Source organism: Streptomyces sp. NPDC050439 (genome assembly GCF_040655335.1).
In the GTDB taxonomy this organism is placed as follows: Bacteria; Actinomycetota; Actinomycetes; order Streptomycetales; family Streptomycetaceae; genus Streptomyces.
Window position 1 is genome coordinate 225,193 of record NZ_JBFAJT010000007.1, and the last position, 57,671, is coordinate 282,863.

The 57,671-nt window shown below is 69.6% G+C and carries 51 protein-coding genes and 1 pseudogene (2 of these 52 only partly in view); 35 read left to right on the plus strand and 17 right to left on the minus strand.

Annotated features, from left to right (window positions below):
• The 8 genes from AB0I66_RS28825 to AB0I66_RS28860 form a co-directional block, all read right to left on the minus strand.
• A protein-coding gene (locus AB0I66_RS28825) for a ferredoxin reductase (RefSeq protein WP_363211142.1) crosses the window boundary here: on the minus strand, positions 1–500 show its 5' portion. It extends 247 nt beyond the left edge of the window; 500 of the gene's 747 nt are visible here — the first part of the coding sequence; it begins with the start codon at positions 498–500; its stop codon lies beyond the left edge, outside the window.
• Between the two features lie 4 nt (positions 501–504).
• On the minus strand, positions 505–1,116 hold the full coding sequence (locus tag AB0I66_RS28830; protein WP_363211143.1) for a sulfite oxidase-like oxidoreductase: 612 nt from the start codon (positions 1,114–1,116) through the stop codon (positions 505–507).
• 20 nt (positions 1,117–1,136) lie between these two features.
• Positions 1,137–2,531 (minus strand): amidohydrolase, encoded by a 1,395-nt coding sequence (locus tag AB0I66_RS28835; protein WP_363210867.1) that lies wholly within the window; start codon positions 2,529–2,531, stop codon positions 1,137–1,139.
• Positions 2,532–2,567: 36 nt separating this feature from the next.
• A complete protein-coding gene (locus AB0I66_RS28840; RefSeq protein ID WP_363210868.1) occupies positions 2,568–3,350 on the minus strand; it encodes a purine-nucleoside phosphorylase in 783 nt (260 codons plus the stop codon).
• Positions 3,351–3,483: 133 nt separating this feature from the next.
• Positions 3,484–5,091, minus strand: coding sequence for a glycerol-3-phosphate dehydrogenase/oxidase (locus AB0I66_RS28845; RefSeq protein WP_363210869.1), 1,608 nt, complete (start codon positions 5,089–5,091; stop codon positions 3,484–3,486).
• A 5-nt stretch (positions 5,092–5,096) separates the two neighbouring features.
• Positions 5,097–6,644 (minus strand): glycerol kinase GlpK, encoded by a 1,548-nt coding sequence (glpK, locus tag AB0I66_RS28850; RefSeq protein WP_363210870.1) that lies wholly within the window; start codon positions 6,642–6,644, stop codon positions 5,097–5,099.
• Positions 6,645–6,707: 63 nt separating this feature from the next.
• Positions 6,708–7,499, minus strand: coding sequence for an MIP/aquaporin family protein (locus AB0I66_RS28855; RefSeq protein WP_363210871.1), 792 nt, complete (start codon positions 7,497–7,499; stop codon positions 6,708–6,710).
• Positions 7,500–7,840: 341 nt separating this feature from the next.
• Complete coding sequence (locus AB0I66_RS28860; protein WP_363210872.1) at positions 7,841–8,611, minus strand: IclR family transcriptional regulator; 771 nt, start codon at positions 8,609–8,611, stop codon at positions 7,841–7,843.
• Positions 8,612–8,947: 336 nt separating this feature from the next.
• Between AB0I66_RS28860 and metH the strand changes: the two genes are divergently transcribed.
• The 4 genes from metH to AB0I66_RS28880 all read left to right on the plus strand — a co-directional run bounded on the left by metH (position 8,948) and on the right by AB0I66_RS28880 (position 16,863).
• Positions 8,948–12,475, plus strand: coding sequence for a methionine synthase (gene metH / locus AB0I66_RS28865; RefSeq protein ID WP_363210873.1), 3,528 nt, complete (start codon positions 8,948–8,950; stop codon positions 12,473–12,475).
• Positions 12,476–12,573: 98 nt separating this feature from the next.
• Complete coding sequence (locus AB0I66_RS28870; RefSeq protein WP_363210874.1) at positions 12,574–13,275, plus strand: HAD family phosphatase; 702 nt, start codon at positions 12,574–12,576, stop codon at positions 13,273–13,275.
• A gap of 321 nt (positions 13,276–13,596) precedes the next feature.
• A complete protein-coding gene (locus AB0I66_RS28875) occupies positions 13,597–15,204 on the plus strand; it encodes an ABC transporter substrate-binding protein (protein ID WP_363210875.1) in 1,608 nt (535 codons plus the stop codon).
• A 72-nt stretch (positions 15,205–15,276) separates the two neighbouring features.
• Entirely contained in the window at positions 15,277–16,863 is a 1,587-nt protein-coding gene (locus tag AB0I66_RS28880; protein WP_363210876.1) for an ABC transporter substrate-binding protein, read from the plus strand.
• 75 nt (positions 16,864–16,938) lie between these two features.
• Here AB0I66_RS28880 and AB0I66_RS28885 read toward each other — a convergent pair whose 3' ends face one another.
• Complete coding sequence (locus AB0I66_RS28885) at positions 16,939–17,610, minus strand: response regulator transcription factor (protein WP_135332738.1); 672 nt, start codon at positions 17,608–17,610, stop codon at positions 16,939–16,941.
• 14 nt (positions 17,611–17,624) lie between these two features.
• Complete coding sequence (locus AB0I66_RS28890; protein ID WP_363210877.1) at positions 17,625–18,506, minus strand: RecB family exonuclease; 882 nt, start codon at positions 18,504–18,506, stop codon at positions 17,625–17,627.
• A 128-nt stretch (positions 18,507–18,634) separates the two neighbouring features.
• On the opposite strand from AB0I66_RS28890, the gene AB0I66_RS28895 reads away from it, so the two are divergent.
• The 3 genes from AB0I66_RS28895 to AB0I66_RS28905 all read left to right on the plus strand — a co-directional run bounded on the left by AB0I66_RS28895 (position 18,635) and on the right by AB0I66_RS28905 (position 22,068).
• Positions 18,635–20,317 carry a site-2 protease family protein gene (locus tag AB0I66_RS28895; RefSeq protein WP_363210878.1) on the plus strand — a complete coding sequence of 561 codons (1,683 nt, stop codon included), beginning with the start codon at positions 18,635–18,637 and terminating at the stop codon, positions 20,315–20,317.
• 49 nt (positions 20,318–20,366) lie between these two features.
• Positions 20,367–21,278 (plus strand): tRNA (adenine-N1)-methyltransferase, encoded by a 912-nt coding sequence (locus tag AB0I66_RS28900; protein ID WP_249590980.1) that lies wholly within the window; start codon positions 20,367–20,369, stop codon positions 21,276–21,278.
• 202 nt (positions 21,279–21,480) lie between these two features.
• The gene (locus AB0I66_RS28905; RefSeq protein ID WP_363210879.1) at positions 21,481–22,068 is read left to right on the plus strand and encodes a hypothetical protein; all 588 of its coding nucleotides are present in this window, start codon (positions 21,481–21,483) and stop codon (positions 22,066–22,068) included.
• A 109-nt stretch (positions 22,069–22,177) separates the two neighbouring features.
• Here the strand turns inward: AB0I66_RS28905 and AB0I66_RS28910 are convergent, their stop codons facing one another.
• Positions 22,178–22,492, minus strand: coding sequence for a ferredoxin (locus tag AB0I66_RS28910; RefSeq protein ID WP_363210880.1), 315 nt, complete (start codon positions 22,490–22,492; stop codon positions 22,178–22,180).
• 254 nt (positions 22,493–22,746) lie between these two features.
• Here AB0I66_RS28910 and arc point away from each other — a divergent pair, with 254 nt between their 5' ends.
• The 6 genes and pseudogenes from arc (at position 22,747) to prcA (ending at position 28,468) form a co-directional block, all read left to right on the plus strand.
• On the plus strand, positions 22,747–24,513 hold the full coding sequence (gene arc / locus AB0I66_RS28915; protein WP_363210881.1) for a proteasome ATPase: 1,767 nt from the start codon (positions 22,747–22,749) through the stop codon (positions 24,511–24,513).
• Positions 24,514–24,725: 212 nt separating this feature from the next.
• Positions 24,726–26,237 carry a depupylase/deamidase Dop gene (dop, locus tag AB0I66_RS28920; protein WP_363210882.1) on the plus strand — a complete coding sequence of 504 codons (1,512 nt, stop codon included), beginning with the start codon at positions 24,726–24,728 and terminating at the stop codon, positions 26,235–26,237.
• A 124-nt stretch (positions 26,238–26,361) separates the two neighbouring features.
• Entirely contained in the window at positions 26,362–26,580 is a 219-nt protein-coding gene (locus AB0I66_RS28925) for a ubiquitin-like protein Pup (RefSeq protein ID WP_249590985.1), read from the plus strand.
• Positions 26,581–26,650: 70 nt separating this feature from the next.
• Positions 26,651–26,846: pseudogene (locus tag AB0I66_RS28930) on the plus strand (recombination endonuclease VII); the annotation flags it as partial.
• Positions 26,798–27,643, plus strand: coding sequence for a proteasome subunit beta (prcB, locus tag AB0I66_RS28935; RefSeq protein WP_363210883.1), 846 nt, complete (start codon positions 26,798–26,800; stop codon positions 27,641–27,643). The pseudogene AB0I66_RS28930 and the gene prcB, both read left to right, overlap by 49 nt.
• A gap of 60 nt (positions 27,644–27,703) precedes the next feature.
• Positions 27,704–28,468: a proteasome subunit alpha gene (prcA, locus tag AB0I66_RS28940; protein ID WP_363210884.1), complete on the plus strand. Its 765-nt coding sequence runs from the start codon at positions 27,704–27,706 to the stop codon at positions 28,466–28,468.
• Positions 28,469–28,532: 64 nt separating this feature from the next.
• Here the strand turns inward: prcA and AB0I66_RS28945 are convergent, their stop codons facing one another.
• Positions 28,533–29,621 carry a LacI family DNA-binding transcriptional regulator gene (locus AB0I66_RS28945; RefSeq protein ID WP_363210885.1) on the minus strand — a complete coding sequence of 363 codons (1,089 nt, stop codon included), beginning with the start codon at positions 29,619–29,621 and terminating at the stop codon, positions 28,533–28,535.
• Between the two features lie 68 nt (positions 29,622–29,689).
• Here AB0I66_RS28945 and AB0I66_RS28950 point away from each other — a divergent pair, with 68 nt between their 5' ends.
• The 17 genes from AB0I66_RS28950 to AB0I66_RS29030 all read left to right on the plus strand — a co-directional run bounded on the left by AB0I66_RS28950 (position 29,690) and on the right by AB0I66_RS29030 (position 46,783).
• Positions 29,690–30,949 (plus strand): MFS transporter, encoded by a 1,260-nt coding sequence (locus tag AB0I66_RS28950; RefSeq protein WP_363210886.1) that lies wholly within the window; start codon positions 29,690–29,692, stop codon positions 30,947–30,949.
• Positions 30,950–30,958: 9 nt separating this feature from the next.
• Positions 30,959–32,320 carry a Pup--protein ligase gene (gene pafA, locus AB0I66_RS28955; protein WP_135334215.1) on the plus strand — a complete coding sequence of 454 codons (1,362 nt, stop codon included), beginning with the start codon at positions 30,959–30,961 and terminating at the stop codon, positions 32,318–32,320.
• Positions 32,321–32,450: 130 nt separating this feature from the next.
• Entirely contained in the window at positions 32,451–33,452 is a 1,002-nt protein-coding gene (locus tag AB0I66_RS28960; RefSeq protein ID WP_363211144.1) for an FKBP-type peptidyl-prolyl cis-trans isomerase, read from the plus strand.
• A gap of 44 nt (positions 33,453–33,496) precedes the next feature.
• Positions 33,497–33,871, plus strand: a complete 375-nt coding sequence (locus AB0I66_RS28965) for an FKBP-type peptidyl-prolyl cis-trans isomerase (RefSeq protein ID WP_363210887.1) — start codon at positions 33,497–33,499, stop codon at positions 33,869–33,871.
• A 147-nt stretch (positions 33,872–34,018) separates the two neighbouring features.
• Entirely contained in the window at positions 34,019–34,972 is a 954-nt protein-coding gene (locus tag AB0I66_RS28970) for a WYL domain-containing protein (protein ID WP_363210888.1), read from the plus strand.
• 17 nt (positions 34,973–34,989) lie between these two features.
• Positions 34,990–35,988, plus strand: a complete 999-nt coding sequence (locus AB0I66_RS28975) for a WYL domain-containing protein (protein ID WP_363210889.1) — start codon at positions 34,990–34,992, stop codon at positions 35,986–35,988.
• Positions 35,989–35,999: 11 nt separating this feature from the next.
• Positions 36,000–36,251 carry a hypothetical protein gene (locus AB0I66_RS28980; RefSeq protein ID WP_160510146.1) on the plus strand — a complete coding sequence of 84 codons (252 nt, stop codon included), beginning with the start codon at positions 36,000–36,002 and terminating at the stop codon, positions 36,249–36,251.
• 9 nt (positions 36,252–36,260) lie between these two features.
• Positions 36,261–36,458, plus strand: a complete 198-nt coding sequence (locus AB0I66_RS28985; RefSeq protein WP_363210890.1) for a hypothetical protein — start codon at positions 36,261–36,263, stop codon at positions 36,456–36,458.
• 248 nt (positions 36,459–36,706) lie between these two features.
• A complete protein-coding gene (gene tatA, locus AB0I66_RS28990) occupies positions 36,707–37,000 on the plus strand; it encodes a Sec-independent protein translocase subunit TatA (protein ID WP_363210891.1) in 294 nt (97 codons plus the stop codon).
• Between the two features lie 47 nt (positions 37,001–37,047).
• Positions 37,048–38,010, plus strand: coding sequence for a twin-arginine translocase subunit TatC (gene tatC / locus AB0I66_RS28995; protein ID WP_363210892.1), 963 nt, complete (start codon positions 37,048–37,050; stop codon positions 38,008–38,010).
• A gap of 43 nt (positions 38,011–38,053) precedes the next feature.
• Positions 38,054–38,962: a diacylglycerol kinase gene (locus tag AB0I66_RS29000; RefSeq protein ID WP_363210893.1), complete on the plus strand. Its 909-nt coding sequence runs from the start codon at positions 38,054–38,056 to the stop codon at positions 38,960–38,962.
• Positions 38,963–39,014: 52 nt separating this feature from the next.
• The gene (locus AB0I66_RS29005) at positions 39,015–41,825 is read left to right on the plus strand and encodes a DEAD/DEAH box helicase (RefSeq protein WP_363210894.1); all 2,811 of its coding nucleotides are present in this window, start codon (positions 39,015–39,017) and stop codon (positions 41,823–41,825) included.
• 388 nt (positions 41,826–42,213) lie between these two features.
• Positions 42,214–43,851 (plus strand): ATP-binding protein, encoded by a 1,638-nt coding sequence (locus tag AB0I66_RS29010; RefSeq protein ID WP_363210895.1) that lies wholly within the window; start codon positions 42,214–42,216, stop codon positions 43,849–43,851.
• Positions 43,848–44,255 carry a roadblock/LC7 domain-containing protein gene (locus tag AB0I66_RS29015; RefSeq protein ID WP_363210896.1) on the plus strand — a complete coding sequence of 136 codons (408 nt, stop codon included), beginning with the start codon at positions 43,848–43,850 and terminating at the stop codon, positions 44,253–44,255. The genes AB0I66_RS29010 and AB0I66_RS29015 overlap by 4 nt, the downstream gene beginning before the upstream one ends.
• Positions 44,252–44,641, plus strand: a complete 390-nt coding sequence (locus AB0I66_RS29020) for a DUF742 domain-containing protein (protein WP_363210897.1) — start codon at positions 44,252–44,254, stop codon at positions 44,639–44,641. The genes AB0I66_RS29015 and AB0I66_RS29020 overlap by 4 nt, the downstream gene beginning before the upstream one ends.
• Complete coding sequence (locus tag AB0I66_RS29025) at positions 44,622–45,236, plus strand: ATP/GTP-binding protein (protein WP_363210898.1); 615 nt, start codon at positions 44,622–44,624, stop codon at positions 45,234–45,236. Before AB0I66_RS29020 ends, AB0I66_RS29025 begins: the two co-directional genes overlap by 20 nt.
• Positions 45,237–45,316: 80 nt before the next feature.
• Entirely contained in the window at positions 45,317–46,783 is a 1,467-nt protein-coding gene (locus AB0I66_RS29030) for a cytochrome P450 (RefSeq protein WP_363211145.1), read from the plus strand.
• Here AB0I66_RS29030 and AB0I66_RS29035 read toward each other — a convergent pair.
• From AB0I66_RS29035 to AB0I66_RS29050, 4 genes are all read right to left on the minus strand, one after another.
• Positions 46,777–47,685, minus strand: a complete 909-nt coding sequence (locus AB0I66_RS29035; RefSeq protein ID WP_363211146.1) for an RluA family pseudouridine synthase — start codon at positions 47,683–47,685, stop codon at positions 46,777–46,779. The two genes, AB0I66_RS29030 and AB0I66_RS29035, sit on opposite strands and share 7 nt — an antisense overlap.
• A gap of 111 nt (positions 47,686–47,796) precedes the next feature.
• The gene (locus tag AB0I66_RS29040; RefSeq protein WP_363210899.1) at positions 47,797–48,393 is read right to left on the minus strand and encodes a GNAT family N-acetyltransferase; all 597 of its coding nucleotides are present in this window, start codon (positions 48,391–48,393) and stop codon (positions 47,797–47,799) included.
• Between the two features lie 52 nt (positions 48,394–48,445).
• Positions 48,446–49,288 carry a siderophore-interacting protein gene (locus AB0I66_RS29045; RefSeq protein WP_363210900.1) on the minus strand — a complete coding sequence of 281 codons (843 nt, stop codon included), beginning with the start codon at positions 49,286–49,288 and terminating at the stop codon, positions 48,446–48,448.
• 55 nt (positions 49,289–49,343) lie between these two features.
• Complete coding sequence (locus AB0I66_RS29050; RefSeq protein WP_363211147.1) at positions 49,344–50,249, minus strand: 5'-3' exonuclease; 906 nt, start codon at positions 50,247–50,249, stop codon at positions 49,344–49,346.
• Positions 50,250–50,527: 278 nt separating this feature from the next.
• On the opposite strand from AB0I66_RS29050, the gene AB0I66_RS29055 reads away from it, so the two are divergent.
• The 5 genes from AB0I66_RS29055 to AB0I66_RS29075 all read left to right on the plus strand — a co-directional run bounded on the left by AB0I66_RS29055 (position 50,528) and on the right by AB0I66_RS29075 (position 56,869).
• Positions 50,528–51,688 (plus strand): glycine betaine/L-proline ABC transporter ATP-binding protein, encoded by a 1,161-nt coding sequence (locus AB0I66_RS29055; RefSeq protein ID WP_363210901.1) that lies wholly within the window; start codon positions 50,528–50,530, stop codon positions 51,686–51,688.
• The gene (locus tag AB0I66_RS29060) at positions 51,681–54,293 is read left to right on the plus strand and encodes an ABC transporter permease/substrate binding protein (RefSeq protein WP_363210902.1); all 2,613 of its coding nucleotides are present in this window, start codon (positions 51,681–51,683) and stop codon (positions 54,291–54,293) included. Before AB0I66_RS29055 ends, AB0I66_RS29060 begins: the two co-directional genes overlap by 8 nt.
• Positions 54,294–54,441: 148 nt before the next feature.
• Complete coding sequence (locus AB0I66_RS29065) at positions 54,442–55,446, plus strand: hypothetical protein (protein ID WP_363210903.1); 1,005 nt, start codon at positions 54,442–54,444, stop codon at positions 55,444–55,446.
• A gap of 105 nt (positions 55,447–55,551) precedes the next feature.
• Positions 55,552–56,124, plus strand: coding sequence for an XRE family transcriptional regulator (locus AB0I66_RS29070; RefSeq protein ID WP_363210904.1), 573 nt, complete (start codon positions 55,552–55,554; stop codon positions 56,122–56,124).
• A 22-nt stretch (positions 56,125–56,146) separates the two neighbouring features.
• Entirely contained in the window at positions 56,147–56,869 is a 723-nt protein-coding gene (locus tag AB0I66_RS29075; protein ID WP_363211148.1) for a helical backbone metal receptor, read from the plus strand.
• Here the strand turns inward: AB0I66_RS29075 and AB0I66_RS29080 are convergent.
• Positions 56,838–57,671, minus strand: the 3' portion of a protein-coding gene (locus AB0I66_RS29080; RefSeq protein ID WP_363210905.1) for a TDT family transporter. It continues 291 nt past the right edge of the window; 834 of the gene's 1,125 nt are visible here — the last part of the coding sequence; its start codon lies beyond the right edge, outside the window; the stop codon is at positions 56,838–56,840. The genes AB0I66_RS29075 and AB0I66_RS29080 overlap by 32 nt on opposite strands.

Here is a 57,671-nt window from a genome sequence, read left to right on the forward strand (position 1 = left end):
ACCAGAAGCCGCAACGGCACCGGCCGCCCCGCCCCCCGCCAGTGCCGCAGCATCGACATCAGCGGGACCACACCGGAGCCCGCCCCGAGCAGCAGCGCGGGGCGGTCCCCGGGCCAGGCGAAGAAACCGGACAGCGGCCCCCGCACCTCCACCACGTCACCGACGTGGGCGACCGTGTGCAGATGGCCCGACACCTCGCCGCCCGGCACATGGTCCAGGGTCAGCTCGATCTCGCCGCCCTCCTCGGGAGGGGAGGCGATGGAGTAGTGGCGCTGGGCCACGTACCCGTCCGGGGCGGTCAGCCGCAGCATCAGATGCTGGCCCGGCAGATGCCCCTGCCAGTCGGGCACCTTCAGACGGAAGGTCGAGACCGTTCCGGCGGCGTTGTCCCGGCGGACCTCCACCACGGTCGCCCGCTGCCAGACGGAGCCCGCGCGTCCGCTCACCTCGATCCGCCCCGGCACGGCGAACCGCGTAGGCGGCACGAAAGGGTCGGTCACAGACTCAGTCACCTGCGTAACGCTCCTCGCGCCAGGGATTTCCCCGGTGGTGGTAGCCGTTCTGTTCCCAGAAACCGGGCTCGTCGTGGTCCAGGAGCCGCAGCCCCGCGACCCACTTGACGCTCTTCCAGAAGTACAGGTGGGGGACGATCAGCCGCGCCGGGCCGCCGTGCTCGGGAGGCAGCGGGCCGTCCCCGTACTCCCAGACGATCCATGCCTTGCCGCCCGTCACGTCGGACAGGGGGAGGTTCGTCGTGTACCCCGTGTGTGAGTACGCCACCACGTGCGTGGCCTCCGGGCGCGGCCCGGCAGCGGCCAGGATCGCGTCCAGGCTCACCCCGCCGAAGCGCACCCCGAACTTGGACCAGCTGGTCACGCAGTGGATGTCGCCGCGGTACTCGGACGCGGGCAGCTCGTGCGCCTCGTCCCACGTCCAGGTGCGCGGGGTGGTGACGAGGCCGTCCACGCGGAACGTCCAGTCCGCGGGCGTGAGCTCGGGCGTCACCTCGGCGGACAGGACGGGCCAGCCGTCCGCCGCGTCGTACTGTCCGGGGGGCAGCCGCGGATCGCGGTCGGCGGCGCGGGCGCGGCCGGTGAAGCCGCGGGTGGGTTCGATGCTCATACCGTGCTCGATGCTCATACGGTGCTTGCCACTTCGGAGGTGCCTGTCGTGCTCGCGGGGACGGGCGCAGCAGAAGCAGAGGCCGCCGCGTCCCGCAGGGCTCGCAGCGCTCGCCGCTCGTCCACTGTCACCAGCGTACGGTCCCGCATCAGCACCCGGCCGTCGACCACCGTGTCCCGCACATCACTGGACGCGGCGGCGTACGCCAGCATCGACCACGGGTCGTGCCGCGGCGTGAGGTGCGGCCGGGAGAGGTCGAGGACGATCAGGTCGGCGCGCTTGCCCGCCTCCAGGGAGCCCAGCTGGTCGCCGAGGCCCAGCGCCCGCGCCGATTCGACGGTCGCCATCCGCACGGCTTGCTCGGCGCCGACCGCCGTTGGGTCGCTGCCCGCCTTGTGCACGAGGGCGGCCATTTTCACCGCGCCGAGGAGATCCAGCGTGTTGGAACTCACCGCGCCGTCCGTGCCGAGACCCACCGTGACACCCGCGTCGAGCAGGTCGGGGACGCGCGCGATGCCGCAGCCCAGCTTCAGGTTCGACACCGGGCAGTGCGCGACGGCCGTGCCCGTGCGGGCGAGCGTCGCGATCTCCGCGTCCGTGAGGTCGACGGCGTGCGCGAGCAGCGTGTCCGGGCCGAGCAGGCCCAGCGAGTCGAGCAGCTCCACGGGACGCATGCCGTGCCGCTCGGCGACCATCTCCACCTCGCCCGCGTTCTCGGCGGCGTGGAGGTGCAGCAGCGCGCCGTGCTCACGGGCGAGCGCACCGATCACCGTCAGCTGCTCGGGCACCAGGGTGTACGCGGAGTGCGCGAAGACCACCGGCCGGGTGCCCGGCGCCGGGGTGCGCGCGGCCAGGTCGGCCGCCGCCCAGCCGAGCCGGTCGGCGTAGGGGCGGCCGTCCGGCGGGCCCGGTACGTCCATGAAGGTGGGGCCGGTCAGCAGCCGCCACCCCGCCTCGCGGGCCACGGCCTCGGCCGCCTCGTGGAACCAGTACATGTCGAGCGCGGCGGTGACCCCGCCCCGTACGGATTCCGCGATCGCGCCCCGGATGCCCGCCGTCACCGTCTCCGGCGAGAGCCGCTCCGCCTCGGCCGGGATGACCCGGGCCAGGAAGCCCTGCAGGGTGACGTCGTCGGCGATGCCCCGGAACAGGGTCATCGCGAGGTGGGTGTGCGTGTTGATCAGACCCGGCATGACGAGACAGCCGCGGGCGTCCAGCTCTTCGGCGGCCTCGTAGGCGGCGCGCAGCCGCTCGGCCGGGCCGACCTCGATGATGCGGCCGTCGCGCACGGCGACGGCGCCGTCCCGCACGACGGTGCCGGCCGCGTCGACCGTCAGGACGTCGCCGCCGTGGACCAGAAGATCTATGGCGCCGCCCCGGTCCTGGGCCGGCAGGTCAGTGAGGTGCATCGGTTCCGTTCTCCACGCCGTCGTTCAGGTGTCTGCTCAGTGCTCCGTGGCGGCAAGGAGACGAAGCGCGTCCAAGGCTATCCGCGCGCCCCGGTCGACTCCCTCGGCCACCACGTTCCGGTGCGGGTCGTAGCCACCGGTCGAGAAAGGTGTGTCCGCGTCGACGAGTTCGTCCGCGTTGGCGCCGTCGATCACCAGCGCGCCGCCCGCGATCAGGCCGTGCGTGGACGCGAAGACCAGCAGCGCCGAGAGCTCCATCTCGATGGCCGCGATCCCGGCGGCCGCGTAGGCCTCACCGGGCAGCGGCAGGAAGCCCGGCTGGAACGCGGCCCGCGTCCACACCACGCCACGGTGGTACGGGGCTTCGGCCGCGCGAGCCGCCCGCTGCAGCGCGATGACCGCCTCCGGGGCCGCGAACGCCGGGTACTCGGCGGGGATCAGCTGCTGGGTCACGCCGTCGTCGCGTACCGCCGCGTCCGCGATGACCAGGTCGCCGTCGCGGATGCCGGGGCGGATCGCGCCGGCCGTGCCGAGCCGCAGGATCGTGGTGACGCCCGCGTCCGCGAGCTCCTGGAAGAGGAGCATCGCGCCCGGGGCGCCGACGCCGTGCGAGGCGACGACGACCGGGGTGCCCTGCCAACTGCCGGTGAAGGTGCGGTACTCGCGGTGGTACGACACCTCCTTCGCGTCGTGCAGGAGGTCCGCGACGGCGGTGGCGCGCGCCGGGTCGCCGACCACGACCGCACGGGTGGGCAGGCCGGTGCGGGGGACGCGGGTGATGGGCAGCGCGTCGGTGAACGTACGGGCGTCGGTCGTCATGCGGGTCTTCGCTCCTAGGGGGCTGCTCGCGGCGGCGCCTGCCGTGGCGTGCCGAGCCCCGGAGACGGTAGCCCACGCCGAAGGGCGGCTCCCCGAGGGGAACCGCCCTTCAGTAAGTACTGACCAGACGTGTCTACTTGTTGTCGAGCACGTCCTGGACCTTGGCGCGCACGTCGTCCGTGGCGAGGCCGCGGATCGTCAGCGTCGTACGGCGGCGCAGGACGTCGTCCGCCGTCTCGGCCCACTCGTGGTCGCGGGCGTAGACGACCTGGGCCCAGATCTCCGGGGCGTCCGGCGAGACGCGCTCGGCGAGCTCCGGGTTCTCGTTCGCCAGGCGGGCGATGTCGAAGGAGAGCGAGCCGTAGTGCGTCGCCAGGTGCTTGGCGGTGTCGGCCGACATGCGGGGGCCGGGCGCCGGGCCGTCGACCAGGAGACGGTGCGCGACCGCGCGCGGGTTGGCGATGCCGGGCAGCGGGAGGCGCTTCTGCAGCTGCGAGATCGGCTCGTAGTCGTCGCCGAGCGGGTGGCCGGGCAGCGACTCCAGCTTCTTCATGACCGTACGGCCGATGTGGCGGAAGGTCGTCCACTTGCCGCCCGCGACGGAGAGCATGCCGCGCGCGCCCTCGGTGACGACGGTCTCGCGCTTGGCCTTCGACGTGTCGCCGGGACCGCCGGGCAGCACGCGCAGACCCGCGAAGGAGTACGTGATCAGGTCGCGGGACAGCTGCTGGTCGCGGATGGAGAACGCGGCCTCGTCCAGGATCTGCGCGGTGTCGGCCTCGGTGACGCTCACGTCGGCCGGGTCGCCCTCGAACTCCTCGTCGGTGGTGCCGAGGAGCAGCATGTCCTCCCACGGCAGGGCGAACGTGATGCGGTACTTGTCGATCGGCGTGGCAAGCGCGGCCTTCCAGGGGGCGGTGCGCTTGAGGACCAGATGCGCGCCCTTGGAGAGGCGGATGGAGGGGGCCGCGTCGGGGTTCTCCATCTTGCGCAGGTGGTCGACCCACGGGCCGGTCGCGTTGAGCACGAGGCGGGCGTTGACGCCGAACTCGGTGCCGTCCATGCGGTCCTTGAGCTCCGCGCCCGTGACCCGGCCGCCGGTGAAGCGAAGACCGGTGACCTCGGCGTGGTTGAGGACGGCGGCGCCGGCCTCGACGGCCGCGCGGACCGTCATCAGGGCCATCCGCGAGTCGTTCATCTGGTCGTCGCCGTAGACCGCGACGGCCTTCAGGTTGTCCGTGCGCAGCTCCGGCACGTCCTGCGCGGCCTTCGAGGGCGAGAGCAGGTGGCCGACGCCGTCGCCGAACGCGGACAGCGCGCTGTACGCGAAGACGCCCGCGCCCAGCTTGGCGGCGCCGTGCGGGCCGCCCTTGTAGACGGGCAGGTAGAAGGTGAGCGGGTTCGCCAGGTGGGGGGCCACCTGGCGGGACACCGCGCGACGCTCGAAGTGGTTCTCCGCGACCAGCTTCACCGCGCCGGTCTGCAGGTAGCGCAGACCGCCGTGGAGGAGCTTGGAGGAGGCGGAGGAGGTGGCGCCGGCGAAGTCACCGGCGTCCACCAGGGCCACCCGCAGTCCCGACTGCGCGGCATGCCAGGCGGTGGAGATGCCCAGGATTCCGCCGCCGATCACCAGGAGGTCGTACGTCGCCTTGGAAAGCTGCTCCCGGGTCTCGGCGCGGCTCGGGTGGGAACCGGCAGCCGGATGCGTCCCGAGGGCAGGGACGCTCTGCAGGGTGGTCATGTTGTTTACTCCTCGCCACTTTCGTCGAGCCAGCCCATGGAACGCTCCACGGCCTTGAGCCAGCTCTTGTACTCACGGGCGCGGGTGTCCGCGTCCATGCGGGGGGTCCATTCCGCCGCCCGGCGCCAGTTGGCGCGCAGCTCGTCGGTGCCGGACCAGAAGCCGACGGCGAGACCGGCGGCGTAGGCGGCGCCGAGGCAGGTCGTCTCGGCCACCATCGGGCGCACCACGGGTGCGTCGAGGAAGTTCGAGAGCGTCTGCATCAGCAGGTTGTTGGAGGTCATGCCGCCGTCGACCTTGAGGGCCGTGAGCTCGACGCCGGAGTCCTTCGTCATGGCGTCGGTGATCTCACGGGTCTGCCAGGCCGTGGCCTCCAGGACGGCGCGCGCGATGTGCGCCTTGGTGACGTACCGGGTGAGACCGGCGATCACACCGCGGGCGTCGGAACGCCAGTACGGGGCGAAGAGGCCGGAGAAGGCCGGTACGAAGTAGGCGCCGCCGTTGTCCTCGACCGAGGACGCGAGCGTCTCGATCTCGGCGGCGGAGTTGATCAGGCCCATCTGGTCGCGCATCCACTGCACGAGCGAACCGGTGACGGCGATGGAACCCTCGAGGGCGTAGACCGGCTTCTGGTCGCCGATCTGATAGCCGACGGTGGTCAGCAGCCCCGAGTAGGAGTTGATGGCCGACTCACCGGTGTTCATCAGCATGAAGGTGCCGGTGCCGTACGTGGACTTGGCCTCGCCCTTGGCGAAACAGGTCTGCCCGAAGAGGGCCGCCTGCTGGTCGCCGAGCGCGGAGGCGACGGGGATGCCGGGGAGGACGTCGCCGAGCTTGCCGCCGGTGACCTCGCCGTAGACCTCGGCGGAGGAGCGGATCTCGGGGAGCATCGCCATCGGGACACCGATGGACTCGGCGATCTTCTCGTCCCACTTCATGGTGTGCAGGTTCATCAGCATGGTGCGCGACGCGTTGGTGACGTCGGTGACGTGCTTGCCGCCGTTGACACCACCCGTCAGGTTCCAGATGACCCAGGAGTCCATGGTGCCGAAGAGGATGTCGCCGGCCTCGGCACGCGCCCGCAGGCCCTCGACGTTGTCGAGCAGCCAGCGGGCCTTCGGCCCGGCGAAGTAGCTGGCGAGGGGCAGGCCCGTCTCGCGGCGGAAGCGGTCCTGGCCGACGTTGCGGCCGAGCTCCTTGCACAGGGCGTCGGTGCGGGTGTCCTGCCAGACGATGGCGTTGTGCACCGGCTCGCCGGTGTTCTTGTCCCAGAGCAGCGTGGTCTCACGCTGGTTGGTGATGCCGATCGCCTTGATGTCCTCGTGGGTGATGCCCGCCTTGGAGATGGCGCTCGCGACGACTTCCTGGACGTTGGTCCAGATCTCGGTCGCGTCGTGCTCGACCCAGCCCGGCTTCGGGAAGATCTGCTCGTGCTCCTTCTGGTCGACCGAGACGATCCGGCCGTCCTTGTCGAAGACGATGCAGCGGCTGGAGGTGGTGCCCTGGTCGATGGCGGCGATGAAGGGGCCGGCGGTGTGTGCGTCGGTGGTCACGGTTCGCTCCTGAATTCTTGCTCGGCGGTCTGTCTCAGGCGGTCATCGGCAGCTGTCGCGGAACTACTTGAACGCGATGTTGTAGATACCGCCCGCGATGGCGCCGCCGATCAGCGGGCCGACGATCGGCACCCATGCGTACGTCCAGTCCGAGCCGCCCTTGTTGGGCAGCGGGAGCAGGGAGTGCACGATGCGCGGACCCAGGTCACGGACCGGGTTGATCGCGTAGCCGGTGGGGCCACCGAGCGAGAGGCCGATGCCGACCACGACGAGCGCGGTGATCAGCGCACCGAGGACGCCGATGCCGTTGCCGTTGTCGTTCAGGCCCTGCGTGAGGATCGCGAGGACCAGCACGACGGTGGCGATGACCTCGGTCAGCACGTTCTGCGCGTAGTTGCGGATCTCGGGTCCGGTCGAGAAGACGCCGAGCACCGGACCGGCCTTGGGCGCGGCCTTCTGGTCGACGAGGCCCTCGTCCACCGGCTGGGCGGCGAGGATGGCCGGGTCGGTGAGGTGCGCCTTGAACTGGCCCATGTACGTGAGCCAGACCAGGATCGCGCCGATGATCGCGCCGAGCAGCTGCGAGCCGAGGTAGAGCGGAACATCGCTCCACTTGGTGCCGCCCTCGATGGCGAGACCGACGGTGACCGCCGGGTTGAGGTGGGCGCCTGACACGCCACCCGCCAGGTAGGCGCCGGTGAGCACCGCGAAACCCCACCCGAAGGTGATCGCGAGCCAGCCGGCGTCCTTGGCCTTGGAGGCCTTGAGCGTGACGGCGGCGCAGACGCCGCCGCCGAGCAGGATGAGTATGGCGGTACCGATGGTCTCGCCGATGAAGATGTCGGAGCTGGACACCCGCGACTCCTTTGTCCTTCGTCCAGGGGAAGGCGAACCCCGGGTCCCTCCGGTGGTCCGCGACCTCAGGTGAGGTCGTTGCCGGCCCTTGGCCTTGTCACACTCTAGCGCGTAATGCCGGTAGGTGTTCGACAATGCCGACCGATGGACGCGAGTCTCACCCCGTCGTTACTTGCCCGTCAAGAGTTCTGTTATTGAAAACACGATCGTTATTGATCGTTCCGGGTTATCGGTGATGACAGGGGTCGCCACCGGGTGAAACGTCGTTCAACGATGTTCGCGCAGAAGAGTGCCCCCTGCATGTTGAGCAGGGGGCAGTGGGGCGTCCCGGCGGGCGGGGTCTAGAAGCGCCCGGCGCCCAGATCCCGCGACACGGCGCGGGCGCAGTCCCGTACGGCCGCGATCAGGTCGGGGCGCAGCTCCCCGTCCTTCTGGACCCGCTCCACCGCGCCGGTGATGCCGACCGCGCCGACCGGCATGCGGCGCCGGTCGTGAATGGGGGCGGCCACGGAGGCGATGCCCTCCCACGTCTCCTCGACGTCGGCGGCGTACCCCCGCGCGCGGGTCAGGTCGAGCGCGCCCTCGAAGGCCTCGGGGTCCACGACGGTGCGCGTGGTGAAGGTCTGCCGCTCGGCCTCGGCCTCGGCCGCCTCGCTGTGCGCCACCGGGTCGTAGGCGGCGAGCACCTTGCCCAGGGCCGTGGAGTGCAGCGGCTGCATCGCGCCCACCTCAAGGACCTGGCGGCTGTCGTCGGGCCGGAAGACGTGGTGCACGATCAGGACGCCCTGCTGGTGCAGGACACCGAGGTAGACGCTCTCGCCGCTGGACCGGGCCAGGTCGTCGGTCCACACCAGGGCGCGGGCCCGCAGCTCGTGCACGTCGAGATAGCTGTTGCCCAGGCGCAGGAGCTCGGCGCCGAGCTGATAGCGGCCCGATGCCGACTCCTGCTCGACGAAACCCTCCGCCTGGAGAGTGCGCAGAATGCCGTGGGCCGTGCCCTTGGCAAGGCCAAGGGCGGACGCGATCTCCGAGAGGCCGAGCCGTCGCTCTCCGCCCGCGAGCAGCCGCAGCATCGCGGCCGCCCGCTCGAGCGACTGGATGTTCCGTGCCATCGCAGCCCCTTCCTCCGTCCCCTGCTGACTCCAACGTTCGACAATGCTGAACACTATCGGTCGTTGTCGACCTCCCGCGACAGAGCGGCAGGCTGTGTTTCCGGCCGGTTCCCACTGGATTCCTGCTGGCTTCCCGCTGGATTCTCGCTGGAGGTCCCGCTGGATTCTCGCGGTTCCCCGCCCCGCGCCGCGCCACACCCCCGAGAAGGGCGGACCCGCCGGGCGTCCGCCTCGTGAACACTCGCACGCTGTGGACCTTCGTCCCGTTACCCTGACCGAGTGCGCCTTCCTCCGAAGCGCAAAGCCGACAGCCGTCGCACCTCAGGGAGCTCTTTCATGGCCTCGTTGCCTACCCCCTCGTCCGGTTCCTCGAATCTCTCGGACCGAGCCCGAGTCGATGCCTTCCGCGAAGCCCTCGCCACGCGTGTGGTGGTGGCCGACGGCGCGATGGGCACGATGCTGCAGGCGCAGGACCCCACCCTCGATGACTTCCAGCAGCTCGAGGGCTGCAACGAGATCTTGAACGTGACGCGCCCGGACATCGTCCGCTCGGTGCACGAGGAGTACTTCGCGGTCGGCGTCGACTGCGTGGAGACGAACACGTTCGGCACGAACTTCGCGGCCCTGAGCGAGTACGACATTCCCGAGCGGAACTTCGAGCTGTCCGAGGCGGGTGCGCGCATCGCCCGCGAGGTCGCCGATGAGTTCACCGCCTCGACCGGGCAGCAGCGCTGGGTGCTCGGCTCGATGGGGCCGGGCACCAAGCTGCCGACCCTGGGTCATGCCCCCTACACGGTGCTGCGGGACGCCTACCAGATCAACGCCGAAGGCATGATCGCGGGCGGCGCGGACGCGCTCCTTGTGGAGACCACCCAGGACCTGCTGCAGACCAAGTCCGCGATCCTGGGTGCCCGCCGTGCCCTGGAGGCCACCGGTGCGAACCTGCCGCTGATCTGCTCGGTCACCGTGGAGACCACCGGCACGATGCTGCTGGGCTCGGAGATCGGCGCCGCGCTGACCGCCCTTGAGCCGCTGGGCATCGACATGATCGGCCTGAACTGCGCGACGGGCCCGGCGGAGATGAGCGAGCACCTGCGCTATCTGGCCCGCCACTCGCGGGTGCCGATCTCCTGCATGCCCAACGCGGGCCTGCCGGTCCTGGGCAAGGACGGCGCGCACTACCCGCTGAGTGCGGGGGAGCTGGCCGATGCGCAGGAGAACTTCGTGCGCGAGTACGGCCTGTCCCTGGTGGGCGGCTGCTGTGGTACGACGCCTGAGCATCTGCGTCAGGTCGTGGAGCGGGTGCGCGGGGCGGAGGTCTCGGCCCGCGAGCCGCGTCCCGAGCCGGGCGCCGCCTCGCTGTATCAGACGGTGCCCTTCCGCCAGGACACCTCCTACCTGGCCATCGGCGAGCGCACGAACGCCAATGGGTCGAAGAAGTTCCGCGAGGCGATGCTGGAGGCCCGCTGGGACGACTGTGTGGAGATGGCGCGCGACCAGATCCGCGAGGGCGCGCACATGCTCGACCTGTGCGTGGACTACGTCGGGCGCGATGGCGTGGCGGACATGGAGGAGCTGGCGGGCCGCTTCGCGACCGCCTCCACGCTGCCCATCGTCCTGGACTCCACCGAACTGCCCGTCATCCAGGCGGGGTTGGAGAAGCTGGGCGGCCGCGCGGTCATCAACTCCGTCAATTACGAGGACGGCGACGGTCCCGAGTCCCGCTTCGCGAAGGTCACCGCGCTCGCCAAGGAGCACGGCGCCGCGCTGATCGCGCTGACCATCGACGAGGAGGGCCAGGCCCGCACCCCCGAGCACAAGGTCGCCATCGCCGAGCGTCTCATCGAGGACCTGACCGGCAACTTCGGCATCCACGAGTCCGACATCCTCATCGACACCCTGACCTTCACCATCTGCACCGGCCAGGAGGAATCCCGCAAGGACGGCATCGCCACCATCGAGGCGATCCGCGAGCTGAAGAAGCGCCACCCGGACGTGCAGACCACGCTGGGCCTGTCGAACATCTCCTTCGGCCTCAACCCGGCCGCCCGCGTCGTGCTGAACTCCGTGTTCCTGGACGAGTGCGTCAAGGCCGGCCTGGACTCGGCGATCGTGCACGCCTCCAAGATCCTGCCCATCGCGCGCCTGGAGGAGGAGCAGGTCAAGGTCGCCCACGACCTGATCTACGACCGCCGCGAAGAGGGCTATGACCCCCTGCAAAAGCTCATGGAGCTTTTTGAGGGCGTCAACATGAAGTCGATGAAGGCGGGCAAGGCCGAGGAGCTCATGGCCCTGCCGCTGGACGAGCGCCTGAAGCGGCGCATCATCGACGGCGAGAAGAACGGCCTGGACGCCGACCTGGACGAGGCCCTGCAGACCCGCCCCGCCCTGGACATCGTCAACGACACCCTCCTGGAGGGCATGAAGGTCGTCGGCGAGCTGTTCGGTTCCGGCCAGATGCAGCTGCCGTTCGTGCTGCAGTCCGCCGAGGTGATGAAGACCGCGGTGGCGCACCTGGAACCGCACATGGAGAAGTCGGACTCCGAGGGCAAGGGCACCATCGTCCTGGCCACCGTCCGCGGCGACGTGCACGACATCGGCAAGAACCTGGTGGACATCATCTTGTCCAACAACGGCTACAACGTGGTCAACCTCGGCATCAAGCAGCCCGTCGCCGCGATCCTGGACGCCGCGGCCGAGCACCGCGCGGACGTCATCGGCATGTCGGGTCTCCTGGTCAAGTCCACCGTGATCATGAAGGAGAACCTGGAGGAGCTCAACCAGCGCAAGATGGCCGCGGACTTCCCCGTCATCCTCGGCGGCGCCGCCCTCACCCGCGCCTACGTCGAGCAGGACCTGCACGAGATCTACGAGGGCGAGGTCCGCTACGCCCGCGACGCGTTCGAGGGCCTGCGCCTGATGGACGCCCTCATCGCGGTCAAGCGCGGCGTCCCCGGCGCCACCCTGCCCGAGCTGAAGCAGCGCCGCGTGCCGAAGAAGGACACGCCCGTCCTGGAGGTCTCCGAGGACGAGGGGCCCGCACGCTCGGACACCTCCACCGACAACCCCGTCCCCACCCCGCCGTTCTGGGGCACCCGCGTCGTCAAGGGCATCCAGCTCAAGGAGTACGCCTCCTGGCTCGACGAGGGCGCCTTGTTCAAGGGGCAGTGGGGCCTCAAGCAGGCCCGCAAGGGCGACGGGCCCACCTACGAGGAGCTCGTCGAGACCGAGGGACGTCCCCACCTGCGCGGCTGGCTGGACGAGCTGCACACGAAGAACATGCTGGAGGCGGCCGTCGTCTACGGCTACTTCCCGTGCGTCTCCAAGGGTGACGACCTGATCATCCTGGACGACCAGGGCAACGAGCGCACCCGCTTCTCCTTCCCGCGCCAGCGCCGCGGCCGGCGCCTGTGCCTTGCGGACTTCTTCCGCCCCGAGGAGTCCGGCGAGATCGACGTGGTCGGCCTCCAGGTCGTCACCGTCGGCTCGAAGATCGGCGAGGCCACCGCCGAGCTGTTCGCCGCCGACTCCTACCGCGACTACCTCGAACTGCACGGCCTGTCCGTGCAGTTGGCCGAGGCGCTCGCCGAGTACTGGCACGCGCGCGTGCGCGCCGAGCTCGGCTTCGGCGGCGAGGACCCCGCCGACGTCGAGGACATGTTCGACCTGAAGTACCGCGGCGCGCGCTTCTCGCTGGGCTACGGGGCCTGCCCCGACCTGGAGGACCGCGCCAAGATCGCCGAGCTCCTGGAGCCGGAGCGGATCGGCGTGCAGCTCTCCGAGGAGTTCCAGCTCCACCCGGAGCAGTCCACCGACGCCATCGTCATCCACCACCCCGAGGCGAAATACTTCAACGCGCGCTGAGCGGACAAGTCGTACACTTGTCGGTCCAGTGCAGGCCGGTTGCCCACCCGTCAGAAGGGGGCAGCCGGCCTCTTCGTCCCTCATGGAGGTGTGCCCGGATGACCAGTACGGTTCCCGCGCTCGGTACCCGAACGGCCGAAGGCTCCGCCCTGCAGGCGGTGCTCCTCGACATGGACGGAACACTCGTGGACACCGAGGGGTTCTGGTGGGACGCGGAGGTCGAGGTGTTCGCCGCACTCGGACACACGCTCGACGAATCCTGGCGTGACGTCGTCGTCGGCGGCCCCATGACGCGCAGCGCCGGCTTCCTCATCGCCTCCACCGGCGCCGACATCACCGTCCCCGAGCTGACCGTGCTGCTCAACGACGGCTTCGAGGACCGCATCGGCCGTGCCCTGCCGCTGATGCCGGGCGCGGCCAGACTCCTCGCCGAACTCGCCGCGCACGAGGTGCCGATGGCACTGGTCTCCGCGTCGCACCGGCGCATCATCGACCGCGTGCTCGAGTCGATCGGAGCCCATCACTTCGCGCTCACCGTCGCGGGCGACGAGGTGACCCGGACCAAGCCGCACCCGGACCCGTACCTCCTCGCGGCGGCGGGGGTTGGGGCGGAACCGGCCAGATGTGCGGTCATCGAGGACACCGCCACGGGCGTGGCGGCGGCCGAGGCCGCGGGCTGCCGAGTGGTGGCCGTACCTTCGGTCGCGCCCATCGCGGCGGCCGCGGGCAGGACCGTCGTTCCGTCCCTCGAACACGTCGACCTGTCATTCCTGCGGGAAATGATGGCCGGAAAGTGCTGAGCAGTTGAAGATGTGACCTTTCCCACTCCGTGGGTGGTCGACAGCTGGTCAGAGCTGTGCCGGTCCTCCGATTTGGGCGAGTTGTCGAGTGGCGTTGTGTCCCGATTGAGGGGAACCTCACGAAACCTTCCCGTGTTGGGTTATCGGTGTGTCCGCGCCCGGTTTCGCTGCGTGATTGAGGGTCAACTCCGGTCCCTTCCAGCCCTCCTGGCGGCGCGGACTAATGTCGTCGCGAGAACATCGCCCTGCCCCCACGGACCGGCTGACCCCACCCCTCGTTGTCGGTCCGGACGGGACCAACAGCTCTGGAGAACGTCGAGCATGAACCGTAAGACTTTGGTGCTGCCGGCCGTCATAGGTCTGCTCGCTCCCGCGCTCGCGGCCTGCGGAGGGGCGGGCGACGGTGGGGGAGACGACGCGATCGCCGTCGGCACCACGGACCGGTTCTCCACCTCACCCGAGATCCCGGCCCCCTTCGACCCCGCGTACGCCTACGACGCGGGCTCCTGGAACGTCGTGCGCCAGACGGTGCAGACGCTGATGGCCGCTCCGCGCGGCGGCGGAGACCCCGAGCCCGACGCGGCCGAGAGATGCGGCTTCACCGACACCGGCAACGAGCGCTACGAGTGCACGCTGCGCAAGGGCCTGAAGTTCGCCGACGGCGAGCCGCTGACCGCGAGCGATGTGAAGTTCTCCATCGAGCGGGTGCGGGACATCAAGATCAAGGACCCCAGCGGCTCCGCCGGCATGGTGTCCAACGTCGACGCGATCGAGACCGAGGGCGACCGGGGTGTCGTCTTCCACCTCAAGAGCCCCGACGCGACGTTCCCGTACAAGCTGGCCACGCCCATCGCGGGCATCATCAGCTCGGACCACTACGCCAAGAACAAGCTGCGCGACGGCTTCGACCTGGACGGCTCCGGCCCCTACACGGCCAAGCAAGAGGTCGAGGGCAACGACCTCGTCAAGACGGTGTTCTCCAAGAACCCCAACTACAAGGGTGCGTACAAGCCCAAGAGCGACAAGATCGAGATGCGCACCTACGAGTCCGCCGACGCGATGGGCAAGGCCCTCGAGAGCGGCGACCTCGACATGATGACGCGCACCATGTCGCCCGAGCAGATCAAGCAGCTCGACGAGGACCCGGGCAACAACATCGAGCTGGTCGAGACGCCCGGCCTGGAGATCCGCTACCTCGGCTTCAACACGGACGCCACCACCGTCAAGTCCAAGGCCGTCCGCCAGGCCATGGCGCAGGTCGTCGACCGCGGCGCCCTCGCGACCGGCGTCTACGGCGACGCCGCCGAGCCGCTGTACTCCCTGGTGCCCGCCACGATCACGGGCCACACCAACTCGTTCTTCAACCGCTACAACGACCCGAGCGCGTCCAAGGCCCGCAGCCTGCTGCAGAAGGCCGACATCAGCACGCCGGTCAAGCTCACCCTGCACTACACGACGGACCACTACGGCCCGGGCACCAAGAAGGAGTTCGAGCTCCTTCGCAAGCAGCTCAACGAGAGCGGCCTGTTCGACGTGTCGATCAAGGGCACGGACTGGAACACCTTCCGCCCGGCCGAGCAGAAGGGCGCGTACGACGTCTACGGGATGGGCTGGTTCCCGGACTTCCCCGACGCCGACAACTTCCTCACGCCGTTCCTCGACAAGGACAACATCCTCGGCTCGCCGTACGTGAACAGCACCATCAACGACGAGCTGCTCCCGCACTCGCGCCGTGAGGCGGACCGGCTCACCGCCTCCAAGAGCATCAAGAAGATCCAGGACATCGTCGCCGAGGACGTGCCGGTGCTTCCGCTCTGGCAGGGCAAGCAGTACATCGCCGCCCGCGACGACATCACGGGCGTCGAGTGGGCCCTCAACTCGTCCTCGAACCTGCAGCTGTGGGAGCTCGGGCGCGGTGTGAGCGGCTGACCTCCGCGCACACCGGCACACAGGACCGCCGGGCTTCGCTCCACCGAATGACATCAACGACAAGGCACGTTCGTGAATTTGCGTAACCAGTGGCTGGCCCTTCCCCTCTCGGGAGGGCTGGCCGCGGCTCTGCTGACCGGCTGCGGCACGGAAACGGGTGGAGCGGGGGAGGACGGCGAATCCGTGGTGATGGGGATGTCGGACGACGTCCTGGCCACCGACCCGGCATCCGGCTACGACCCCGGCTCGTGGCTCCTGTTCAACAACGTCTTCCAGTCCCTGATGAGCTTCCCCAACGGGGGCACGGAGCCGGAGCCCGAGGCCGCCGAGGAGTGCGGCTTCACGGACACCGAGACCAGAGTCTTCGAGTGCACGCTGCGGGACGGTCTGAAGTTCAGCAACGGCAACGCGCTGACCTCGAAGGACGTCAAGTTCTCCTTCGACCGCATGATGAAGATCAACGACGACGACGGCCCCGCGATCATGTTCCCGATGCTGGACCGCGTCGAGACCCCGAACGCCAAGAAGGTCGTCTTCAAGCTCAAGTACGCCGACGCGACCTTCCCCAGCAAGATCGCTTCCGGCGCCGGTTCCATCGTCGACCACGCGTCGTACGACATGAACTCCCTGCGCGGCGGTGACGAGGCCACCGGTTCGGGACCGTACAAGCTCGACTCCTTCGACAAGAACCAGGCGGTCTTCTCGGTCAACCCCGACTACAAGGGCACCGCCGAGGTGAAGAACAAGGGCGTCACGCTCAAGTTCTTCCACGACGACCAGAAGGGCCTGAAGAAGGCACTCCTGGACGACAAGATCGACATCGCGTACCGAGGACTCGCCGCGTCCGACATCGCGGACATCGAGGCCGACACCTCCGACGCCAGCCAGAACATCGACGTCGTCGAGGGCACCAGCGCCGAGGTGCAGCACCTGGTCTTCAACATGAAGGACCCGGTCGCCGGCAAGCTGGGCGTGCGCAAGGCCATGGCGTACCTGCTCGACCGCGACGCCCTGGTCAGGGACGTCTACCGGGACACGGCGACGCCGCTGTACTCGATCGTCCCGGCCGGGATCGGCGGTCACAACACCGCCTTCTTCGACACCTACGGCGCCCGCCCGCAGCGCTCCAAGGCCGCGGCGGCCCTGCGTGCCGACGGTCTGAGCGGCAAGGTCAAGCTCACGCTCTGGTCCACGCCCTCGCGCTACGGCCCCTCGACCGACCAGGAGCTGAAGGCGATCGCCAAGCAGCTCAACGCGAGCGGTCTCTTCGACGCCGACGTGAAGTCGATCGAATTCAGCCAGTACGAGCGGGACATCAAGTCCGGCAAGTACGGCGTCTACGTCAAGGGCTGGGTGCCGGACTACCCGGACCCGGACAACTTCACGCAGCCGTTCTTCGGCAAGGGCAACGTCCTGGGCAACGGCTACACGAACAGCGACATCACCGGGAAGATCATCCCCGGCACCGCCGCCGAGACCGACCGCACCAAGACCGACGAGGACTACGCCGAGCTCCAGGAGACCGTCGCCGACGAGCTGCCGATCCTGCCGGTCTGGCAGGCCAAGCAGTACGCGGTCATCCGTGACGACGTGTACGGCGTGGAGTCGTGCCTCGACGCGTCGACGGTGTTCCGCTTCTGGGAACTCAGCAAGGCCTGATCCCACGGACACGACGCACGAAGGCGGCCGCCCCCGGGAGGGGCGGCCGCCTTCATGCTTCTGACTGTGTCGCCGTCACTGGGCGCCGGGGCGCACCAGACCGCTCTCGTACGCGTACACGGCGGCCTGCACCCGGTCGCGCAGGCCGAGCTTCGTGAGCACATGGCCCACATGCGTCTTGACCGTCGTCTCGCTCACGAACAGGTCTGCCGCGATCTCCGCGTTCGACAGGCCGCGCGCCACCAGCTTGAGGACCTCGACCTCCCGCTCGGTGAGCGTGTGCAAGGTGTCCGGCACCGGCTCGTCACCCGACGGGAGATGACCGGCGTACTTGTCGAGGAGCCTGCGGGTGATGCTCGGCGCGAGCATCGCCTCGCCCGACGCGACCACGCGGATCGCCTGCACCAGCTCGTTCGCCGGGGCGTCCTTGAGCAGGAAGCCGCTGGCACCCGCGCGCAGCGCCTCCACCACATACTCGTCGAGGTCGAAGGTGGTCAGGACCAGGACCTTCGCGGGACCGTCCCGGCCGGGCCCGGTGATCTGCCGGGTCGCCTCGACGCCGTCCATCCGCGGCATACGGATGTCCATCAGGACCACATCGGGCTGCAGCGCCCGCACCTGGTCGAGAGCCTGCAGGCCGTCCCCGGCCTCGCCGACCACCGCGACGTCCTGCTCGGCCTCCAGAATCATCCGGAATCCCGTGCGCAGCAGTGGCTGGTCGTCGACCAGTAGGACACGGATCGCCACGTAACTCTCCTTCGCTAGCCCGGGGCCATTCTGCCCTGCGCGTCCTCTTCGGACTCGGGCACCCTCACCGCAAGGGGGTACGGCGGGGGAGTCCCGCCGAATTCCGGACATACGGCCTGGTGGTCGCACCAGCCGCAGAGCTTCGTCGGCCTGGGCCGCCAGTCACCCGTCTCGGTGGCGAGCGTGATCGCCTCCCACAGCGCGTGCAGCTTCCGCTCGACCTGTTCGAGGTCCTCGATCCTGGGGTCGTACGTGATGACGTCGCCGCTGCCCAGATAGACCAGCTGGAGGCGGCGCGGGACCACGCCCTTCAGCCGCCACACCACCAGGGCGTAGAACTTCATCTGGAAGAGGGCGCCCTCCGAGTACTCGGGGCGGGGGGCCTTGCCCGTCTTGTAGTCGACGATCCGCACCTCGCCGGTGGGCGCCACGTCCACGCGGTCGATGATGCCGCGCAGCTTCAGGCCGGACTCCAGCTCCGCCTGCACGAACAGCTCCCGCTCCGCGGGCTCGAGCCGGGTGGGGTCCTCCAGGGTGAACCACCGCTCGACGAGCTTCTCCGCGTCCGCCAGCCAGCGCGCGAGCCGCTCCCCCCGCTCGTCGCCCGCGAACAGCTCCGTCAGCTCCGGCTTGGCCTCGCGCAGACGGTCCCACTGGCCCGGGATCAGCGACTTGGCGCTCGTCGCCGTCCGCTCACCCGCGGGCGCGTCGAAGAGCCGCTCGAGGACGGCGTGCACCAGCGTGCCGCGGGTCGCCGCCTCGCTCGGCTTCTCCGGCAGCTTGTCGATGACCCGGAACCGGTAGAGCAGCGGACACTGCATGAAGTCACTGGCGCGCGAGGGCGACAGGGACGCCGGACGCACGGCCGTCACGACACCGTCGGTGCTGGTTTCCATAGGGACAGACCCTACGACCCGCCACCGACAACGGCCGCATACCATCGACGACAGACCCTCTCGCCCTGCATGATCGTGCGTGTACCGCGCCGGGCAGGGGCGAGGGACGCTTCGAACGAGGGGACATCGTGGACGAGAGCGGCGGGAGCGGCAGGCCGCAGCCCGACGGGACGGACGGTCGGCGGCCGGATGCCCCCGACGGCTCCGGCCACCCCGAAACGTCACGCCCGGTGGACACGGCCGACTCCGGGAGGCAGCCACAGGACGCCTCCGACAGCCCCGCGGGCGCGCAGGACCCCGCGGCCGCGAACGGCGCCGACAGCACGGGCGACGCCGCCCGGCCCCGGCCGAGCGCCGATGCCCCCGGGCCCGCCCCCGCCGAGGCCGCGCGCCCGACGGACGAGCCCCTGCCGGCCGCCACCCCCCTCACGAAGCCCCGGCAGGACACGCCCACGGCGCCGCAGGGCACCTCTGAGCAAGCGCCGCAAGGCCCGCCCGGGAACGCACCGCAGGTCCCCGGTCCGGGCGAGACCCCGGCTGCCGAACCCGGCCGGACCTCCGCCGCCGCGCCCGGAAAGCCCCCGCACGACACGCACCCCGAGTTCGCGCACGCCACCCACGGCCCAGCCCCGAAGGCCACCCCGCCCCAGGGCAAGAAGGGCCCCGGGGGAGGGCTCCTGATGGGACGCCCCTTCGGCGTGCCCGTGTACGTGGCGCCGAGCTGGTTCCTGGTCGCCGCCCTCATCACCTGGGTCTTCGGCGGCCAGCTCGACCGCGTCCTGCCCGAACTGGGCGCCGCCCGCTATCTGGTCTCGCTCTTCTTCGCCGTCGCGTTCTACGCCTCCGTGCTCGTCCACGAACTGGCGCACACCGTCGTCGCCCTGCGCTACAAGCTGCCGGTGCGCCGCATCCAGCTGCAGTTCTTCGGCGGCGTCTCGGAGATCGAGAAGGAGTCCGAGACCCCCGGACGCGAGTTCGTCCTCGCCTTCGTGGGCCCGCTGCTCTCCCTCGTCCTCTCGGGCGTCTTCTACGGGGCCATGCGCCTCGTGGAGCCCGGCACCGTACCCGGCGTCCTGCTCGCGGGGCTGATGATCTCGAACCTCATCGTCGCCGCCTTCAACCTCCTGCCCGGCCTGCCCCTGGACGGCGGCCGCATGCTCCGCGCCGTCGTCTGGAAGATCACCGGCAAGCCCATGAGCGGCACCATCGCCGCGGCCTGGGTCGGCCGCGCGCTCGCCATCTCCGTCCTGATCGGCCTGCCCCTGCTCAACCAGTCCGGTGCCCTCGGCGGCGAGAGCCAGGACATCGGCGGCATGGACACCGTCACCGACGCCCTCCTTGCCGCGATCCTCGCCGCGATCATCTGGACCGGCGCCGGCAACAGCCTGCGCATGGCACGCCTGCGCGAGCATCTGCCCGAGCTCCGCGCCCGCGCCCTGACCCGCCGCGCCGTCCCCGTCGAATCGGGCACCCCGCTCTCCGAGGCGCTGCGCCGCGCCAACGCCTCCGGGGCCCGCGCCCTCGTCGTGGTCGACGCCGACGGCGACCCCATGTCGGTGGTCCGTGAGGCGGCCATCGTCGGCGTGCCCGAGCACCGCCGCCCCTGGGTCACCGTCAGCGGCCTGGCCCAGGACATCACCGAAGGCATGCGGATCTCCGCCGAACTGGCCGGCGAGGAACTCCTCGACACCCTCCGGGCGACGCCCGCCACCGAATACCTCGTGGTCGAGGCCTCCGGCGAGATCTACGGGGTGCTGTCCGCCGCCGACGTTGAGCGCGCCTTCGTCAAGGCGATGGCCCGCCCCAGCTGACCCCGCCACCCTGGTCGGCGGCCCCCGCACGGCCCGGTAGGCTGGTCACATGTCCGAACCGACCGGTGCCGCCCGCCGACGCGGGCCCTTCAAGGTCGGGGACCAGGTTCAGCTGACCGACCCCAAGGGCCGCCACTACACGTTCACGCTCGAGGCCGGGAAGAACTTCCACACCCACAAGGGTTCCTTCCCCCACGACGAGCTGATCGGTGCTCCCGAGGGCAGCGTTGTCCGCACCACGGGAAACGTCGCCTACCTCGCGCTGCGCCCCCTGCTCCCCGACTATGTCCTGTCCATGCCCCGCGGCGCCGCCGTGGTCTACCCCAAGGACGCGGGGCAGATCCTGGCCTTCGCCGACATCTTCCCCGGCGCCCGCGTCGTCGAAGCGGGCGTGGGCTCCGGCTCGCTCAGCAGCTTCCTCCTGCGCGCCATCGGCGACGAGGGAATGCTGCACTCGTACGAGCGCCGCGAGGACTTCGCCGAGATCGCCCAGCAGAACGTGGAGCGCTACTTCGGCGCCCCGCACCCCGCCTGGCAGCTCACCGTCGGCGACCTCCAGGACAACCTGAGCGACACCGACGTCGACCGCGTCATCCTCGACATGCTCGCCCCCTGGGAGTGCCTGGACGTCGTCTCCAAGGCGCTCGTCCCCGGCGGCATCCTGTGCTGTTACGTGGCGACCACCACCCAGCTCGCCCGGACCGTCGAGTCCATCCGCGAGATCGGCGGCTTCAACGAGCCGACCGCCTGGGAATCGATGATCCGCAACTGGCACGTCGAGGGCCTGGCCGTCCGCCCCGATCACCGCATGATCGGCCACACCGGCTTCCTGCTCACCGCCCGCCGCCTCGCGGACGGCGTCGAGCCGCCCATGCGCCGCCGCCGCCCCTCCAAGGGCGCCTACGGCGACGACTACACCGGCCCGAACGCCGACGGCGGCACACCCCGCGCGGAGCGCTGACCGCCCCGGCGACACAGGCAAGCGCGCACCACCGCTGAACGCACAGGCGCCGTCGCCGAGTTCCCCCGAAGCCCGGGGAACTCGGCGGCGGCGCCTTTCCGTTCCGGAAGTCGCCGACCCCCGGTGTTCCGCCGCACTGTGAGGTATGGCACGATGCTGGCCACCTCCCCCACCGGCACAGCCCTCACAGGAGACACTCCTAGTGCAGCACCCCGCCGTCCCGGAACTGGCACACAACACCACCCGCCCCATCCACTGGCTGGCCACCGCGGCCGCGCTCGCCGCCGTCATCGCAGGCTCGTCGTTCCTGCAGCCCGACCCCGCGACCGCCGCCCAGCCGAGCTCCGAGCCGTCCGGCAAGACCGCCGCGGCCCCCGCGCCGCCCGCGACCGCACCGGATCCGGCCACCGTCACGTTCCCCCTCGCCTGCGGCAAGGTGAAACCCGTCGTCAAGAAGAAGGCGTCCGGGGACCTCGACGGGGACGGCAGGCCCGAGACCGTCGCCGTGGTGCACTGCGCCGCCGGATCGGGCACACCGCCCGACGGCGTGTACGTCATCACCCGCCCCACGCAGGGCAAGCCCCGCGTCGTCGCCACCCTCGTCGACCCGAAGGACCGCCAGAACGTCAGCGACTTCGCCGTACGTGACGGTGTGATCACCGCCACACTCCTCGGCTACTCCGCACCGAACGTGCCCAGCTGCTGCCCCGACCTCAAGGACGCGGCCAAGTGGCAATGGAAAGACGGCACGTTCGCGCGGTCCACGCCGGCCGAGGCGCACACCGTGTGACAGCGCGTGCCGCATGAACAGGGGCCTGTGCCCGCCGTCCAGCGGCGGGCACAGGCCCCTGTTCATGCGTCAGTTCGCGGAGTCCGCGGAGTCCGCGGACTGCGCGGCCTCAGGCCGCGTCGGGACCATAGACCTCGACCCTGTCCGAAACGCGGCGCACGTGAATGCAGTCACCCGGGCACTCCTTCGCCGAGTCGACCACGTCACGCAGAAGCGGCAACGGAACGGGCGTTGTGGCGCCCGGAGCCTGCAACAGCTCGTCGTCGCCGCTCTTCACATAAGCCAGTCCGTCGATGTCCAGCTCGAAGACCTCAGGCGCGTACTGCGCACAGATGCCGTCGCCGGTGCAGAGGTCCTGGTCGATCCAGACCTCCAGTGGATCACGGCTCTCGGAGCCGGTACCGGCCTTCTCTCCCACGGTCATCTCTCCTGCCGGTCGTCACGCCGAGTGAGCCGACTTGGCAGCAAGTCGGGCCAGCCCTGACGGGTGTTGAACGCTTCGACGATACAACCGCCCGCTTTCCGATGTTGTTGGGTGGGTAATGACCTGACGTGAGGGAGAGCGCAAGGGTGAAGATCGGACACACCTCTACCGTCTTTGTGATCTAGGGGTTTCAATCGACACCCACCCAGGTAGGGTCTGGAAGCGTCCAGCTCCCCTTGGAGGAGGTGAGGACCGTGGCAGCCCACGACGACGACATCAACCGCGGCATCCGGCCGGGGCGAGGGTCTGAGGACCCCGCCGGTCAGGTTGCCTATCTCGAGCAGGAAATCGCCGTCCTGCGACGCAAGCTCGCCGACTCTCCGCGTCATACGAGGATTCTCGAAGAGCGGATCGTCGAGCTGCAGACCAATCTGGCCGGCGTGTCCGCGCAGAACGAGCGGCTCGCCAACACGCTCCGTGAGGCCCGCGACCAGATCGTGGCCCTCAAGGAAGAGGTCGACCGGCTCGCGCAGCCGCCGGCCGGCTTCGGAGTCTTCCTCGTGGCGAACGAGGACGGCACGGCGGACATCTTCACCGGGGGCCGCAAGCTCCGGGTGAACGTCAGCCCCGGCGTGGAGCTCGAAGAGCTCAGGCGTGGCCAGGAAGTAATGCTCAACGAAGCGCTCAACGTGGTCGAGGCCATGGAGTACGAGAGCGTGGGAGACATCGTCACCCTCAAGGAGATCCTTGAGGACGGCGAGCGCGCCCTGGTGGTCGGGCACACCGACGAGGAGCGGGTGGTCCGGCTCGCCGAACCACTCCTCGACGTCACCATCCGCCCCGGTGACGCACTCCTGCTGGAACCCCGCTCCGGGTACGTGTACGAGGTGGTTCCCAAGAGCGAGGTCGAAGAGCTCGTCCTCGAAGAGGTACCGGACATCGGCTACGAGCAGATCGGCGGCCTGGGCAACCAGATCGAGCTGATCCGCGACGCGGTCGAACTGCCCTACCTCTACCCGGACCTCTTCAGGGAGCACGAACTGCGGCCGCCCAAGGGCGTCCTGCTGTACGGGCCTCCCGGCTGCGGCAAGACGCTCATCGCCAAGGCCGTCGCCAACTCCCTTGCCAAGAAGGTCGCCGAGGTGACCGGACAGGCATCGGGGAAGAGCTACTTCCTCAACATCAAGGGCCCCGAACTCCTCAACAAGTACGTCGGTGAGACCGAGCGTCACATCCGCCTGGTCTTCCAGCGTGCGAGGGAGAAGGCGAGCGAGGGTACCCCCGTCATCGTCTTCTTCGACGAGATGGAATCCCTCTTCCGCACCCGCGGATCCGGTGTCAGCTCGGACGTGGAGAACACCATCGTCCCCCAGCTGCTCGCCGAGATCGACGGCGTGGAAGGCCTGGAGAACGTCATCGTCATCGGTGCCTCCAACCGTGAGGACATGATCGACCCGGCGATCCTGCGCCCCGGACGACTCGACGTGAAGATCAAGATCGAGCGCCCGGACGCACAGGCGGCGAAGGACATCTTCGCCAAGTACCTCACCGAGCGGCTCCCGCTGCACGCGGACGACCTCGCCGAACACAGCGCCGACCGGCGCACCACCGTGGACGGCATGATCCAGTCCGTCGTGGAGCAGATGTACGCGGAGTCCGAGGAGAACCGCTTCCTCGAGGTGACGTACGCCAACGGCGACAAGGAAGTCCTGTACTTCAAGGACTTCAACTCCGGCGCCATGATCGAGAACATCGTCGGACGCGCCAAGAAGATGGCCATCAAGGCCTTCCTCGACGCCAACCAGAAGGGCATCAGGGTCTCCCACCTCCTGCAGGCTTGCATCGACGAGTTCAAGGAGAACGAGGACCTGCCCAACACCACCAACCCGGACGACTGGGCCCGCATCTCCGGCAAGAAGGGCGAACGGATCGTCTACATCCGTACGCTCGTCACCGGAAAGCAGGGCGCGGACACCGGACGCTCCATCGACACGGTGGCCAACACCGGTCAGTACCTGTAGAAGACAGGACGGCTGCGGGTGTCCTTCGTGGGTACCCGCAGCCGTCTGTTTTTCAATGAAGGCAATGATCTCCCCACCAGCGCAAAGGCGCTCTAGGCTCTTCGGTACCGCCGAGCGCGCAGTGCGGGGACGGGCACCGCACACGCACCGGAGAACCAGCGGTACTTGAGCGCCGTTCCCGGAGGGGAGCGCCGCCGGGCAAGGAGGGCCGCATGACCGTACGGCGAGTAATGGGCATCGAGACGGAGTACGGCATCTCCGTCCCCGGCCACCCGAACGCCAATGCCATGCTCACCTCGTCCCAGATCGTCAACGCCTACGCCGCGGCGATGCACCGGGCGCGACGCGCCCGCTGGGACTTCGAGGAGGAGAACCCCCTGCGGGACGCGCGGGGCTTTGACCTCGCCCGCGAGACCGCCGACGCCAGTCAGCTCACCGATGAGGACATCGGCCTCGCCAACGTGATCCTCACCAATGGGGCGCGTCTCTACGTGGACCACGCGCACCCCGAGTACAGCTCACCCGAGGTCACCAACCCCTGGGACGCCGTCCTGTGGGACAAGGCCGGCGAGCGCATCATGGCGGAGGCGGCCGAACGCGCCGCGCAGCTGCCGGGGGCCCAACCGATCCACCTCTACAAGAACAACACCGACAACAAGGGCGCCTCCTACGGCACGCACGAGAACTACCTGATGAAGCGGGAGACCCCCTTCTCGGACATCGTGCGCCACCTGACGCCGTTCTTCGTCTCCCGGCAGGTCGTCACCGGCGCGGGACGCGTCGGCATCGGCCAGGACGGGCACGAGCACGGCTTCCAGCTCAGCCAGCGCTCGGACTACTTCGAGGTCGAGGTGGGCCTGGAGACCACCCTCAAGCGGCCCATCATCAACACCCGGGACGAGCCGCACTCGGACGCGGAGAAGTACCGCCGCCTGCATGTGATCATCGGCGACGCGAACCTCTCCGAGATCTCGACGTATCTGAAGCTGGGCACGACATCGCTGGTCCTCGCCATGATCGAGGACGGCTTCATCGCGGTGGATCTCGCCGTCGACCAGCCCGTGCGAACCCTGCACCAGGTCTCCCACGATCCGACGCTCCAGCGTCTGATCACGCTCCGTAGCGGGCGGACACTCACCGCTGTCCAGCTCCAGATGGAGTACTTCGAGCTGGCCCGCAAGTACGTGGAGGAGCGGCACGGCTCCGACGCCGACGAACAGACCAAGGACGTCCTGTCCCGTTGGGAAGACGTCCTCGGCCGCCTGGAGAGCGATCCGATGAGCCTCTCCGGAGAGCTCGACTGGGTCGCCAAGCGGGAACTCATGGAGGGCTACCGCCGCCGTGACGGCCTCGACTGGGACGCGGCACGCCTGCACCTGGTCGACCTCCAGTACGCGGACGTACGGCCCGACAAGGGCCTCTACAACCGTCTGGTGGCACGCGGCAAGATGAAGCGCCTCCTGGAGGAGCCTCAGGTCGAGCGTGCCCAGGCCAAGCCCCCGGAGGACACACGCGCGTACTTCCGCGGCCGCTGCCTCGAGCAGTACGCGGACGACGTGGCCGCGGCCTCGTGGGATTCGGTCATCTTCGACCTGCCGGGCCGCGACTCCCTCCAGCGTGTGCCCACACTGGAGCCGCTGCGCGGCACGCGGAACCACGTCAAGGAGCTCCTTGACCGCTGCCGCACGGCGGAGGATCTGGTCCGGGTGCTTTCCGGAGGCTGAAAGACCCGGCGGGTGGGAATCATCGAGGTGGTCCCCGGACGTTGCAGTAACTACGGGGCCGATGTCAGGCCTGGCTTATAGGGTCTGATCAAGTGCATCGAACCGAACGAGCGGGGTGAGGTAGATGGCGACCAAGGACACCGGCGGCGGACAGCAGAAGGCGACGCGTTCCACCGAGGAGGTCGAGGAGCAGACAGAGGAAGCGCAGGGCTCCGAGGACCTCAAGGAGCGCCAGGAGAAGCTGAGCGACGACGTGGACTCCGTTCTGGACGAGATCGACGACGTCCTCGAGGAGAATGCCGAGGACTTCGTACGTTCGTTCGTACAAAAGGGCGGACAGTAGGGCGTGGCGGACGCGGTGCGGGCGTGCGTGGCGCGGTACCCGGCCACGCACCTCAACCCCCTGGACCACACATGTGGATCACCGCCGCGAGGCGGGTAGGGTCCGTGACGAACAGCCCTTCAGACGTAATTCGCTTCAACTGCAAATCGGCCACCGGCGAGTTGGGACACGCTCCCGGCGCTCAGCGCCCGGCCGTCACTTACCTGGAAGGAAACGCGTGGAAGCCAACACTCGTAGCACCGGGCGTCTACCAGCTGCCTTCCTGACGCCTGGTTCCTCGTCCTTCATGGACTTCCTGTCCGAGCATCAGCCCGAGATCCTGCCGGGCAACCGGCAGTTGCCGCCCACGCAGGGTGTCATCGAGGCGCCGCACGGCACGACGATCGTGGCGACGACGTTCCCCGGTGGCGTGGTGCTCGCCGGTGACCGGCGGGCGACCATGGGCAATGTCATCGCGCAGCGCGACATCGAGAAGGTCTTCCCGGCCGACGAGTACTCAGCGGTCGGCATCGCCGGCACCGCCGGGCTCGCGGTCGAGATGGTCAAGCTCTTCCAGCTGGAGCTCGAGCACTTCGAGAAGGTCGAGGGCGCCACGCTTTCCCTGGAGGGCAAGGCGAACCGTCTCTCCACGATGATCCGGTCGAACCTGGGCATGGCCATGCAGGGCCTGGCCGTCGTCCCGCTCTTCGCGGGGTATGACGTGGACCGCGAGAAGGGCCGCATCTTCTCGTACGACGTCACGGGCGGCCGTTCCGAGGAGCACGGTTTCGCGGCCACCGGCTCCGGTTCGGTCTTCGCGCGTGGAGCGATGAAGAAGCTCTACCGCAAGGACCTGACGGAGCAGGAGGCGACGACCCTCGTCGTGCAGGCGTTGTACGACGCGGCGGACGACGACTCGGCGACAGGTGGCCCCGATGTCGCCCGCCGGATCTATCCGATCGTCACCGTGATCTCCGAAGAGGGTTTCCGGAGGCTGGCGGAGGAGGAGTCCTCCGAGATCGCCCGCTCGATCCTGGAGCGGCGCCTGGAGCAGCCCGACGGCCCGCGGGCCTCGCTGCTCTGATCGATCCGTATTCGCCACTGACTTCAGTTTCAGTCACTGACAGAAAGGGACGGATAGCCGGTGTCGACGCCGTTCTATGTCTCACCCCAGCAGGCCATGGCCGACCGGGCGGAATACGCCCGCAAGGGCATCGCCCGCGGTCGCAGCCTTGTTGTGCTGCAGTTCGCCGATGGCATCGTGTTCGTCGGCGAGAACCCGTCCCGTGCGCTGCACAAGTTCAGCGAGATCTATGACCGGATCGGCTTCGCCGCCGCCGGCAAGTACAACGAGTACGAGAACCTGCGGATCGGCGGCGTGCGGTACGCCGACCTCCGTGGATACACGTACGACCGTGACGATGTGACGGCCCGTGGACTCGCGAACGTCTACGCCCAGACGCTGGGCACGATCTTCTCGAGCAACGCGGAGAAGCCGTACGAGGTCGAGCTGGTCGTCGCCGAGGTGGGTGCCACGCCGGACGGCGACCAGATCTACCGGCTGCCGCACGACGGTTCGATCGTGGACGAGCACGGCTCGGTCGCGGTCGGCGGCAACGCCGAACAGATCAGCACCTATCTCGATCAGCGTCATCGTGACGGGATGACGCTGGCGGAGGCCCTGAAGCTGGCCGTGCAGTCGCTGTCCCGCGACACGAACGGCAGCGAGCGGGAGATCCCCGCGGAGCGCCTGGAGGTGGCGGTCCTCGACCGTACGCGGCCGCAGCAGCGCAAGTTCAAGCGGATCGTCGGGCGTCAGCTCGCGCGGCTGCTCGAAGGGGGCGCGTCGGCCCCCACGGACGCCGAGTCCGACAACGAAGAGCTGGACGCCGGCTCCGACGACGAGTAGGCACGTCCGTTCGTGTGCGCCCCGTGTCCCGGCCCTGTGGCCGGGACACGGGGCGCACACATGTCTAGCGGGCGGCGGGGGCGGTCGAGCCGCGGATCACCAGTTCGACGGGGAGCGTGTCGGTCGGGGGCGTGCGGCCGTCGAGGACGGCGAGCAGGGAGGTCATGCCGCGTTCGCCGAACTGCTCCGCCGGGAGCCGCACGGTGGTGAGTTCGGGTTCCACGGCGGTCGCCAGCGTGAGGTCGTCGAAGCCGCTCACCGAGAGGTCTTCGGGCACGCGCAGACCGAGGCGGCGGGCCGCCTTGCAGGCGCCCGCGGCAAGGATGTCGTCGTCGCAGACGAGCGCGGTGGGGCGGGGCCCGGGCGCTGACAGGGCGGCTTCAGCGGCCGCGTGGGCGTCCTCGACGGTGAGGAGTGCCCGGACGGTGCGTACGGCCGCGTCGGTGCCCCTCAGGGCCGCCGCGAGGGCATCGGAGCGTACGTCGAAGGTCCAGGAGTCGACGCCCGCGGCGAGGTGCAGGAAGTCACGGTGGCCCAGGGCGAGGAGATGCTCGGTCACCCGGCGCATTCCGTCGCCGATGTCGAGGTTGACGGTGGCGGCGCCGAGGCTGTCGGCCGGGTCGCTGTCGAGCATGACCAGGGGAAGCGCGTCGCCCTGGATGGTGGCGAGCGCGTCGGAGGCCATGGAGGACGCGAGGATGCCGTCGAGGGCGGCGCGGCTGGAGCCGAAGGGGTCCCGGGCGGGGCCGATGCCTTCGGGGGAGGGGTAGAGGACCACTCCGAAGCCGTGTTCGGCGGCGACGCGGGCGGCTCCGGTGTAGAGGCGGGCGAAGAACTCGTTGGTGAGGGCGGGGACGACGAGCAGCGCGGTCCTGGTGCGGCCGAGGCGGAGATTGCGGGCGGCGAGGTTGGGGCGGTAGCCCAGTTCGAGGGCGGTGGCCCGGACGCGTTCGGCGGTCCGCTCGGCGACGCGGCCGCGCCACTTCTCGCCGAACACCAGGGAGACGGTGGCCTGGGAGACCCCGGCGGCCCGTGCGACGTCGCGGCTCGTGGGGCGTGGCCCCCCGGCCTCCTGCTCTGGCCCGGCCACTACTGGTACCTCCCAGGTCGGTGCCGCGGGGGAGATCGGGATGGACCCGCGGAGAGCGCTCATGGTACGTATGACGCTCGACGTTATACGTAAAACCTCGGCGCGGCGGCGCAGGGAGAGGGGCGGGAACCATGGCTGGTGGATACGCGGAGATCCTTCGGACCAGACACGCCGGTCGGCTGCTCGCGGGCACCCTGGTGGGCCGGCTGCCGAACGCGACGGCCGCGATCGCCGTCGTGCTGTTCATCCGCGCCGAGGGCGGGAGCTACAGCCTGGCCGGCGCCCTCGCCGCGGTGTACGGCGTGGCCAACGCGGTGGGCCAGCCGCTGCTCGGCCGCCTGGTGGACCTGTACGGGCAGCCGCGCATCCAGCTTCCCTCCGCGATCGTCTCGGCCCTCGGCATGGGGGCCTTCGCCTTCACCGGACCCGACTCACTCGGCCTCGCGTATGTCGCGGTGGGCGTGGCGGGCCTCTTCACGCCGCCCCTCGAAGGCGGCCTGCGCGCGCTGTGGTCCAGCGTCCTCGGCAAGGAGGAGCAGGTGCACAGGGCGTACGCCATGGACGCCATCGCGCAGGAAATCATGTTCACCGTCGGGCCGTTGCTCGTCACGGCCTGCGTCGCGCTCTGGTCCGAGCAGGCCGCGCTGCTCGTGGTGAACGCCATCGGTGTGCTCGGTGCCCTCTCCGTGGTGCTGTCGCAGCCCTCGCGCGCGTGGCGCTCGGCGCCCCGTGAGGCGCACTGGCTCGGCGCGCTGCGCTCACCCGGGCTCATCGCGCTGCTCGGCGCCTTCCTCTTCATCGGCATGGCGCTCGGCTCCATCACGGTCGCCGGTGTGTCGTACGCCGACGAGCACGGCGGCGACGCGGTGTACGGCTGGATGATGGCGGCGCTCGGGCTCGGCGCCCTGGTCGGCGGTTCCGTGTACGGGGCGCGCCAGTGGGCCGGCGTACCGGAGAAGCGGCTGACCGTCCTGGTGGCCCTGCTCGCGCTCTGCTACTGGCCGTTGACCCTGACGCCAGGCACGGTCGCCATGACGGGCCTCGCGGCCGTCGCCGGAATCTTCCTCGCGCCGGCGCTCGCGTGCGCGTTCATCATCGTGGACCGGCACGCGCCGCGGGGCACCGTCACCGAGGCGTTCTCCTGGCTCGTGACCACGTTCACGGTCGGCGCGTCGCTCGGCACGGCCGCCGCGGGGCCGGTCGTGGAGTGGGGCGGGACCGTGTGGGGCTTCGCCGTTCCGGGGGGCGCCGGCGCCGCCGCGCTGCTCGTCCTGCTGGCCACCGCTCGGGTGCTCGTACTCCCCGCTGATTCGGCGGTCGTTGCGGGTTCATCGGAAAATGATCGAAACGGTGCCGTCGAACCCGGTTTCAGGGCAGGGCATCAGGCGTAATGTTCAGTCATGGACCGCCGCATTTTCGGGCTGGAGAATGAGTACGGCGTCACGTGCACGTTTAGGGGACAGCGCCGTCTGTCGCCTGACGAGGTGGCGCGCTACCTCTTCCGCCGTGTTGTCTCATGGGGCCGCAGCAGCAACGTCTTTCTGCGGAACGGCGCCCGCCTCTATCTTGACGTCGGGTCACATCCGGAATACGCAACACCGGAATGTGACAACGTGACCGAGCTGGTCACGCACGACAAGGCGGGCGAGCGCATTCTGGAAGGCCTGCTCGTCGACGCCGAACGCCGCCTGCACGAGGAGGGAATCGCGGGCGACGTCTATCTCTTCAAGAACAACACCGACTCGGCGGGAAACTCCTACGGCTGCCACGAGAACTATCTGGTGGCCCGGCACGGGGAGTTCTCGCGGCTCGCGGACATCCTCATTCCCTTCCTCGTCACGCGACAGCTGCTCTGCGGCGCGGGCAAGGTGCTGCAGACTCCACGCGGCGCCGTGTACTGCGTCAGCCAGCGTGCCGAGCACATCTGGGAAGGGGTCTCCTCCGCGACCACCCGCTCCCGGCCGATCATCAACACCCGCGACGAACCGCACGCGGACGCCGAGCGCTACCGCAGGCTGCACGTCATCGTCGGTGACTCGAACATGTCCGAGACGACCATGCTCCTGAAGGTCGGCGCCACCGACCTCGTGCTGCGCATGATCGAAGCGGGCACGGTGATGCGCGACCTGACCCTGGAGAACCCGATCCGGGCGATCCGCGAGGTCAGTCACGACATCACGGGCCGCCGCAAGGTGCGTCTGGCCAGCGGCCGCGAGGCATCCGCCCTCGAGGTCCAGCGCGAGTACTACGAGAAGGCCGTGGACTTCGTGGAGCGCCGCGGCATCCGCACGGGCACGGTCGAGCAGGTCCTGGAGCTGTGGGGCCGCACGCTCGACGCGATCGAGGCCGAGGACCTCGACCGCATCGGCACCGAGATCGACTGGGTCATGAAGTACAAGCTCATCGAGCGGTACCGAGCGAAGAACAACATGACCATGTCGCATCCGCGGGTCGCGCAGATAGACCTCGCGTACCACGACATCCACCGCCGTCGCGGGCTGTACTACCTCCTGGAGAGGAAGGGGCAAGCCGCCCGCATCTGCAACGACTTGAAGATCTTCGAGGGCAAGTCGGTGCCGCCGCAGACCACCCGCGCGCGGCTGCGGGGCGACTTCATCCGCAGGGCCCAGGAGCAGCGCCGCGACTTCACGGTCGACTGGGTGCACCTGAAGCTCAACGACCAGGCACAGCGCACCGTGTTGTGCAAGGACCCCTTCCGGTCGGTGGACGACCGGGTGGAGAAGCTGATCGCCGGCATGTAACCCCGGATACAGCAGGTGCGTTGCGGGAACGCAACGCGGGGCGCCGTACGTTCCTCGTACGGCGCCCTTCTCCATGCGTAGAGTTGCGCGCACGCCAACCGACAAGATCGACCGATACGAGGCCCCCACCGTGCGCCGACGCTCACTCCTCCTTGCTGTTCCGGCCGGCCTGCTCACGCTGGCCGGGTGTGGTGACGACAAGAAGGCCGACAAGGCCAAGCCCAGCGACAGCCCAGCCCCTTCCAACTCGACCTCGGCCGCACCGACGGCGAAGATCGTGGACGGGCCGCTGCCCGAGATCACGAAGGGGACGAAGTTCGGCCAGAAGCCGACCGTCGCGAAGGGGCCGGGCAAGCCGTCCTCCGACCTGGCGGTCAAGACCCTGGTCGAGGGCAAGGGCGCCGTGGTGAAGAAGGGCGACTACCTCCAGGCGAACTACCTCGGCCAGATCTGGGCCACGGCGAAGGTCTTCGACAACTCGTACGACCGCGGTAACCCCACGGTCTTCCCGATCGGCACCGGTCAGGTCATCCCCGGCTGGGACCAGGCGCTCGTGGGCAAGAAGCTCGACAGCCGTGTGCAGCTCGCGATCCCGCCGAAGATGGGTTACGGCACGGAGGGCAACAAGCAGGCGGGCATCAAGGGCGACGACACGCTGGTCTTCGTCGTCGACCTGGTGGGCACCTTCAGCGCCAAGAGCTCGGCCAAGGGCAAGGAGGTCGCGCAGTCCAACATCGACCTGCCCAAGGTCGGCACGAACACGGACGGCAAGGCCCCCTCGATCGACGTCCCGAAGAAGGACGCCCCGAAGAAGCTCGTGGCGAACTACATCCTTGAGGGCGACGGCGAGGAGATCAAGGAGACCGACAGCCTCCTGTGCCAGTACAAGGGCGTGCTGTGGGCCGACGGCAAGGAGTTCGACTCCTCGTACAAGAGGAACGAACTGGCCTCGTTCCAGCTCGCGCAGGTCGTCAAGGGCTGGGCGCAGGGCCTGACCGGCAAGAAGGTCGGCAGCCGCGTCCTGGTCGTCGTCCCCCCGAAGCTCGGGTACGGTGACCAGCCGCCGCAGGGCAGCACCATCAAGAAGGACTCCACGCTGGTCTTCACCGTGGACATCCTCGCGAAGATGTAACACTGTCCCGGCCGGCCATTCGTATCAAAGCAGGAGCATTAGACGTGAGCATCGAGAAGCCCGAGATCGACTTCCCCGAGGGCCCGGTCCCCACCGACCTCCAGATCGTGGACATCTGGGAGGGCGACGGCCCGGAGGCCAAGGCGGGCGCCACCGTCTCCGTCCACTACGTGGGCGTGGCTTTCTCCACCGGTGAAGAGTTCGACGCCTCCTGGAACCGCGGCACGCCGCTCCAGTTCCAGCTCGGCGCCGGTCAGGTCATCGCCGGCTGGGACCAGGGCGTCCAGGGCATGAAGGTCGGCGGACGCCGCCGTCTGACCATTCCCTCGCACCTCGCGTACGGCGAGCGCGGCGCCGGTGGCGGCCGTATCGCGCCCGGCGAGGCCCTGATCTTCGTCTGTGACCTCGTCGGCGTCTGAGCGACGACCGAGCGACGACTGAGGACAGGGTCTGATCAGACCTGTCCGTCGAGGCCCATGCCGGTTCCGGCATGGGCCTCGGCTTTTCCCACGACACCCCGGGGCGGTACGGTCGGCGGTCGGAAGCATTGTTGAGAAAGGGCGTCGATGGCCATTGCCAAGGCCGAGCGGCTGATGAACCTGGCGCTGTGTCTGCTGGGGACGCGGCGGCCGCTCAGCAAGCGCGAGCTGCGCGAGTCCATCGAGGCCTATCTGGAGGCGGGGTCCGACGACTCCTTCAACCGGATGTTCGAGCGCGACAAGGACGATCTGCGCGAACTCGGCCTGGTCATCGAGACGGTGGAGAACCTCGACGGCGAGGTCGGCTATCTCGCGCGCCGCGACAGCAACCGCCTCCCGCCCATCACCATCGACGCCGAGGAAGCCGCCGCGCTCGGCCTCGCGGCCAAGGTCTGGCAGCAGGCCCGCCTCGCCGGGGCAGCCAGCGGCGCCCTGCAGAAGCTGCGCGCAGCGGGCCTTCCCGAGGACGTCGACCCGTACGAGGCGCACAGCGCGCTCGAGCCGCGCATCCCCGTGCACGAGGCGTCCTTCGAGCCGCTGATGCTCGCCTGCCGCGACCGCCGCCCCGTCGTCTTCGACTACCGCAAGGCCACCGCGGCCCGCCCCGAGCCGCGCCACGTCGAGCCGTGGGCGCTCGAATGCTGGCGCGGCCACTGGTACCTCGCGGGCTGGGACCGTGACCGCGGCGCCGAGCGCGTGTTCCGGCTCTCCCGCATCACCGGGAAGGTCCGCGCCCGCGCGGGCAAGTTCACCGCGGGCATCCCCGACGTCGTCACGGTGCGCGAGACCGTCGCGGGCTGGGCGGGGGAGAGCGCCGACCGCTCCGCCCTGATCCGACTGCGGACGGGCGCGGGCTACCCGCTGCGCGCCAAGGCCGCCCGGATACGTGAAGTGGGCGAGGGGTGGGACGAGTTGGAGATTCCGTACGGGCACGGGCTCGACGCCTGGCTGGTGGAGTTCGGGCCCGACGTGGTGGTCCTCGAACCCGCCGAGCTGCGGGCCGACGTGGTGGACCGGCTGCGCGCCGTGGCCAAGGGCTGAGGGGGACACACCGAATCATGGCCACGAACGCCATCGACCAGACCCGGCGGATGCTCTCCCTGGTGACGTATCTGCGCGAGCGCCCCGGCGCCCACGTCAGCGACGTCGCCCGCGCCTTCGGGATCACCGAGGACGAGCTGATCTCCGACCTGGACGTGCTGCCGCTGTGCGGGACCAGCTTCCGAGGCGGCGACCTCCTGGACATCGACACCGACGGTGACCGCATCTGGTGGCACAACCCGGACGACGTGGCGGCCCCCCTGCGGCTCGCCGCCGACGAGGCCACCGCGCTCCTGGTGGCCGCCCGCGCGGTCTCCACGCTCCCCGGGCTGCGCGAGAGCGACCGGCAGGCGCTGGTGCGCGCCACCGCGAAGCTGGAGACGGCGGCCGGTGAGAACGCGGGCGCCAGCGCACGGCTCTCGGTGACCTTCGAGTCCGAGGGCGGTGTCTTCGCCGAGGTCGACCGCGCCATCTCCGAGCGGCGCAGGCTCTGGCTGCGCTACTACTCACCGGCGCGCGACGAGCTCACCGAGCGCGAGGTCGACCCGATCCGCCTCTTCGCCGTCGGGCACACGTACATGGAGGCGTGGTGCTACCTCTCCGAGGCGCGCCGCACCTTCCGCCTCGACCGGGTGGCCGAGATCAGGATTCTGGACGAGGCGTCCGCGCCGCCCGAGGTCGAGCTGCGTGACCTCTCCGAAGGGCTCGTGCAGCCGGCCGCGGAGGACCCCGAGGTCGTCGTCGAGGTCGGCCCCGGTGGTCGCTGGGTCGCCGAGTACTACCCTCATGACAGCGCCGAAGAGCTCCCCGACGGGGGTCTGCGGATCACGCTGCGCACCCCGGAGCCCACCTCGCTGCGCAGGCTCGCGCTGCGGCTCGGCGGGGACGGGCACATCGTCTCCCCGGCGGATCTCGCGGACAGCGCGCGGCAGGCGGCGCGCGAGGCCCTCGCGGCCTATGACGAGCACGACAAAGCCCCCGGCGGGTCGTACGACAGGCAGGAGCAAGGGCGTTGACCACCAGCCTTATGTCCGAGATTCCCGGAATGTCGAGAATCGCCCCTGTGCTTTTCAAGGCCGCCTGCCCCGACTGCCGCGCCCGCTTCGAACTCTCCGCAGGGGCCCTGCGGTTGGCCATCGGCGCCTCGGCCCGCACCACCTTCTACTCGTTCACATGCCCGGAGTGCGGCAACGCGGTGCGCAAGCCCGCGGGCGAACGCATCGTCGAACTCCTCACCGGCGGCGGGGTGCGGACGCTGCGTCTGCACTCGACCGTCTAGGCTCGGCGCATGTTCTGGGCGATGCTGGCGATTGCCGCGGGGTTCTGTGGCCTCGCCGTGCTCGGCGTACTGGCGATTCGGGTCTTCATCGAGGCGCAGCGCCTCAGCACGCAAGTGACGCGGACCACACAGCGGATCAACCGTGCGGCGGAGGATCTGGAGGCGGCGGCGACGGGTGTGGCCCGAGCGAGCCGAGATGTCCTGTAGGTCCCAAAGATCCTGCAGGTGTCGCAGAGACGCACATCGACACCGCGGCCTGTCAACTTCCCTTGTCCGGAAGGTACGCTGCTGAAGTAGCCCGGAGTGCGAGGCGCGGGCCGCAACTGGGGGTACGCACAGGGATTGCCCTGCGTTCACCCCCGAGCGTTACGATCGCTGTCAGCACGGTGGCCGGACAGAGGTCCGACCTGTCCGGCAGCCCCGCCCCTGCCGCCTCGGTGAGAAGGTAAAGACGTATGTTTTCCGGAAAGATCGGCGCCCCCGAGATCATTCTCATTCTCGTCGTGGTCATTCTGCTGTTCGGCGCGAAGAAGCTTCCCGACATGGCCCGGTCGCTCGGCAAGTCCGCGCGCATCCTCAAGAGCGAGGCCAAGGCGATGAAGTCGGACGGCAAGAAGGACGAAGCCGCCCCGGCCGACCCGCCCGGCGACCCTTCCGCCGCTCAGCCGCGCACCATCCAGGCCGCGCCCGGCGACGTGTCCAGCTCCCGTCCGGTCACCGAGCCCACCGACAGCACCACCAAGCGCTGATCCAAGGCCGGCGACGGCCGGCCTGCCGCACGAGATGAGGACGTGGGTTGCTCAAGTCTGCCCGCAAGAAGGAACAGGATCCCGAGGGGCGGATGCCGCTTGCGGAGCACCTGCGTGAGCTCCGCAACCGGCTCGCGAAGGCCGTGCTGGCCATCATCGTCGTCGCGATCGTCGCTGCCTTCTTCTACAAGGACATCATCGAGTTCTTCACGAACCCGATCCTGAGCTCCGTGGGGTGCGAGTCGAGCTTCGCCGAGCTGGCGGACAAGGGCGGCGAGGAGACCTGCGCGCGCATCGTGCTGAACGGGCTGATCACGCCGTTCACGCTCGCCCTGAAGATCTCGCTGATGGCCGGTGTGGTGCTCGCGTCGCCGATCTGGCTGTACCAGCTGTGGGCCTTCATCGCGCCCGGTCTGCACAAGAGCGAGAAGAAGTACGCGTACGCGTTCGTGGGTGCGGGATTCCCGCTGTTCATGGGCGGCGCGTTCTTCGCGTACAAGACGCTGCCGACGATGGCGCGCGTGCTGCTTGAGTTCTCGCCCGGCGGCGTCGACAACCAGCTGCCGCTCGACGAGCTGATCGACCTGGTCACGCGCATGGTGGTCGTCTTCGGTCTCTCCTTCGAGCTGCCGCTGCTTCTGGTGATGCTCAACCTCACCGGAGTCATCACGGGCAAGCGCATGCTCGGCTGGTGGCGCGGCATGATCATGGGCATCACGGTCTTCGCGGCCGTGGCGACGCCCAGCACGGACCCGCTGACCATGATGGCCCTCGCCGGGCCGATCTGGGTCCTCTACTTCGCGGCCACCGCCTTCTCCCTCATGAACGACCGGCGCAAGGCCAGGATCGAAGCGGCGAAGCCCGATGACGACGAGGCGTCCGACCTGGACCTCACACCCGAGGAGGTCGGTGAGATCGAGCCCGTCTCCGCGAGCAGGGCGCTGCCCGAGCAGGCGAGCGGCGACGGAGCGAAGCGAGACCGGGTAAACGGTTTCGACGACGTGACGTGACCTTGTAAAGTCCTCCCCCAGACTCCGTCCGGGGGGACCCCCAGTGACCAGCGACATCACTCTCTTCGTCAATCCCACCGCGGGCCGCGGCCGGGGCGCCCACGCGGCGCAGCCGGCCGCTTCCGCGTTGCGGGCCGCGGGCCACTCCGTCCGCACGGTCATCGGGGAGGACTCCGCCGACGCGCTGCGCCGGGCACGCGATGCCGTGGACGCCGGGACGCGCGCGCTGATCGCCGTCGGTGGTGACGGCATGGCGAGCCTCGCCCTGCAGGCCGTGGCGCGGACCTCGACGCCCTTGGGCGTCATCGCCGTGGGCACCGGAAACGACTTCGCGCGTGCCCTCGGGCTCCCGGTGCGCGATCCGGCCGCCGCGGGCGCCGTCATCGCCGAGGCGCTCGACGCGGGGCGCACCCGCGACGTCGACCTGGGGCAGGTGGGCAAGACGTGGTTCGGCACCGTGCTCGCCTCCGGCTTCGACTCGCGGGTCAACGACCGGGGCAACCGGATGCGCTGGCCCACCGGACGCTTCAAGTACGACCTCGCCATGGCCGTGGAGCTGGCGGCCTTCCGGCCCGTCCCGTTCCGGATCACCCTGGACGACGAGCAGGTTCACGAGATCGACGCGACGCTCGTCGCCGTCGGGAACGGATCCTCGTACGGCGGGGGCATGCGGATCTGCGCGCGGGCCGACATGGGCGACGGCCTCTTCGACGTCACGGTCGTCGGCGACTGCAGCAGAACGACGCTCCTGAAGGTCTTCCCGCGGGTCTACAAGGGCACGCACCTGGACCACCCCAAGGTCACCGTGTTCCGGGCCTCGAAGGTGGAGATCGCCGCGCCGGGAGTCACCGGTTACGCGGACGGGGAGCAGCTCGGCGGCCTGCCGCTGACGGCACAGTGCGTGCCGGGGGCCGTACGTGTGCTCGGGCCGAAGGGGCCGCTGGAGCCGTAAGGCAGATAATGATCGTCCGTTGTCAGTGGTGGCCGGTAGTCTCGAAAGCACGATGACAGAGGACCTCTCACCGGCCGAGCGGTATGCGGCGGCGCGCGAGCGCGCTGTCGAGCAGGCCACAGCACTCGCCGGCTTCCGCGAGATGTACGAATTCGGCCTCGACCCCTTCCAGATCGACGCCTGTCGGGCGCTCGAGGCGGGCAAGGGCGTGCTCGTGGCGGCACCCACGGGTTCGGGCAAGACGATCGTCGGCGAGTTCGCCGTGCACCTGGCCCTGCTGCAGGGCAAGAAATGCTTCTACACCACGCCCATCAAGGCGCTCTCCAACCAGAAGTACGCCGACCTCTCCAAGAGATACGGCGCGGACAAGGTCGGTCTGCTGACCGGCGACAACAGCGTGAACTCCGACGCCCCGGTGGTCGTGATGACCACCGAGGTGCTGCGGAACATGCTGTATTCGGGCTCGCAGTCGCTGCTGAACCTCGGCTATGTGGTGATGGACGAGGTGCACTACCTCTCCGACCGCTTCCGTGGCGCCGTCTGGGAAGAGGTGATCATCCACCTCCAGGAGTCGGTGACGCTGGTCTCCCTGTCGGCGACCGTCTCGAACGCCGAGGAGTTCGGCGACTGGCTGGACACCGTGCGCGGCGACACCCAGGTGATCGTCTCGGAGCACCGGCCGGTGCCGCTGTTCCAGCACGTCCTCGCCGGGCGCCGGATGTACGACCTCTTCGAGGAGGGCGAGGGCCAGCGAAAGGCCGTCAACCCTGACCTCACGCGCATGGCGCGCATGGAGGCCAGCCGTTCGTACAACCCGCGTGACCGCCGCAAGGGCAAGATGGTCCGCGAGGCCGACCGTGAGCGCGAGCGCAGACAGCGGTCCAGGATCTGGACGCCGGGGCGCCCCGAGGTCATCGACCGGCTCGACTCCGAGGGTCTCCTTCCCGCGATCACCTTCATCTTCAGCCGCGCGGCCTGCGAGGCCGCCGTGCAGCAGTGCCTGCACGCGGGCCTGCGGCTGAACGGCGAGGACGCGCGGGCCCAGGTCCGCGAGATCGTCGAGGAGCGCACGGCCGCCATCCCGGACGAGGACCTGCACGTCCTTGGCTACTACGAATGGCTGGAAGGCCTGGAGCGCGGCATCGCCGCGCACCACGCGGGCATGCTGCCGACCTTCAAGGAAGTCGTCGAGGAGCTCTTCGTCCGTGGGCTCGTGCGCGCCGTCTTCGCCACCGAGACCCTCGCCCTCGGCATCAACATGCCCGCGCGCAGCGTGGTGTTGGAGAAACTCGTCAAGTGGAACGGCGAGCAGCACGCGGACATCACGCCCGGTGAGTACACCCAGCTGACCGGTCGCGCCGGGCGGCGTGGCATCGATGTCGAGGGCCATGCCGTGGTCCTGTGGCAGCGCGCCATGAGCCCGGAACACCTCGCGGGACTCGCGGGCACGCGCACGTATCCGCTGCGCTCCAGCTTCAAGCCCTCGTACAACATGGCGGTGAACCTGGTCGAGCAGTTCGGGCGGCACCGCTCGCGTGAGCTGCTTGAGACGTCCTTCGCGCAGTTCCAGGCCGACAAGTCGGTCGTCGGGATCTCCCGTCAGGTGCAGAAGAACGAGGAAGGTCTTGAGGGTTACAAGGCCTCGATGACCTGTCACCTGGGCGACTTCGAGGAGTATGCCCGGCTGCGCCGCGAGCTGAAGGACCGGGAGACCGAGCTCGCCAAGCAGGGCGCCAACCAGCGCAGGGCTGCGGCGGCCACCGCCCTGGAGAAGCTCAAGCCCGGTGACGTCATCCACGTGCCGACCGGGAAGTACGCGGGCCTGGCGCTCGTCCTGGACCCGGGCATCCCCGCTGGCCGGGTCAACGGCCACCGCGGCTTCGAGCACCAGGACGGGCCCAGGCCCCTGGTGCTCACCGCCGAGCGGCAGGTCAAGCGCCTTGCCTCGATGGACTTCCCGGTGCCGGTCGAGGCGCTTGAGCGGATGCGCATCCCGAAGTCGTTCAACGCGCGCTCGCCGCAGTCGCGCCGGGACCTGGCGTCCGCCCTGCGCACGAAGGCCGGGCACATCGTGCCGGAGCGGCACCGCAAGGGGCGGGCCGCCGCGGCCGACGACCGCGAGATCGCCCGGCTCCGCACGGAGCTGCGGGCGCACCCCTGCCACGGGTGCGACGAGCGGGAGGACCACGCGCGGTGGGCCGAGCGCTTCCACCGCCTGCGGCGGGACACCGTGCAGCTCGAGCGGCGCATCGAGGGGCGCACGAACACCATCGCGCGGACCTTCGACCGGATCGTCGCGCTGCTCACCGAGCTGGACTACCTCCGGGGCGACGAGGTCACCCAGAACGGCAAGCGGCTCGCCCGGCTCTATGGAGAGCTGGACCTCCTTGCGAGCGAATGCCTGCGCGAAGGCGTGTGGGAGGGGCTCAGCCCGGCCGAACTGGCCGCGTGCGTCTCGGCGTTGGTGTTCGAGGCCCGGGCCGCGGACGACGCGCTCGCCCCCAAGCTGCCCTCCGGGAAGGTGAAGGCCTCCCTCGGCGAGATGGTGCGGATCTGGGGCCGGCTCGACGCCCTGGAGGAAGAGTTCAAGATCAACCAGGCGGAGGGGGTCGGGCAGCGGGAGCCGGACCTCGGGTTCGCCTGGTCGGCGTACATGTGGGCGTCGGACAAGGGCCTCGACGAGGTGCTGCGCGAGGCGGAGATGCCCGCCGGTGACTTCGTGCGGTGGTGCAAGCAGGTGATCGACGTGCTTGGGCAGATCTCGGCCGCCGCTCCCCGCGAGGGTTCCACCGTGGGCAAGAACGCCCGCAAGGCCGTGGACCAGCTGCTGCGAGGTGTGGTGGCGTACAGCTCCGTCGGCTGACGGATCGCGACGCGTGGTCTGCTCGCGTCGAAGGGCGGGCCCGGGGATCTACTCCCCGGGCCCGCCCTTTTTCGTATCCAGGTCCGCCTGTTCGACGTCATCACTCCACGTGTTCGATTGATCGCCACGCGTGCAAATGGAGCCGAGTGTATGCCCGTCGGTGAGCGCGCTGCAGGGCCTTGCTGAATATGACTCGGCGATGATTTCGGCGGACTAAGCTCGCCCGGAGCGCGGCGAGTTAAAACGAGTTGCGATAGATTCGCGCGTTTGTTCATGGATGTTTCGATTGTTCGCATACGTCTGACCGTTTTCAACTCCTCTCGCATTTCCCCCATTTCCCAGCACCGCCCCCCATTCCTCCCCCAAGACAAGTCTTCAGAGGGCATACATGGTGAGTGTTCAATCGCCTCCCGGTGGCCGAGAAGTCCCTTACGCACGCGTGCTGTTGCTGCCCGCCCTGCTGATGGCCGCGGCCACCGGAGCCGCGGTCGCCGCGGTGACGGAACCCGCCCGCATCGCGGTGGGCTGGTGCGGCGCGATCGCGACCCTCGTGGTCGTCGCGGTCGGCGCCGAAGCCGTGCGACGCGGCCGGACCATCCGGGAGTTGCACACCCAGTACGCGCAGCGCGTCGCTTCCCTGGAACGGCGCATCGCGTCCCATGACGACGAGACCATCCGCCTGGGCAGGGAGGTCATCCCCGAGGCCGTCTTCCGGCTCCGGCAGGGCGAAGCGCCGTCGGAGGTCATCCGCCACCTCGTCGACGCCGACGAGTCCTTCGCCGATCTGCCCTTCTCGCAGCGCAAGCTGCTCCGGAACGTCCTGGACACCCTGGACTCAGGCGAGGCCATGCGCGAGTCCTCGCAGCGCGCCTTCGTCAACATCGCCCGGCGCGTCCAGGCCATCGTCCACCAGCAGTCCGCGGAACTGCGCGAGATGGAGGAGTTCCACGGCCGCAACCCCGAGGTCTTCGACGACCTGCTCCGCATCGACCACGGCACCGCGCTGATCGGCCGCCTCGCCGACTCGATCACCGTGCTCGGCGGCGCCCGCCCGGGACGCCAATGGCCCAAGCCCGTACCGCTGTTCAGCGTGCTGCGCGGCGCCATGTCCCGCATCCTGGAGTACCAGCGCGTCGACCTGCACTCGATCGCCAAGGTCGCGATCCGCGGCACGTCCGTGGAACCGCTCATCCACGCCTGCGCCGAACTCCTCGACAACGCCACGCGCTACTCCCCGCCGCAGACCCGCGTGCACGTCACCGCCGTCGAGGTGCAGACCGGCATCGCCGTCGAGATCGAGGACGGTGGCGTCAGCCTCAGCGAGGAGGCACGCGCACGGGCCGAGCGCATGCTCGCGCAGGCCCAGGCCGGCTACGACCTGAACGACCTCGGCGAGAGCCCGCGCCTGGGCATGGCCGTCGTGGGACGGCTCTCGCAGATGTACAACCTGCAGGTCTCGCTGCGGCAGTCCGCGTACGGCGGCGTCCGCGCGGTGCTCATCGTCCCGCGCGAGATGCTCAGCACCGGGCCCGCCCCCGGCCTCGCCCACGGCATCGGCGCGTCCGCGGTGCCCCGGGTGAACTCCGAAGGCGTGCCCATCGAGGAGGCCCACGGCATCCGGCGCAAGAAGCCGAGGGTGATGACGGCGGGACCGCCGCTCCCCAAGTCGTTCGGCGCGGCCATGGAAGACGACATCCCCGAGGTCACCGAGTGGACGTCGAACGGTCTGCCGCAGCGCCGCAGCCGGGTCCGCACCCCGCTGGCCGAGCGTCTCGCCCAGGAAGCCGCCGACGAGAAGTACCACAAGCAGCGCGCTCAGTACGCCCCGCAGGCGGCCGCGCCGGTCGTACCCGAACCGGCGAAGAAAGAGGAGAAGGAACCCGGCCTCTGGATCGAGGCCTTCATGAAGGGCGTGAACGGCGACGACTCGGCAACCGATGACCCGTTGCTCCCCAAGGGCCACAGCGAGAACGACCACGGCACCGCCGACAGTGCCGACAACGCCGACGAGGGGGGCTGGAAGTGATCCAGCAACGGGCCAATTTCGACTGGATGCTCAAGGAGCTCGCCGACGGCGTGCCGCAGACCCGGCAGATCGTGGTGCTCTCCGCGGACGGCCTGCGCATCGCGCGCTACGGCGGCGACCCTGACGCAGCCGACCGGATCGCCGCCGCCTGCGCGGGACTTCAGTCCCTGGCGGCCGCGGTCGCCACCGAGATCCCGCACGCCGACGGCGGCATGCGCATGGTCATCATCGAGGTCGGCGGCGGCTACTTCTATCTGATGGCGGCGGGAGCCGGGGCCTACCTCGCCGTGCTCGCCGACGAGACCGTCGACGCGGGCCTCATCGGCAACCGCATGCGGGACCTGGTCGTCCGGATCGGCGCCCATCTGACGAGTCCGCCCCGGCGAGACGGGCAGGCCGTATGAATCCTCCGCAAGGCGAGAACCCCTCCCACCGAGACGACCCTCCCCAACGGGAACGGCGCAGCCCGGAGAACCCCGAGCGGCTCTACATCCTGACCGGGGAGGACACGGAGCGGGCAGCGATCGACCTCGTCACGCTGATCGTCGCGAACGGCGAGGCACCGCCCACGGCAGAACCCGAGCACTCCGACGTCCTGCGGCTCTGTCAGACGCCGCTGTCCGTCGCCGAGCTCTCCGCGTATCTCGCGCTGCCGTTCAGTGTGGTGACCGTGCTCCTCACCAGGATGCTCGAGGCCGACCTGGTACAGGCGCGGGCATCGATCGTCCGCTCCACGCTCCCCGATCGTTCCCTCCTCGAAGCGGTGATGCATGGACTTCAAAAGCTCTGACACGATCACCGGGCCCAGCAGCGAAGAGGTCCTGCCGCATACGGCCACGGCCGCCGTGAAGATCGTGATCGTGGGCGGGTTCGGGGTCGGCAAGACGACGATGGTCGGCTCCGTCAGCGAGATCCGTCCGCTGACCACCGAAGAGACCATGACCCAGGCGGGCATCGGCGTCGACGACAACTACGGCTCCGACACCAAGACCGCCACCACCGTCGCGATGGACTTCGGCCGGATCAGCATCTCCGAGGAACTGGTGCTGTATCTGTTCGGCACCCCCGGCCAGGAGCGCTTCTGGTTCCTGTGGAACGGCCTCTTCGAAGGGGCGCTGGGCGCGGTGGTCCTCCTCGACACCCGCCGCCTGGAGGTCAGCTTCGACGTGATCGGCCGCCTCGAGGAGCGCGGCGTGCCCTTCGTCGTCGCCGTCAACGACTTCCCCGACGCGCCCCATCACCCGATGGAGACGCTGCGCCGCGCACTCGACCTGGACGACGCGGTGCCGATGGTGAAGTGCGACGCCCGGCAGCGCGCGTCGAGCCGGGACACCCTGCTGACCCTCACGCGGTATCTGCACTCCCTGACCGTGGCCCCCGTCTGACATCTCCCCCTATCCGCAACCCCGGAGCGACGAACGTGACGACTCCTTCCCAACCCCACACCGGCCTGGACGACCCCGCCATGCCACCGCCCGGCTGCCCCGCGCACGGTCTGGGCGCCGGCGGCCTGCGCCGTCTGTACGGACCCGAGGCGGAGACCGACCTCGCGGGCGTGTACGAGAAGCTGCGTGCCGAGCACGGCGCGGTGGCTCCGGCCCTGCTGCACAACGACGTACCCATCTGGGCGGTCCTCGGCCACAGCGAGAACCTGCACATGGTCCGCACCCCCTCGCAGTACACCCGCGACCCACGCCAGTGGCGGGCCATCATCGACGGCTCCATGGGCCCCGACAACCCGCTCGCCCCCGTGGTCACCTACACGCCCATGGCCAGCATGGCCGAGGGTGACGAGCACGAGCGGCTGCGCGGCGCGGTCACCGGCGCGATGGCGCTCCTCGACCACCGGGGCATCCGCCGCTACATCAACCGCTACAGCAATCTCCTGCTCAACGACATCTGCCAGGACGGGCGCGCGGACGTCGTGAGCCAGTTCGCCGAGCATCTGCCGATGATGGTGATGTGCCATGTCATCGGCATGCCCGAGGAGTACAACGAGCGGATCGTGCAGGCCGCCCGCGACATGCTCAGGGGCACCGAGACCGCCATCGCCAGCAACGCGTACATCATGGACGCGCTGACGCGGCTCGTGGCGCGGCGCCGGACACAGGCCGAGGAGGACTTCACCAGCAACCTCATCGCACAGCCGGCGCAGCTCACCGACGACGAGGTCGCCGCGCACCTGCGCCTGGTGCTCATCGCCTCGTACGAGGCCACGGCCAACCTCATCGCCAACGCCCTGCGCATGGTCCTGACCGACCCACGCTTCCGCGCCCAGCTCAGCGGCGGCCAGATGACGGTCCCCGAAGCGGTCGAGCAGTCCCTGTGGGACGAGCCGCCGTTCAGCGCGATGATCGGCTACTTCGCCAAGCAGGACACCCAGCTCGGCGGCAAGCAGATCAAGGCGGGCGACGGTCTGCTCCTCGGCATCGCGCCGGGCAACGTCGACCCCGTCGTCCGCCCGGACCTGGCCGCCAACATGCAGGGCAACCGCTCCCACCTCGCGTTCAGCGGCGGTCCGCACGAGTGCCCGGGGCAGGACCTCGGCCGTGCCATCGCCGACACGGGGGTGGACGCGCTGCTCATGCGCTTCCCGGACGTGGAACTCGAGTGCGAGGAACACGAGTTGAGGTGGACCTCGTCGATCCTCTCCCGGCACCTGGTGTCGCTGCCGGTACATTTCGCGCCGCGGCCTCCGCAGGATGTGATGGCGCGGCCCATGGCGCGGGTCCCCGACGCGCGCAACGACTGGCATGTGTCGTCGCCGGCTCCGCGGCCCGCGTATCCCGCGACGCCCGCGCCCCGGCCCGCGCCCGTTCCGGCACCGCAGCCCGCCGCGCCGCCGCCCGTGCCGGAGTCGGCGCCGGTGGCCGTGCCGGTGCCGCGGCAGGGGGTGTGGCGGCGGATCGTCGTCTGGTGGCGGGGTTACTGACCGTCCGCTGAGGGGTGCGCGTTCTCCCAGGAGTCGTACGAGGCCCAGGCGCCCAACTCGCGTGCGCTGACGAAACGGTGGTCGGCGCCGGTGACGGGGTCCCTGAACTCCAGTACGCGGGAGAGGAGTTGCAGGGGCCGCCGGAAATCGTCCGGCGGCACAGGACCGGCCACCAGCGGGTAGACGGGATCGCCGAGGATCGGCAGGCCCAGCGCGTTCATGTGCACCCGCAGCTGGTGGGTGCGGCCGGTGTGCGGGGTGAGGCGGTAGCGCCCCAACATGCCGTTGTGCTCGACGAGTTCGACGCGGCTCTCGCTGTTGGGCTCGGCGCCGGGCACCTCGTACGCGGCGATGATGCCGCGCTCCTTGACGATGTGGCTGCGCACGGTGCGGGGGAGTGCGATGCCGGGGTCGTGGGCGGCCACGGCCTCGTACTCCTTCGACACCCGCCGCTCGCCGAACAGCGTCTGGTACGCGCCGCGTTCTTCCGGCCGCACGGTGAAGAGGATCAGCCCCGCGGTGAGCCGGTCCAGGCGGTGCGCCGCGCCGAGCGTGGGGATGTCGAGCTCCCTGCGAAGCCGGGCGAGCGCGGTCTCGGTGACGTGGCTGCCGCGGGGGGTGGTCGCCAGGAAGTGCGGCTTGTCGGCGACCACGATGTGCTCGTCGCGGTACACCACGTCGATGGCGTACGGCACCGGGACCTCGTCCGGCAGGTCACGGTGGAACCACACGAAGGCGCCGGGCACATAAGGGGCGTCCGGCGGCACGGGAAGCCCGTCCACGCCGACGATCAGACCGTCCCGCAGCATCCCGTCGATCACACCGGGCCCGGCCTTCAGCCGTTCGACGAGATGGTCCCGTACGGTCGCCCACGCTCCGTCGGCGGGCAGCTTGACCCGCATGGGGTCGACGCCGCGCCGCTGCGGCAGGGGAGAGGGCGGGATACGGGGCTTACGGGTCACAACCGGCAACAGTACGGGGCCCGGCGGGGGCGCCCCGCCGTGTCCCTCGGGTCACGAGCCCGCGGGCTCGTCCCCCTGGACACGGGCGTGCAGATGCATGTCGTGCCAGCCGTCCGCGTGCAGGACCGCGCTGCGCTTGGTGCCCTCCGGCGCGAAGCCGGTCTTGAGCGCGACACGGCAGGAGGCCTCGTTGGCCGTGGCGTGGGTGAGTTCGAGGCGGTGCAGGCCGATCTCGGAGAACGCCCAGTCGCTCAGCGCCGTGAGGGCGCGCGGCGCTATGCCCCGGCCGCGGGCCGACGGCATGGTCCAGTAGGCGACCTCGGCCTGTCCGTCGGCGAGCACGATCAGCCGCAGCGAGATCCGCCCCACCACCTCGTCCGAAGTGGCATCGGCGACGGCCCAGTGCGCGTCGCGCTCCTCGGGCCAGGCCTTGCGCCAGCCGTCGATCCAGCCGCGGGCCTCGTCGACGGAGTCGGCCTCGCGCGCGTGCCAGCGCTGCAGCACCGGATCCTGGAACGCCTCGTACACGGCGGGCGCGTCGCCCGACGACCAGGGGCGCAGGACCAGCCCTCCGGGCACGGGGATGCTGGGCTGGTTCCGGCGGGCGAGGGAGCCCGCCGCGACTACGTCCGAGATCTTGAAGGGCATGGGCGCATCGTGCCAGCGGGCACCGCCCGGGGAAACCGGTTTTGGTCGCCTCTCACGTGCGAGCCGGTGCCTCCTGCTCGGCCTCGACCTGGGCGTTCCAGTCGCGCTTGGAGGCCTGCCAGCCGTCCTCGTTGTCGCCCAGGCGCCAGTAGCCGGAGATCGAGAGGCGCTCGCGCGGGACCTGGCGTTCCATGCGGAGGTGGCGGCGCAGTTCCTTCACGAACCCGGCCTCGCCGTGCACGAACGCGTGCACGTCGCCCGCCGGGAAGTCGAGGGAGCGTACGGCCTCGACGAGGGCCTCGCCCACGGGGCGCTCCCCGCGGTGCAGCCACACGATCTCCGCGACCGAGCTGATCTTCTGCTCCTCTTCCGCGTCGGCGACCTCCACGAAGGCGTACGCCTTGGCGCCCTCCGGAAGTGCCTCGAGGGACGCGGCGATCGCGGGCAGCGCGCTCTCGTCACCGGCCAGCAGGTGCCAGTCGGCGTCGACGTCCGGGGCGTACCCGCCGCCGGGGCCGAGGAAGCGGACCGTGGCGCCCGGCTGGACCCGCTGGGCCCACGGACCGGCAAGGCCCTCGTCGCCGTGGACGACGAAGTCGACGGCGAGCTCGCGGGTCTGCGGGTCCCAGGAGCGCACGGTGTACGTACGCGTCACGGGCCACTGGTCGCGGGGGAACTCCTCGCGGATCCGCTGCATGTCGAACGGCTCCGGATAGGTCACGCCCTCGGCGCCGAACAGCAGCTTCACGTAATGGTCGGTGGAGTCGCCCACAGTGAACTCCGCGAGGCCCTCACCGCCCAGGACCACGCGCTGCATGTGCGGGGTGAGGCGCTCGGTGCGCACCACCTGGGCGACGTGAGCCTTCGGTGCCTTGCGTGCCGGACGTTCTGCCATGGCGGCGTCCTCCCCTGATGATCAAATGTTGCTTAGGCTTACCTAAGCTAACACCTCATCCTTCAAGAGTCGTGAGCAGTCGCTTCAGCGCCCCGCCCAGGTTCCACCGCTCGGCGAGGTCGTCCAGGGCCGCGGGGTCGCGGGGCTCGCCCGGCAGCGCGAGGTCCACGTCCGGCAGGGGCACGTCGCCCGCGACGCGGACCACCGTCGGCGCGACGGCCACATACGCGCGGGACTCGTCGAGCCGCTTGCGCTGGGAAGGCGTCAGCTTGCTCTTCGGGTCGTCCACCGCGGCCATGATTCCGGCCAGATCTCCGAACGCGTCCAGGAGCTTGGCCGCTGTCTTCTCGCCGATGCCCGGGACGCCGGGCAGGCCGTCGCTCGGGTCGCCGCGCAGCAGGGCCAGGTCCACATAGCCCGAGCCGTCCACCCCGTACTTCTCGCGGAGCCAGGCTTCGTCGGTGAGCTGGAGGGAGCCGACGCCCCTGAGGGGGTAGAGGACGCGAATGCCGCGCTCGTCGTCGACCAGCTGATAGAGGTCGCGGTCGCCGGTGACGATGTCGACCGGGCCCGTGGCGCGGCCGGCGTACGTACCGATCACGTCGTCCGCCTCGTACGACGGAACGCCCACGCGGGCGATGCCGAGCGCGTCCAGGACGTCCTCGATGATCGGGACCTGCGGCGCGAGGGTGTCGGGTGTCTCCTCGGCGTCCGGTCCCTGCTCGACCTCCTCGGCGACGCGATGCGCCTTGTACGAGGGGATCAGCTCGACCCGCCAGTGCGGGCGCCAGTCCGCGTCCATGCAGGCGACCAGGTCGTCCGGGCGGTGGTCCTGGACGAGCCGGGCGATGAAGTCGAGCAGACCGCGCACCGCGTTCACCGGTGTGCCGTCCGGGGCCTTCACGGAGTCGGGGACCCCGAAATAGGCCCGGTAGTACAGGGACGCCGTGTCGAGCAGCATGAGCCGTCGCGTTCGCTGAGTCACCTTCGCATCATGCCGCACGGCACTGACACCGCACCCGCTGCGGACCGGCCCTTCCCGGCCAACAGAAGTGAACTGAATGTGAACTGGACCACTCTTGCGTTTGATCTGTGTAAGTCAGGGCAGGCGCCGGGCCGGAGCGCCTCCGGTCGAGGATTCAACTATTTCGGCGGGCAAGTAAGCGGGCAGAACCCGTGTCGCTCCACGGCCCGCCGGCGGGGGAGGCGGGCCGTCTTGGTTCAACCCGAGAGGTGTATGTGTCCAGGCTGCAAGCCGAACACCTGTACAAGGTATTCGGCAGACGACCCGCTGACGCGGTGGAGAAACTCCGCCACGGAACCGACCGAGAGGAGCTGCGCGCCGAAGGCACCACTGCCGCGGTGATCGACGCCTCCTTCACGGTCGAGCCGGGCCAGATCTTCGTCGTCATGGGTCTCTCCGGATCCGGCAAGTCCACGTTGTTGCGCATGCTCAACGGACTGTCGGAGCCAACGGCCGGACAGGTGCTGTTCGACGGTCAGGACCTGACGGGTCTCAGCGCCCGTGAGCTGCGCGAGGTGCGCTCCAAGAAGATCAGCATGGTCTTCCAGCACTTCGCTCTCTTCCCGCACCGCAGCGTCCTCGAGAACGCCGGCTACGGCCTCGAGGTACAGGGCGTGCCGCGCGCCGAGCGCGAGGAGCGCGCCACGGTCGCGCTCGAACTGGCCGGGCTCAAGGGCTGGGAGAAGTCCTGGCCCGACGAGCTCTCCGGTGGCATGCAGCAGCGCGTGGGCCTGGCCCGCGCGCTCGCGACCGACGCGGACCTGCTCCTCATGGACGAGTCGTTCAGCGCGCTCGACCCGCTGATCCGCCGCGACATGCAGGACCAGCTCCTGGAGCTCCAGAAGCGGCTGAAGAAGACCATCGTCTTCATCACCCACGACCTGAACGAGGCCATGCGCCTCGGCGACCAGATCGCCGTCATGCGCGACGGCGAGATCGTCCAGATCGGCACCGCCGAGGACATCCTGGTCACCCCGGCCAACGAGTACGTCGCCGCGTTCACGCAGGACGTCGACCGCTCCCGTGTCCTCACGGCGGGCGCGATCATGGCCGAGCCCGAGACCGTGTTCGGCACGAGGACCGCCGAGGGCAAGGAGCTGAAGACCGCGCAGGACGTGCTGTCCGCGGCCCCCGCCACGGTCAGGGCCGAGACGCCGATCATCGAGCTGTTCACGCCGTGCTCCACCAGTGACGTGGCCGTCGCCGTGACCGACGACGAGGGCGCGCTCATCGGCGTCGTGCCGCGGGCGCGGCTGCTCGCGGTCCTCGGCGAGCCGATGACCCCCGAGGACGAGCCGCGGGACGCTGCCGTCCCGCTCCAGAAGACGCAGGATGACGGCGAGCAGGCCGTGGGCAAGGTGGTCAGCGGTGCCTAGGATTCCCTTCGGCGAGTGGGTCAACGACGGCGTCGACTGGCTGCTCAGCCACATGGCGTGGTTGTTCGACTTCTTCCAGACCGTCTTCCAGGGCGCGTACGACGGCATATCCGACCTGCTCCAGGCGCCCGAGCCGCTGCTCCTCGCGGGCATCTTCGCGGTCATCGCGTTCTGGCTGCGCGGTGTGGTCGCCGGTGTCCTGACCTTCGCGGGCTTCGCCTTCATCATCTCGATGGAGCTGTGGGACCACGCGATGATGACGCTGTCGCTGGTGCTCGTCTCGACGATCATCGCGCTGATCATCTCCGTGCCCGTGGGCATCTGGGCGGCGCGGTCGAGCACGGTGAGCGGCATCGTCCGCCCGGTGCTCGACTTCATGCAGACGCTGCCGGCGATGATCTACCTCATCCCCGCCATCCTCTTCTTCGGGATGGGCGCCCCCGCGGGCATCGTCGCCACCCTGATCTTCGCCCTGGCCCCCGGCGTCCGCATGACGGAGCTGGGCATCCGCCAGGTCGACAAGGAACTGGTCGAGGCAGCGGACGCGTTCGGCACCACGCCGCGCAACATCCTGCTGCGCGTCCAGCTGCCCCTCGCGCTTCCCACGATCATGGCCGGTGTCAACCAGGTCATCATGCTGGGCCTGTCCATGGCCGCCATCGCGGGCATGGTCGGCACCGAGGGCCTTGGTGCCGACGTGAACGAGGCCATCGGCCAGCTGAACGTCGGCCTCGGCTCCGAGGCGGGCGTCGCCATCGTCATCCTGGCGATCTACCTGGACCGCATGACCAGCTCGCTGGGCACCCAGGTCTCCCCGCTCGGCCGCCGCGCCGTCGCGAAGCTGCGTGCCGCGCACGGTCTGAACATCTGGACCTACCGTCCGCAGGCCGCCGTCGCGGTCGTCGGCGTGGTCGTCCTCGCGCTCGTCGCGGGCGGCATGGGTGTCTTCGGCGGATCGAAGTCCGAGGAAGCGGCCGCGGACTCCAAGAACGTCGGCCAGGGCAAGGAAATCAACATCGGCTACATCCCCTGGGACGAGGGCGTGGCCTCCACCTTCCTCTGGAAGGAGATCCTGGAGCAGCGCGGCTTCAAGCCGCAGACCAAGCAGCTCGAGGCGGGCCCGCTCTACACCTCGCTCTCGCAGGGCAGCATCGACTTCCAGACCGACTCCTGGCTGCCGACGACGCACGCCTCGTACTGGAAGAAGTACGGCAAGGACCTCGAGGACATGGGCTCGTGGTTCGGCCCGACCTCGCTCGAGCTCTCCGTGCCCTCGTACGTCAAGGGCGTCGACTCGCTCGATGACCTCAAGGGCAAGAGCGGCAAGTTCAAGGGCAAGATCGTCGGCATCGAGCCGAGCGCCGGAATGATGGGCCTGCTCAAGGACAAGGTCCTCAAGGAGTACGGCCTCGACAAGGAGTACAAGGTCGTCGACGGCTCGACCCCGGCGATGCTGGCCGAGCTGAAGCGCGCGTACGCCAAGAAGGAACCGATCGTCACCACGCTCTGGTCGCCGCACTGGGCCTACAGCGACTTCGACCTGAAGAAGCTCAAGGACCCCAAGGGCTCCTGGGGCAAGGGCGACGGCGTGCACTCCCTCGCGCGCAAGGGCTTCTCGAAGGAGAACCCGCAGGTCGCCAAGTGGCTCAAGGACTTCAAGATGAGCGAGAAGCAGCTCACGAGTCTTGAGGCGGAGATCAACAAGGCGGGCAAGGGCAAGCAGCAGGAAGCCGTCCGTGCCTGGCTGAAGAAGAACCCGGGTGTCGTCGACAAGCTGGCCCCGCTGCCGAAGAACTCCACCCCCGCCGAGGCGAAGCGTCCGCTGAACGCCGCGTACTTCGCGTGGGACGAGAACATCGCCGTCACCAATCTCTGGAAGCGTGTCCTGGAGAAGCGCGGCTACAAGATGAAGCTGACGCCCTCCGACGTCGGCCCGGTCTACACCGCTCTCGCGCAGGGCGACCTCGACCTGGATCTCGACGCGTGGCTGCCCACCGCCCAGAAGCAGTACTGGGAGAAGAACAAGGCGAACCTCAAGGACCTGGGCTCCTGGTACAGCCCGACGTCTCTGGAGATCGCCGTCCCGTCCTACGTCAAGGGCGTCGACTCGCTCGATGACCTCAAGGGCAAGGGCGACAAGTTCAAGGGCAAGATCATCGGCATCGAGCCCGGCACGGGCGTGATGACGGCGCTCAAGAACAAGGTCCTGCCGGGCTACGGCCTGGACAAGGAGTACAAGATCGTCTCCGGTTCGACGCCCGCGATGCTCTCCGAGCTGAAGTCGGCGTACGCCAAGAAGGAGCCGGTCGCGGTTCTGCTCTGGTCGCCGCACTGGGCGTACAACGAGTACAAGCTCACCAAGCTGAAGGACCCCAAGCTCGGCTTCGGCAAGGGCGACACGATCCGCACGATCTCCAGCAAGGACTTCCCGAAGCAGTATCCGCAGCTCACGAAGTGGCTCAAGGACTTCAAGATGAGCGAGAAGGAACTGGCCAGCCTGGAGAACGAGATCAACAAGGCGGGCAAGGGCAATGAGCCCGAGGCCGTCGACACGTGGCTGAAGAAGAACCCGGGCTTCGAGCAGAAGATGACTCCGCAGTCCTAGCTCTTCACCCCTGGCTCTTCACCGCTGAATCACCTTGAGGGGTGGGCGTCGTCCTTGTGGCGAAGCCCACCCCTCTCGGCGTTCCCGGGGGCACCTCCGCTCCCTAGGCTGGGCAGCCTCCCCGCTGCTCGAACGTAAGTGCCCCTCCGTGCCCTCTGCGCCCCTCGTGACCGTCCGGGTCTCCCGCACCGTCCTCGCCCTCGCCGTGGCCCTGGCCCTCGGCGCCGCCCTGCTCCTCGCGCAGGCGGCGGGGGCGAGCTCCGCGCCCGCTTCCGCGGGCACCGCGCGCCTGGCCGCCCTCGCCGAGGACGTCACCACCGCCGACGGCCACCGCTACGACGCGCGGGACCACACCGGCCGCACCATGGACGCCGCGCAGATCACGCAGGCCCCCGACGGCACCTACCTGGCCGTCTACCGCACCCTCCTGGACGACGGCCGCTTCCATGCCGCCGTCGCCACCTCCACCGATCTGCGGCACTGGCACCGCCGCCACGACTTCGGTCCCGGCACCCACCAGGCCTCGCTCGCCGCCGACGGACGCGGCGGCTACGTCCTCGCGTACGAGAAGGACCCGAAGAACCACATCGCCGTACGCGGCTACGGGGACCGGGCGGCCCTGCTCGACGGGCGGGCAGACCGGGCCTTCGACGCCCCGCGCACCCTCTCGCGGTGCGCCGAGGGCACGCCGAGCGTCACCGCCGTACGCGGCGACACCATCGAGCTCACCGGCCACTACCGCGCCGACTGCGACACCGACCGCCAGCTGCGCGCCACCCTGACCGGGTTCCGCGACTGGCACGCGACGCCCGACCGGCGGCTCGACCGGGCGCTGCAGACGTGGGGCAACAGCGGGAACTTCGGGGATCGGGCGCCCGTGAGGCTCGACGGGCGGCGCGTCCTCCTCGTGGAGGGGCAGCGGTGGCGGGGTGACTTCGGCAGCTGGCGGACCTATGCCTACGACCCCGCGAGCGGCCGTGCCGACCGCCTCAGCATCTCCACCCATGGCGGAAGCCGTGCCTTCGCCAATCCCTCGGCGACCCTCCTCACGGACCCGCGGGGCAGGCCTGCGTTGCTGGTCAGCCTGTTCATACCGGCACAAGGAGCGGCCCCCGGCGAGGCGGGGCAGCTTGTCTACTGGCACAAGCTGTAGACGGCGGTCCTCGCAACGGGGCAAAACCGTTTGGCGAACATGCGTAGGGTGCAGAAAACCCAACAGGGTTGAGAGTGGACCGATGCGCAGAAGGGAGCCGAGGCGATGGACGAGCAGAAGGAAACCCTCCGGGTGGGCTCGGCCGTGCGGCGCCGCCGCCGGCAGCTGGAGCTCACCCTCGCCGTGGTGGCCGAGCGCAGCGGTCTCTCGGTGCCTTTCCTGAGCCAGGTCGAGAACGAGCGGGCGCGGCCCAGCAGGCGCTCCCTGCAGCGTGTCGCCGACGCGCTCCTGACGACCGACGTCGAACTGCTTGCCGCAGCGGATCCCGCGTGCACGGTCGACCTGATGCGCGCCGACGAGGGCGACGGGGAAAGTTCGTCCCCCGACGTCCGTGTCCGCAACCTGGTGCGCGGCCACCATCAGCTGCACGCCGTCGAGTTCACCGGCGACCACGACGAGGGCCGAGAGTTCCAGCACCGCAACGACGAGTTGATGTACGTGGTGGGTGGCGCCGTCGAGGTCGAGGCGGAGGGCAGGGCCTACCGCCTCGGGCGCGGCGACAGCCTCTATCTGACCGGCGGTGTGCGCCACCGCTGGCGGGCGACCGTGCCGGACAGCCAGGTGCTCGTCGTGGCCGTCGCCGACCACATCGAGGCCGTGGACGGCTCGCGGCGCTGAGGGGGTCCTTGCGGTGACGGGAGTGCGGGTCGTCTCGCTGGTGCCCTCGCTGACCGAGGCGGTCGCGGTGAGTGTGCCGGGCGCGCTGGTGGGGGCCACGGAGTGGTGCAGCCATCCGGAGGACCTCGACGACCTTGGTGTCGTCCGCGTCGGCGGCACCAAGAATCCCGACGTGCGCCGGATCATCGCCCTCGCCCCAGACCTGGTGATCGCCAACGAGGAGGAGAACCGCGCGCCCGACCTCGCGGCGCTGCGGGCGGCGGGCGTCCAGGTGCTCGTGACGGAGGTACGCGATCTGCCGGACGCCTTCCGAGAGCTGACCCGGGTGCTGGCCGCGTGCGGCGCCGGGCGTCCGGGGTGGCTGGCCGACGCCGAGCGGGCGTGGGGCGAACTCCCTCTGCCTGACACCCGGTTGAAGGGAGTGGTCCCGATCTGGCGGCGGCCGTGGATGGTCCTGGGACGCGACACGTTCGCCGGGGATCTGCTGCGGCGCCTCGGCGTCGACAACGCGTACGCGACGCACGCCGAGCGCTATCCGCGCGTCCCGATCGAGGAGCTGCGGGCCGTGGACCCGGACGTGGTGATCCTCCCCGACGAGCCCTACCGCTTCACCCCCGAGGACGGCCCCGAGGCGTTCACCGCCCCCACGGCCCTGATCAGCGGCCGCCACCTCACGTGGTACGGCCCGTCCCTGGCGGAGGCCCCGGCGGTGCTCAGCGCGGCGCTGCGAGCAGCTTGCCGTTGAGGAGGCCGCGGAGGGTCTGGGTGAGGGCCACGGCCCAGGCGGTCAGGAGCAGGGCGTACAGGGCGAGGGCCAGCCAGTCGTAGAACGCGAGGCCGGTGTGCTTGCCCAGGCCCTCGGCGCCCGTGACGCAGGTGCCGACGGGGAACGTGAACGCCCACCAGGTCATCGCGAAGCCCATGCCCTTGCGCCGGGCCCGCACCACCATCGCGCCCGCGAGCGCCAGCCACAGAAGGGCGAAGCCCATCACCGGGACGCCGTAGAGCACGGCGAAGACGGCGAAGCCCTGGTCGTACGGGGCCGGGACGACGCCTGTCGCGGCGGTGTCGGCGAACTTGTTCACGGCGGTCGTCGACTGGCCCAGCGGGCCGAGGACCAGGAACAGGGCGGGGGTGAGCGCGAGGGGGTACGGGCCGCCGGTCAGCAGGCGGGCGAAGATCATCGGGAGCATCACCAGGGTGGCGAGCAGGCTCAGGCCGAACATCGCGAAGCAGGCGTAGAGGAGCGTTTGTTGGGCCTGGCCCTGCGGGAGATGCGGTACGAGGAGCGGGCCGAGGGCGGCCGACACCATGGGCGCCACCAGGGGCAGCAGCCAGACGGGCGAGGCCTGGTCCGGTTCGATGCGGTGCTTCACCACCATCAGGTACGGGATCGCGACGGCCGCCGCGAGGCCGATGACGGTGCCCGCGGTGAAGAGGACGGCGTCCAGCGCGACCGCCGCGGTCGTCCCGATCCAGTCCTCGCCCACGAGGACGGCGCCGCCGCCGACGGCGAGCAGGGCCATGGAGAGGCATCCGTAGAAGGG

What these genes read in the sequence shown, in the direction of transcription:
- AB0I66_RS28835 (WP_363210867.1), bottom strand. Translation starts at nt 2,531, where the DNA reads ATGCACCTCACTGACCTGCCGGCCCAGGACCGGGGCGGCGCCATAGAT.
- AB0I66_RS28840 (WP_363210868.1), bottom strand. Translation starts at nt 3,350, where the DNA reads ATGACGACCGACGCCCGTACGTTCACCGACGCGCTGCCCATCACCCGC.
- AB0I66_RS28845 (WP_363210869.1), bottom strand. Translation starts at nt 5,091, where the DNA reads ATGACCACCCTGCAGAGCGTCCCTGCCCTCGGGACGCATCCGGCTGCC.
- AB0I66_RS28860 (WP_363210872.1), bottom strand. Translation starts at nt 8,611, where the DNA reads ATGGCACGGAACATCCAGTCGCTCGAGCGGGCGGCCGCGATGCTGCGG.
- metH (WP_363210873.1), top strand. Translation starts at nt 8,948, where the DNA reads ATGGCCTCGTTGCCTACCCCCTCGTCCGGTTCCTCGAATCTCTCGGAC.
- AB0I66_RS28870 (WP_363210874.1), top strand. Translation starts at nt 12,574, where the DNA reads ATGACCAGTACGGTTCCCGCGCTCGGTACCCGAACGGCCGAAGGCTCC.
- AB0I66_RS28875 (WP_363210875.1), top strand. Translation starts at nt 13,597, where the DNA reads ATGAACCGTAAGACTTTGGTGCTGCCGGCCGTCATAGGTCTGCTCGCT.
- AB0I66_RS28890 (WP_363210877.1), bottom strand. Translation starts at nt 18,506, where the DNA reads ATGGAAACCAGCACCGACGGTGTCGTGACGGCCGTGCGTCCGGCGTCC.
- AB0I66_RS28900 (WP_249590980.1), top strand. Translation starts at nt 20,367, where the DNA reads ATGTCCGAACCGACCGGTGCCGCCCGCCGACGCGGGCCCTTCAAGGTC.
- AB0I66_RS28910 (WP_363210880.1), bottom strand. Translation starts at nt 22,492, where the DNA reads ATGACCGTGGGAGAGAAGGCCGGTACCGGCTCCGAGAGCCGTGATCCA.
- dop (WP_363210882.1), top strand. Translation starts at nt 24,726, where the DNA reads ATGACCGTACGGCGAGTAATGGGCATCGAGACGGAGTACGGCATCTCC.
- AB0I66_RS28925 (WP_249590985.1), top strand. Translation starts at nt 26,362, where the DNA reads ATGGCGACCAAGGACACCGGCGGCGGACAGCAGAAGGCGACGCGTTCC.
- AB0I66_RS28945 (WP_363210885.1), bottom strand. Translation starts at nt 29,621, where the DNA reads ATGAGCGCTCTCCGCGGGTCCATCCCGATCTCCCCCGCGGCACCGACC.
- AB0I66_RS28950 (WP_363210886.1), top strand. Translation starts at nt 29,690, where the DNA reads ATGGCTGGTGGATACGCGGAGATCCTTCGGACCAGACACGCCGGTCGG.
- pafA (WP_135334215.1), top strand. Translation starts at nt 30,959, where the DNA reads ATGGACCGCCGCATTTTCGGGCTGGAGAATGAGTACGGCGTCACGTGC.
- AB0I66_RS28970 (WP_363210888.1), top strand. Translation starts at nt 34,019, where the DNA reads ATGGCCATTGCCAAGGCCGAGCGGCTGATGAACCTGGCGCTGTGTCTG.
- AB0I66_RS28975 (WP_363210889.1), top strand. Translation starts at nt 34,990, where the DNA reads ATGGCCACGAACGCCATCGACCAGACCCGGCGGATGCTCTCCCTGGTG.
- AB0I66_RS28980 (WP_160510146.1), top strand. Translation starts at nt 36,000, where the DNA reads ATGTCCGAGATTCCCGGAATGTCGAGAATCGCCCCTGTGCTTTTCAAG.
- AB0I66_RS28985 (WP_363210890.1), top strand. Translation starts at nt 36,261, where the DNA reads ATGTTCTGGGCGATGCTGGCGATTGCCGCGGGGTTCTGTGGCCTCGCC.
- tatA (WP_363210891.1), top strand. Translation starts at nt 36,707, where the DNA reads ATGTTTTCCGGAAAGATCGGCGCCCCCGAGATCATTCTCATTCTCGTC.
- AB0I66_RS29005 (WP_363210894.1), top strand. Translation starts at nt 39,015, where the DNA reads ATGACAGAGGACCTCTCACCGGCCGAGCGGTATGCGGCGGCGCGCGAG.
- AB0I66_RS29010 (WP_363210895.1), top strand. Translation starts at nt 42,214, where the DNA reads ATGGTGAGTGTTCAATCGCCTCCCGGTGGCCGAGAAGTCCCTTACGCA.
- AB0I66_RS29020 (WP_363210897.1), top strand. Translation starts at nt 44,252, where the DNA reads ATGAATCCTCCGCAAGGCGAGAACCCCTCCCACCGAGACGACCCTCCC.
- AB0I66_RS29025 (WP_363210898.1), top strand. Translation starts at nt 44,622, where the DNA reads ATGGACTTCAAAAGCTCTGACACGATCACCGGGCCCAGCAGCGAAGAG.
- AB0I66_RS29030 (WP_363211145.1), top strand. Translation starts at nt 45,317, where the DNA reads ATGCCACCGCCCGGCTGCCCCGCGCACGGTCTGGGCGCCGGCGGCCTG.
- AB0I66_RS29035 (WP_363211146.1), bottom strand. Translation starts at nt 47,685, where the DNA reads ATGCGGGTCAAGCTGCCCGCCGACGGAGCGTGGGCGACCGTACGGGAC.
- AB0I66_RS29040 (WP_363210899.1), bottom strand. Translation starts at nt 48,393, where the DNA reads ATGCCCTTCAAGATCTCGGACGTAGTCGCGGCGGGCTCCCTCGCCCGC.
- AB0I66_RS29045 (WP_363210900.1), bottom strand. Translation starts at nt 49,288, where the DNA reads ATGGCAGAACGTCCGGCACGCAAGGCACCGAAGGCTCACGTCGCCCAG.
- AB0I66_RS29050 (WP_363211147.1), bottom strand. Translation starts at nt 50,249, where the DNA reads ATGCTGCTCGACACGGCGTCCCTGTACTACCGGGCCTATTTCGGGGTC.
- AB0I66_RS29070 (WP_363210904.1), top strand. Translation starts at nt 55,552, where the DNA reads ATGGACGAGCAGAAGGAAACCCTCCGGGTGGGCTCGGCCGTGCGGCGC.